A 57,671-nucleotide genomic window follows, 5' to 3' on the forward strand; every position below is an offset into this window, starting at 1 on the left:
CGACTGACCAAGGGTGCTGTCGCCCACGAGGGACCGAACGCCGCACGGCTGGGCTTGACCGGATGGCCTCGCGCCGCCGAGGAATCGATCGTGGTGCGCGATGCGCTGCTCGCGCGAGACGCCGGGGCGAGAGTGCACATCTGCCACGCCTCCACCGAGGGCACCGTCGAGTTGGTGCGGTGGGCCAAGGAACAGGGCATCTCCATCACCGCCGAGGTCACCCCGCATCACCTGCTGCTCACCGACGAACGGCTGGCGACCTACGACGCGGTCAACAAGGTGAACCCGCCGCTGCGGGAGGCCCGCGACACCGCCGCGCTGGTGCGGGCGCTGGCCGACGGCATCGTCGACTGCGTGGCCACCGATCACGCGCCACATGCCGCACAGGATAAGTGCTGCGAGTTCGCCCTGGCCAAACCGGGCATGCTCGGGCTCGAGACGGCGTTGCCGATCATCGTGACGACCATGGTCGAACCCGGATTGCTGGACTGGCGCGGGGTCGCCCGGGTGATGAGCGAACGGCCCGCGCAGATCGTCGGACTCACCGATCAGGGTCGTCCCATTGCCGTCGGCGAACCGGCCAACCTGACCCTGATCGACCCGGACTCGCCGTGGGTCGTGCGGGGAGACGAGCTGGCCAGTCTCTCGTCGAACACGCCGTACGAGGAGATGACGATGCCGGCGCGGGTGATCGCCACGCTGCTGCGGGGGGTCGTCACCGCCCGCGACGGGCAGGCGAGCGCATGACTGAGATCGTCCTCGACCTGATCATCGTGATCGTCGTGCTGGCCGCGTGGCTGGCGCTGGTGGCCCTGTTGCTGCGGGGCTGGCGTAATCGAGGCCGGCGTCAGGCCGACGCGATCGGCGAGATCCCGGTGTTCCCCGACGATCCGGGTACCGCGCTCCTCGGCCCGGATTCCGGACTGTACCTCGGTGCCACCCTCGCACCGAGCTGGCAAAATCGGGTCGCCGTCGGCGATTTCGGGGATCGTGCCGCCGCCGACCTCTCGGCGTTCACCGACGGCATCGGCATCGAGCGCGCCGGCGCGTCCACGATCTGGATACCGCGGTCGGCGATCACCGCGGTCCGCACCGAGAACGGCCACGCCGGGAAGGTGATGGGCCGCGGCGGCGTGCTGGTGATCCGCTGGACACTGCCGTCGGGAACCGAGATCGACTCCGGCTTTCGCGCCGACGACAAAGCCGTCTACCCGCCGTGGATCGCCGAATTCACCGCAGCACCGGCCCCCAGTGACACCCCGGCCCACTTGACGACACTGACCGAAACCGAACAGGGGAAAGATCAATGACCACAGCGGTTCTGGTGCTCGAGAACGGTCAGGTATTCACCGGGCAGCCCTACGGAGCCACCGGCGAGACGCTCGGTGAGGCCGTGTTCTGCACCGCGATGACCGGATACCAGGAGACCCTGACCGACCCCAGCTATCACCGTCAGATCGTGGTGGCCACCGCACCGCAGATCGGCAACACCGGATGGAACACCGAGGACGGCGAATCGACCGGCAGCGCCGGCAGTGACGGCATCGACGGTGACTCCGGCAAGATCTGGGTGGCAGGTTATGCGATCCGCAATCCCACACGGCGCGTGTCGAATTGGCGGGCCACGTCGAGCCTCGAGGAGGAACTCACCCGCCAGGGCGTGGTCGGTATCGCGGGCATCGACACCCGCACGGTGGTGCGCATCCTGCGTGACCACGGATCGATGCGTGCCGGGGTGTTCTCCGGGCCGGCGCTCGCCTCGACCGAGGAGATGCTCGGGCGGGTACGCAGCCAGCCGTCGATGACGGGCGCCGACCTCGCCGGCGAGGTGTCCACCGACCGCGGCTATCTCGTCGAGCCCGCGCGGCAAGCGCGACTGACCGTTGCCGCCATCGATCTGGGTATCAAGACCAACACCCCTCGGATGTTTGCCCAGCGCGGCGTGGCGGTGCATGTGCTGCCCTCCGACACGCCCTTCGCGGCCATCCGCGAACTGCGGCCCGACGGGGTGTTCCTGTCCAACGGACCCGGCGACCCGGCTACCGCCGATGCTGCCGTAGCGCTGACCCGTGAGGTCCTCGGAGCGGATCTGCCACTGTTCGGGATCTGCTTCGGCAATCAGATCCTCGGGCGGGCGCTGGGCCGCTCCACCTACAAGATGGCCTTCGGACACCGGGGGATCAACATCCCGGTCATCGACCACGCCACCGGCACGGTGTCGATCACGTCGCAGAATCACGGGTTCGCTCTCGAGGGTGAGGCCGGCGAGGAGTTCGACACCGACTTCGGCCGGGCCCGTGTCAGTCACACCTGCGCCAACGACGGGACTGTCGAGGGTGTCGAATTGCTCTCGGGCCGTGCGTTTTCGGTGCAGTACCACCCGGAGGCCGCGGCCGGACCCCACGATGCCGCCTACCTCTTCGATAAATTCGTCACCCTGCTCGAGGGTGACCGCGCCAACGGAACGAGGGCCTGATGCCGCGCCGTACCGACCTCTCACACGTCCTGGTGATCGGTTCCGGACCGATCGTGATCGGCCAGGCCTGCGAGTTCGACTACTCCGGCACCCAGGCGTGCCGTGTCCTCAAGTCCGAGGGCCTACGCGTGAGCCTGGTGAACTCCAACCCGGCCACGATCATGACCGATCCGGAGTTCGCCGACGCCACCTACATCGAGCCGATCACCGCCGAGTACGTCGAGAAGGTCATCGAGGCCGAACGCGACGCCGGACACCCGATCGACGCCGTGCTGGCCACTCTCGGTGGTCAGACGGCATTGAACACTGCTGTGGCACTGCATGATCGGGGCTCGCTGGACAAGTACGGCATCGAGCTGATCGGCGCCGACTTCGATGCCATTCAGCGAGGTGAGGACCGGCAGATGTTCAAGGACATCGTCGCCAAGGTCGGCGGAGAGAGCGCCCGCTCGGCCGTCTGCCACACCATGGAGCAAGTGCGCGAGACCGTCGCCGAACTCGGCTATCCGGTGGTGGTGCGACCCTCGTTCACCATGGGCGGCCTCGGGTCGGGCATGGCCTATGACGAGAACGACCTCGAGCGCATCGCCGGTGGTGGACTCGCCGCGTCACCGACGGCGAATGTGCTCATCGAGGAGTCGATCCTGGGGTGGAAGGAATACGAGCTCGAGCTGATGCGCGACAATCGCGACAACGTGGTCGTCATCTGCTCCATCGAGAACCTCGACCCGGTCGGGGTGCACACCGGGGACTCGGTGACCGTGGCGCCGGCGATGACCCTCACCGACCGCGAATACCAGAAGATGCGCGACCTCTCGATCGCCATCCTGCGCGAGGTCGGCGTCGATACCGGCGGCTGCAACATCCAGTTCGCGCAGGACCCCGCCGACGGCCGTCTCGTCGTGATAGAGATGAATCCGCGTGTCTCGCGGTCCTCGGCATTGGCCTCCAAGGCGACGGGATTCCCGATCGCCAAGATCGCCGCGAAGCTCGCGATCGGGTACAGCCTCGACGAGATCACCAACGACATCACCAAAGAGACTCCAGCCTGCTTCGAGCCGACTCTGGACTACGTCGTGGTCAAGGCGCCACGATTCGCGTTCGAGAAGTTCCCCGGCGCCGACGACACACTGACCACCACCATGAAGTCGGTGGGCGAGGCGATGAGTCTGGGCCGGTCGTTCGCCGAGGCGCTGGGCAAGGTGATGCGCTCGCTGGAGACCAAGGCGGCCGGATTCTGGACTGAGCCCAACCGGGCCGACCCGTCGACGGTGGACCTCGAGGCGCTCCTCGAGCAGTTGCGCACCCCCAAGGACGGCCGGCTCTACGGCATCATGCTGGCCTTCGATGCCGGCGCCACCGTCGAGCAGTTGTACGAGGCCACCGCGATCGACCCGTGGTTCCTCGCCGAGATCGGCGGGATCGCGGCGCTGGGCACCGAGATCCGCGACGCCGGGCAGCTGACGGCGGAGTTGCTGCGCGAGGCCAAGTCGACCGGCTTCTCCGATCGCCAGATCGCGGCGCTGCGTTCGGATTTCGCCGACGAGGACGCGGTCCGCGCATTCCGGCAGGCCTTGGGTGTCCGCCCGGTCTACAAGACCGTCGACACGTGTGCGGCCGAATTCGAGGCCAAGACGCCGTACCACTATTCGACCTATGAACTCGATCCGGCGGCGACCAGTGAGATCGCGCCGCAGCCCGATCGGCCCAAGGTCTTGATCCTGGGTTCGGGACCCAACCGCATCGGGCAGGGCATCGAGTTCGACTACTCGTGCGTGCACGCCGCGCTCACACTCAGCGAGGCCGGCTACGAGACCGTCATGGTCAACTGCAACCCGGAGACCGTCTCGACCGACTACGACACCGCCGATCGCCTGTACTTCGAGCCGCTGACCTTTGAGGATGTCCTCGAGGTGTTCCATGCCGAATCGGAGTCGGGTACCGTCGCCGGCGTCATCGTCCAGCTGGGCGGGCAGACCCCGCTCGGGTTGGCCGACCGGCTCGAATCCGCAGGTGTCCCCATCGTCGGGACCAGCCCGGCGGCGATCAATCTCGCCGAGGACCGTGGCGAATTCGGCAAGGTGCTGACCGCAGCAGGACTGCCCGCCCCGGCGTTTGGGACGGCCACCAGCTTCGATGAGGCGCGCGAGACCGCCGCTCGCATCGGCTACCCGGTGCTGGTGCGCCCCTCCTATGTGCTCGGCGGGCGCGGTATGGAGATCGTCTACGACGAGTCGTCTCTGGCCGACTACATCTCGCGTGCAACCGAATTGACACCGGATCATCCCGTGCTGGTGGATCGGTTCCTCGAGGACGCAGTGGAGATCGACGTCGACGCGCTGTGCGACGGCACCGAGGTCTACATCGGCGGGATCATGGAGCACATCGAGGAGGCCGGTATCCACTCCGGCGACTCGGCGTGTGCGCTGCCGCCGATCACCCTCGGTCGCGCCGATCTACAGATGGTGCGCCAGTCCACCGAGGCGCTGGCCAAGGGGATCGGGGTGCGCGGCCTGCTCAACGTCCAGTACGCCCTCAAGGACGACATCCTCTATGTGCTCGAGGCCAACCCCCGCGCCAGCCGGACGGTGCCCTTTGTTTCCAAGGCGACCGCGGTACCCCTGGCCAAGGCGTGTGCCCGTGTCATGCTGGGCACCTCCATAGCCGAGCTGCGCGATCAGGGCATTCTCGCCGCCGACGGTGACGGTGGCCACGCACCGGTGCATGCACCGATCGCGGTGAAGGAAGCGGTGTTGCCGTTCAACAGGTTCCGTCGCCACGACGGCACGGGGGTTGACTCGCTGCTCAGTCCGGAGATGAAGTCCACCGGTGAGGTGATGGGCATCGATGCCGATTTCGGTCGGGCCTTCGCCAAGTCGCAGACCGCCGCCTACGGGTCGTTGCCCACCGACGGCGCCGTCTTCGTGTCGGTGGCCAATAAGGACAAGCGGGCGCTACTGTTCCCGGTCAAGCACCTCGCGGACCTCGGATTCACCATCCTGGCCACCGAAGGAACCGCAGAGGTGCTGCGGCGCAACGGTATCGAGTCTCAGACGGTGCGCAAGCATTTCGAGTCGCGGCCGGGGGAGAAGACCATCCTCGACGCTATCCGCGCCGGTGAGGTGGCGATGGTCATCAACACGCCCTACGGCCAGTCCGGCCCGCGAGTCGACGGTTACGAGATCCGCAGTGCCGCCGTGGCCGCCGGAATCCCGTGTATCACCACGGTGCAGGGCGCCAGCGCGGCGGTGCAGGGCATCGAGGCCGCGCGGGGTAACCAGATGGGTGTCAAGGCGCTACAGCGGCGCCACGCGGCCCTGCTGAACGAGCCGGGCGGGACCGAGCAGTGACCGGCTTCGGTCCCCGTTTTCGCACTGCCGTCGCCGCACGGGGGCGGCTGTGTGCGGGGATCGACCCGCACGTCGAACTCCTTCAATCGTGGGGTCTCGAAGCCGATCCGGCAGGACTGGACCGCTTCGCCGACCTCTGTATCGAGGCGTTCGGATCGGTGGCAGCAGTCATCAAACCACAGGTGGCGTTCTTCGAGCCGTTCGGTGCCGCCGGTCTGGCGACCCTCGAACGGGTCATCGCCGGATGCCGGGACGCAGGCGCGCTCGTCCTCGCCGACGCCAAGCGTGGTGACATCGGATCGACGATGTCTGCCTATGCGCGTGCGTGGCTCGACGATTCGTCGCCCCTGGCCTCCGACGCGGTCACCGTCTCTCCGTACCTCGGATTCGGTTCCCTCGCACCGGCTCTCGATGTGGCGCGCCCGGCCGGGCGGGGAGTGTTCGTCCTCGCCCGCACCTCCAACCCGGAGGGTGCGTCGGTGCAACTGGCCGATGCCGATGGGCGATCGGTGGGGCAGCGGATCGTCGACGCGGCGGCGGCGGTCAACACCGACGGTGCGGGCACGGTGGGTGTGGTGGTCGGTGCGACCCGTGCGCACGGCCTCGATCTCACCGCACTCGCCGGTCCCGTCCTGGCCCCGGGCCTCGGCGCCCAGGGAGCACGCGCGGAGGATCTCGGTTCGGTCTTCGCCGAGTCCGACCTCGACTGGCTGCTGCCGGCGAGTTCACGCGGGGTGCTGGGCGCCGGACCCGACATCGGCGCGTTGCGCGCGTCGTTCGAGGCTGCACGTGATGAGGTGGAATCAGCGCTGTCGTGAAGCCGGCGCTCGGAGGAGGCCGTATGAACCGGACCATCAGCGTTGTGGTCGTCGACGATCACCCGTTCTTCCGGGACGGTCTGTCGCGAGGGTTGTCGGCCAGCGGTCGTATCCGGGTGGTCGGGGAGGCCGTGGATGCACCATCGGGGATCGCCTTGATCGGCGAGCTGCTGCCCGACGTCGCCGTCGTCGACTATCAGATGCCCGGTATGACGGGTATCGACCTCGTCCACGCGGTGGCCCGGGACGGAGTCTCCACCAAGGTGCTGCTGCTCTCTGCGGTCACCGACTCGGTGGTCGTCTTCGACGCGCTACGCGAGGGCGCGGCGGGCTACATGTCGAAGGATGCCGACCGCGACGCCGTCGTCGGAGCCGTCGAGCGGGTCGCGCGCGGCGAGACGGTCGTACCACCCGAACTCGCCGCCGGTCTCGTCACCCAGATCCGGGCACACGCCACTCCCGGCGCGCCTACGCTCAGCGAGCGAGAGAGCCAGGTGCTCAACGGTTTCGCGCGAGGCCTGTCCATCCCGCAGATCGCCGCCGAGCTCTACATCGGTGCGTCGACGGTCAAGACACATGCGGGCAACCTCTACCAGAAGCTCGGTGTCTCCGATCGCGCAGCCGCGGTCGCCGAGGGCATGCGCAGGCGCCTCATCGAATGAGTCGGGACACCCGGAGAGTCGGGACACCCGGAGAGTCGGGACATCGAATGACGTGGAGACCTCTCGGGCGGTGGCGGGCACGCGGGTTCACCGCGCCCGGACTCGGTGAACCGGCACTCGACCGCATCCTCTACGAACACGCCCTGCTCGGGTTGCGTGTGCAGGTGGTGGTGCGGCTGACGCTCGCAGTGTTCACGGCGCTCGTCGTCGCACTCGATCCACCCGCGCATCTGTTGGTGCCGACCTGGGCGGTCGTCGGCGCCTACGTGGTGTGGGCGGTGGCCTGCGTCGTGCCGGCACGCCACGCCGGCCGGCGGACGTTGTACTGGGCGTGGCTGGCGCTGCTGGTCGATCTGAGCGCCCTCACCACCGTCGCGTCGTTCGCCGCCGCTTCCGACGACACCAGTTGGACCTCGGACGTGTTGCTCACTGGCTTCGCGCTGCTCCCGATGGCGGCGGCGACGCAGTTGCGGCCGACGGTGTGTGCGGCTATCGCGGTACCGACCGCTCTGGTGTTCTTCGTCACCAGCGCTGCTGCGCGCACGGCCAACGGCGAACCCTGGTCGTCGGTGTCGTTGCACACGATGGTGATCGCCGGTCTCGGACTCGCCGCGGTGCTGCTCTCGCGGGTTTCGCGCTCGCGGGTGATCACCATCGCCTCGCTGGCCCGCGAGCGGGCGCAACTGCTCGAGGACGCGCTGCGCATCGAGGCGCGAGAGCGGCAGGCGCTGGCCGAGGCACTGCATGACGGCGCCCTGCAGTACGTGCTTGGTGCGCGCGCCGGGATGGACGCGGTCCGCCGGGGCGATCCCGTGGCGATCGATCGGGTCGAGGTCGCCCTCGCGGAATCCGGACGGTTGCTGCGGTCGACGTTGACGGCACTGAACCCGGCGGTCCTCGAACATCACGGGTTGGCCGTAGCGGTCACCGAACTCGCCCGCACCACCCAGGAATCCTCGGGAGTGACGGTGCTCGTCGACGCCGCGACGTGGCCGGATGTGGCGACCGCGGTCGACCGGCTGCTGTTCGCCACGGCCCGCGAGCTGCTCACGAACGTAGTCAAACATGCCCGTGCACATCGGGTGGAACTCACACTCGAATACACCGACGGGCATGCGCGGCTGATCGTCGTGGACGACGGGGTCGGCGTCGCCGAGGACGACGTGGCGGGCGAGCGTCTCGACGCCCAGATGGCCACCGGCCACCTCGGGCTCGCCTCGCGCCGGGTTCGGCTGGCCGCCGCAGGCGGATCACTGTCGGTTCGGGCTCGACCCGGCGGCGGGACCGTGGCGATCGCAACGGTCCCGTCAGAGCGCTGAGGTGAATCGCCGAGGCAGCCCCTGCGTGCCGCTCGGCTCCCACGACACGCGCAACGTGCGGGGAATGTTCCGGGCAATTCGACTTGACCACACCCGTCACATCAGTCCCAGAGCTGACGTCGGGGGCCTGGTCAGTCGTCGCCCGATGCGGTCGCCGGATGCTGGTGTTGCACTCGACACACCGCGCTCACCAGCGGTTATGGTCGCAATCATGCGGGTTGATGGGGTAGGGTCATGTCCGGTCGACCCGCCCTCCGGCGGGCGGTCAGCGGGCAACCTACAGCACCGCCCACGCGGCGCTTGGCAGGGGTGGCCCTCGCAAATCCCTGCTCACGTGGGTACGGTCGCTTTCGCCGCACCACATCGGTGAGTGCCGGTCGTGGCGATCCGTCGCAGCGACCCACCGCACGCGCTCACGAGCGGCCACACGCCACCGGGCACCATACGGGTGCCGGTGCAGTCCAGATCGATTACGAAAGACGGAGGAACCCGTGGCGCTTCCCCAGTTGACAGACGAGCAGCGCGCCGCTGCGTTGGAGAAGGCTGCTGCCGCCCGCCGAGCGCGCGCCGAGCTCAAAGAGCGTCTCAAGCGTGGTGGCACCGACCTCAAGCAGGTGCTCAAGGATGCCGAAGATGACGAGATCTTGGGCAAGATGAAGGTCTCGGCCCTGCTCGAGGCCCTGCCGAAGGTCGGCAAGGTCAAGGCGCAGGAAATCATGAACGAGCTGGAGATCGCCCCGACGCGCCGCCTGCGCGGTCTCGGCGATCGTCAGCGCAAGGCGTTGCTCGAAAAGTTCAGCTCCTGACCGAGCGCAACGAACACAGCAGCGTGATGGGCCAGCCCACGCGTACGAGGGGCCGACTGGTGGTACTGGTCGGCCCCTCTGCTGTGGGCAAGTCGACGGTCGTCGCCAGGGTTCGGGAGCTGGTTCCCGACCTGTGGTTCAGCGTCTCGGCGACCACCCGCGATCCCCGCCCCGGCGAGGTCGACGGACGCGATTACCACTTCGTTTCGCGCACCGACTTCGATCGCATGATCGCCGACGGCGAGCTGCTCGAATGGGCAGAGATCCACGGCGGGCTGCAGTGTTCGGGAACGCCGCTACGTCCCGTGGAGCAGGCGCTGGAGTCCGGCGTGCCGGTGTTGCTGGAGGTCGACCTGGTCGGTGCCCGCAATGTGCGACGCCGACTTCACGAGGCGCACCTGGTCTTCCTGGCGCCGCCGAGCTGGGACGAACTGGAATCGCGATTGCGTGGTCGGGGGACTGAAACGCCGGAGGCGATCGATGCCCGACTGGCCACCGCGCGGGCCGAAATGGCTGCTCAGGGCGAGTTCGATCACGTCATCGTCAACTCCCGGGTCGACCGCGCCGCCGACGAATTGGTATCCTTGCTGGTCGGACCCGGAGCAGCGGCGAGCTGACCGCCACAGGCGACGTCGACGCCGGTTCCCGCTCGGACATCAGCCCCACAGAGTTCCCACCGCCACAGACTTTCCACCTCAACATCTCCCAGGAGTTCGCGTGAGCACGCAGACCAGCTTCGACTTGACCGAGATCGCCGACGCGCCGGCGTACGACACCCCGTTGGGGATCACCAACCCGCCGATCGACGACCTTCTCGAGCGCGCCTCGTCGAAGTACGCGCTGGTCATCTACGCAGCCAAGCGCGCCCGGCAGATCAACGACTATTACAACCAGCTCGGCGATGGCATTCTCGAGTACGTCGGCCCGCTCGTCGAGCCGGGTCTGCAGGAGAAGCCTCTGTCGATTGCGATGCGCGAGATTCACTCCGACCTGCTCGAGCACACCGAGGGCGAGTAGAAGCCCGCGGGCTCGCAGATGGCAGCGACGACCGGCCCGACGGCACGGGACCGCAAGCGCATCCTGATCGGCGTCGGCGGTGGCATCGCCGCCTACAAGGTGTGCTCGCTGATCCGGCACTTCACCGAGAAGGGCCACGACGTCCGGGTCGTACCCACTCGCAACGCGCTGAAGTTCGTCGGCGCCGCGACCTTCGAGGCGCTCTCCGGTAACCCGGTCACCACCGAGGTCTTCGACGGCGTCGATGACGTCGTACACGTGCGGCTCGGGCAGGGTGCCGATCTGGTGATCATCGCCCCGGCGACCGCCGATCTGCTCTCCCGCGCCGCGACCGGTCGCGCCGATGACCTGCTCACCGCCTCGCTGCTGGTGGCGACGTGTCCGGTGCTGTTCGTGCCCGCGATGCACACCGAGATGTGGCGTCACCAGGCCACCCAGTCCAACGTCACTACGCTGCGGGAGCGCGGGAACATCGTCATGACGCCCGCCTCAGGCCGGCTCACCGGGACCGACAGCGGACCCGGGCGACTGCCCGAGCCGATGGAGATCGCCCTCATCGGTGAACTCCTACTCGACCGCGCCGACGCGCTGCCGCACGATCTCGCCGGGATACGCGTGCTGATCAGCGCGGGCGGCACCCGTGAGCCGCTCGACCCGGTCCGTTTCCTCGGTAATCACAGCTCCGGCAAACAGGGTTTCGCGCTCGCGCGCGCGGCTGCGCAGCGCGGTGCCGAGGTCACCGTGGTGGCCGGGTCGACAGCCGGGGCCGGTGAACCCGCCGCCGTCGAGGTCGTCCCGATCGACAGCGCGCGTGAACTCGCCGCCGAGATGACACAGCGTGCCGTCGACGCCGATGTGGTCATCATGGCGGCGGCGGTCGCCGACTTCCGGCCGGTGTCCACCGCGGAGTCCAAGATCAAGAAGGGCGACGCGGGGCCGGCGCCGGTCGAGTTGACCACCAATCCCGACATACTGCGCGGACTCGTCGAGGCCCGCGACGCGGGGGCCATCCCTGTCGAGACGGTGATCGTGGGTTTCGCCGCCGAGACCGGCGACGAGACCGGCGGGGTCCTCGACCACGGGCGGACGAAGCTCAAACGCAAGGGATGCGATCTGCTGGTGGTCAACGCCGTGGGAAACGGCAAGGCATTCGGCACCGAGGACAACACCGGGTGGCTGCTGTCGGCGCACGGCGGGGAGACCGCACTGCCGATGGGCACCAAAACACTCATGGCGAGCCGGATCCTTGACGCGATCCGTTCGCTGGTGCCTGATGGATCGGGCACCGCAACGCCCGTCACGCACATGTCATGACCCCTGTGTAGTTTTGTCTACGATGACCGGTGGCGTCCGCATGTCGCCGTCACGACCTCGAGAGGATCTGATGTCCAGCTCTGCGTCCCGCCTTTTCACCAGCGAGTCCGTCACCGAGGGGCACCCGGACAAGATCTGTGACGCGATCAGCGACTCGATCCTCGACGCCATCCTGGATCAGGACCCCAAGGCCCGCGTGGCGGTGGAGACCCTGGTCACCACCGGGCAGGTCCACGTCGCCGGTGAGGTGACGACCAGCGCCTACGTCGACATCCCGGGCATTGTCCGCGGCAAGATCCTCGACATCGGCTACGACTCGTCGACCAAGGGCTTCGACGGTGCGTCGTGCGGTGTGAACGTGGCCATCGGTGCGCAGTCGCCGGACATCGCGGGTGGCGTGTTCAACTCGCACGAGAACCGCAGCGGCATCTCCGAGGACGAGATCGACGCCCAGGGTGCGGGCGACCAGGGCTTGATGTTCGGTTACGCCACCAACGAGACGCCCGAGTACATGCCGGTGCCCATCGCGTTGGCCCATCGCCTGTCGCGCCGCCTGACCGAGGTCCGCAAATCCGGTGCCCTGCCGTATCTGCGCCCCGACGGCAAGACACAGGTCACCATCGAATATGACGGTGACAAGCCGGTCCGGCTCGACACGGTCGTGCTTTCTACCCAGCACGCTGCCGATATCGATCTGGACAACATGCTCACCCCCGACATTCAGAGCCAGGTCGTCGACCCGGTTCTGGCCGAACTCGATCTGCCGGGTCTGACCACCGACGGTTACCGACTGCTGGTGAACCCGACCGGCAAGTTCGTGCTCGGCGGTCCGATGGGCGATGCCGGGCTGACCGGCCGCAAGATCATCGTCGACACCTATGGTGGCATGGCGCGTCACGGTGGTGGCGCATTCTCCGGCAAGGACCCGTCGAAGGTCGACCGCAGCGCCGCCTACGCGATGCGCTGGGTGGCCAAGAACGCGATCACCGCGGGCCTCGCCGACCGCATCGAGGTGCAGGTCGCCTACGCCATTGGCCGCGCCGCCCCGGTGGGCTTGTTCGTCGAGACCTTTGGTACCGAGAAGACCGACCCGGTGGTCATCCGCCGCGCGATCTCCGAGACATTCGACCTGCGTCCGCTGGCGATCATCCGCGACCTGGATCTGCTGCGTCCGATCTATGGACCGACCGCCGCCTATGGCCACTTCGGCCGTACCGACGTCGACCTCCCGTGGGAGCGCACCGACCGCGCCGAGAAGCTCCGCGCGGCAGCCGGACTGTAGTCCCCGCGTTGGCGGCCGGTGGTGACCGTGCCGGGGCCCGAGAGCGCGCGCACTCCGCATCCATTGCCCGCGTCTTGCCGATGCTGGGGCTCGCTCACCTCGACCGGCCATTCGACTACCTGATTGACACCGACCAGGACGACGATGCCGTACCGGGCGTGCGGGTACGAGTCCGCTTCGCCGGCCGGCTCGTCGACGGCTTCCTTCTCGATCGGATCGATGGCTCCGACCACGAGGGACGACTGGGCTGGATCGAACGGATCGTGTCGCCGGAACCGGTGCTCTCGGCCGAGATCGCCCACGTGTGTCGCGCCGTCGCCGACCGGTATGCAGGCACGATGTCCGACGTCCTGCGGCTGGCCGTCCCACCCCGCCACGCGCGCACCGAGGCGCAACCGACCCCCATGCCGAGCACGGAGGTAGCGGCGCCCGACCGCAGTGCCTGGCAGGCATATCGCACCGGCGCGGCGTTTGTGGAGTCATTGGCATCGTCGAGTCCACGCGCGGTGTGGCAAGCCACCCCGGGAGAGAGCTGGCCGCACCGGCTCGCCGATCTGGCCGCGCTGACCGCCGCCGCCGGCCGCGGCGTGGTCATCGTCGTTCCCGACCAACGCGACCTTGATCGGCTTTCGGCGGCCTGCGAGCCGCTGCTTGGCGATCGCTGCGTCACCCTCGCCGCGGGTCTGGGGCCGACCGCCCGCTATCGGCGGTGGCTCGCGGTACGGCGTGGAGGAGCCGACGTCGTCCTCGGCACGCGCAGCGCGATTTTCGCGCCCGTGCACGATCTCGGGTTGATCGCGGTGTGGGACGACGGTGACGACAGCCTCAACGAACCGCGCGCGCCGTATCCGCACCCCCGGGAGGTCGCGGTGCTGCGGGCCCATTACGAGCACGCGGGGTTGGTGATCGGCGGCTACGCGCGCACCGCCGAGGCGCAGGCACTCGTCGCCTCGGGCTGGGCGCACGATCTCGTCGCCGAGCGGGCGGTCATCCGTGAACGTGGTGCCGCGATCGAGGCCATCACCGACGAGGACGTCCGTGTCGCGCGGGACCCGATGGCTCGCACTGCACGTATCCCTGCGGTCGCTTTCGATGCGGCGCGGCGCGCGCTGGCCGCCGACGCGCCAGTGCTGTTCAGTGTCCCGCGGCGCGGCTACATCCCGTCGCTGGCCTGTGCCCGCTGCCGCGAACATGCCCGCTGCCGGGCGTGCCACGGACCGTTGCAGATGGACGTCAACGGATCGTTGTCCTGCCGGTGGTGTGGTCGTCGCGACACCGCCTTCCGATGCCCTGAGTGCGGTGGCACCCGCGTGCGCGCCCTCACCGTCGGCGCCCGCCGGACGGCGGAGGAACTGGGCCGGGCCTTCGCCGGCACGCCGGTCGTCACCAGCGGCGGGACCGGCGTCGTCGACGAGGTGGAGCCGGGACCGCGCGTGGTGGTGGCCACGCCCGGCGCCGAACCGGTCGCGCCGGGCGGTTACGGGGCCGCGGTCATCCTCGATACCTGGGCTCAGCTCGACCGAGCCGATCTGCGGGCCGAAGAAGATGCCGTGCGCCGGTGGATGGCGGTCGGCGCGTTGGTCCGGGCCCGGCGGCAGGGCGGGACGATGGTCATCGTCGCCGACTCGACGCTACATCCGGTACAAGCGCTGATCCGTTGGGACCCGGTCGGTTTCGCCGAGGCCGAACTCGGGCGTCGCATCGACCTCGGCTTCCCGCCCGCGGTCACTATGGCTTCCATCGACGGCCCGGCCGAGCTGGTCACCGGATTCCTCGACCAGATCGAGTTGCCCGACGCTGCCGACACGCTGGGCCCGGTTCCGCTGCCCGTCGGTGTCCGCCCGCCCGCGGGCAGCACCGACTGGGACCGGTCCGACGGTCACGGCGCTCCCGACCAGATCGAACGGATACTGATCCGCACCGACCGCCGCCATGGTCGGCGGCTTGCCGAGGCCTTGCGTGCCGCGCACATCCGACGCAATGCGCAACGCGAGACCGGACCGATCCGGGTCCAGGTCGATCCGCCTACGATCGGATGAGCGCCGCGCACGTCGTGCGCGGATCGAGATGATCGTAGAAGTGGAGGAAACCGGCGTGAGAATCGTGTTCGCGGGAACACCGCAGGTCGCGGTGCCATCACTGCGAGGGCTCGTCGAGGGTTCCGAGCACGACGTCGTCGGCGTCATCTCCCGTCCGGATGCGGTCTCGGGACGCGGCCGCAAGGTGCACCGGTCGCCGGTCGCCGAACTCGCCGACGCCCATGGCATCCCGGTCATCACCCCGCGACGTCTCGGTGAACCCGAGGTCGCCGAGACGCTGCAGCTGTGGGCGCCCGACGCCGGGGCAGTCGTGGCCTACGGCGGACTGGTGCCGCCGTCGCTGCTCGAGCAGCCCACCCACGGCTGGATCAACCTGCATTTCTCGGTCCTGCCCGCATGGCGGGGCGCGGCGCCGGTCCAGGCGGCGATCGCCGCCGGTGATGCCACGACCGGAGCCAGCACCTTCCGGCTCGAGAAGGGCCTCGACACCGGACCGGTCTACGGGGTGCTGACCGAGACCATCCGTGACACCGATAGCAGCGGTGAACTCCTCGACCGTCTCGCCGACGCCGGGGCGGGTCTACTCGTTGACACCTTGTCGGGGATCGAGGCGGGTGCGCTGACGCCGGTGCCGCAGCCGGCCGACGGCGTCAGCCACGCCCCGAAGGTCGAGGTCGACGATGCCCGGGTGCGGTGGGACCTGCCCGCGCACATCATTGATCGCCGCATTCGCGCGCATACGCCGGCACCGGGCGCGTGGACCACCCACGGTGACGTCCGACTCAAACTCGGGCCCGTCACGATCGCGGATCCGACGGCACCCGAGGAGTTGGCGCCGGGTGAGGTCCACGTGACGAAGAAGGCCGTGTTCGTCGGGACGGGGACCACCCCGGTCCGTCTGGGCTCGGTGCAGGCACCAGGGAAGAAGCCGATGTCGGCGACCGACTGGGCTCGGGGCGCCCGCCTCGACGAGGGGAGTGTGCTCGGATGAGCAGACCACGCGGTGACCGCGACGGGACCAACCGCAGCGGGTCCAACCGCGACAGGTCCAACCGCAGCGGGACCGACCGAAGCAACCATCGTTCCGGTCCGGGACGCGGCTCCCGCAACGATCCGAAGGTGCGGGACAAGGCGGTCGATCCGGTCCGCGAGACCGCTCGCGACGTGTTGCGTGCGGTCCGTGAGCGCGACGCCTACGCCAACCTCGTACTGCCGAAGATGTTGCGGGAGCGCCACATCAGCGGTCGAGATGCCGCACTGGCCACCGAACTGACCTATGGTGCCGCACGCGCGCAGGGCATCCTCGACGCGGTTATCGCCGCCGCCGCGAACCGCCCGGTCGACGAGATCGACGGCAGGCTGATCGACGTGCTCCGCCTGGGCGCTTATCAGTTGTTGCGCACCAGGGTCGGTGCCCACGCGGCCGTCGACACCTCGGTGGACCTGGTCCGGTCCGAATCCGGTATCGGGCCCGCCGGATTCGTGAACGCGGTGCTGCGCAAGGTCTCTCAGCGCGACGAGGAGCTGTGGGTCGATCAGCTCGCCCCGTCCATGGCCGACGACCTGGTCGGTCACCTGGCCTTCCGGTATGCGCATCCGCGGTGGATTGCGGAGGTGTTCTACGACGCTCTCGGTGGGTCGTTCGGACAACTGCAGGCCGCGCTCGCCGCCGACGACGAGCGGCCACCGGTGCACCTCGTCGCGCGGCCCGGTTTCATCACGGCCGAGGAACTCGCGCTGACCAGTGGGGGAGAGGTTGGCAGATACTCGCCGTACTGTGTCTACCTGCCCGGCGGCGATCCCGGTGACGTGGAGGCGATCCGGCAGGGCTACGCCGGCGTGCAGGACGAGGGCAGCCAGTTGGTGGCGCGGGCGGTGACCGTGGCCGACATCGGCACCGACGGCGGTCGGTGGCTCGACATGTGTGCCGGGCCCGGCGGCAAGGCCGCCTTGATCGGTGCGCTCGCCGATATCGACAACGCGCACCTCGACGCCATCGAGGTCAGCGAGCATCGCGCCGACCTCATTCGCGGTGTGGTGCGCGATCTCCCGGTCGACGTCCATGTGGCCGATGCGCGCGATGTCACCGCCCACACCGGACTCGAGCCCGGCTTCGACCGAATTCTGCTCGACGCCCCGTGTACCGGCCTGGGATCGTTGCGCCGCCGGCCCGAGGCGCGGTGGCGCCGGCAGCCGACCGATGTTCCCGAACTCGTTGCGCTGCAGCGAGAGTTGCTGACCGAAGCACTGCGATTGGTTCGTCCCGGCGGGGTGGTGCTGTACTCCACGTGCTCCCCGCATCCGGCGGAGACCACCGACCTGGTGTCGAGCGTGCTCGAATCGGTCACGGCCGCACGCCAACTCGATGCGCGGCCGATCGTGGGCGCCACCGAACTCGGCGAGGGTCCGCACGTTCAGTTGTGGCCGCACATCCATGGCACCGACGCGATGTTCCTCGCCGCGCTGACGCGCTCCTGAGACGCGCGAACCGAGGAAGCGGACCGGACAGGGGCAGACGGCGACGCCCTCGGCTGTCGCTGATCGCCATACGCCGACGGCCTCGGTGACAGGGAGCCGGAGTGCGTTGTTGCTGGCAGATGGGGATGCGCTCTCTATCAATCAGTGAAGACTAGAGGCGAGCCGCTCGGTCGGGATCTGACTTTCCATTAATCTAACTCTCGCTTACCTACGTGGGCAGTCCTTCTTTGGACGTGTCGGCCTCGGCCGGGCAGCTCACCACCTGGCGGTGGTTGGTGGTCGTGCCGGGCGGGATGTGACTTGATAGGACCCTGAGTTCCGAGTGCCCCGTCGCTGACAAGTTCGCCCGGTCGGCGTCGGTCATCCAACACCGCACTGTGAGCAATGATGCGAGTGAAGGAGACCGCTCCACAATGACAGCAGTACCGGCCTGTGAGCAAGAGTCGATCATCGTCAGCATCGACACCTACAAGGACACGCGGCGATCCTGAGCATGCGCGGAGAATTCCTCGCCGACAAGCAATCCCCAGCCCAGCACGCGGCTGCGCATAGCTCTTGACCTGGACCGCGACCGTCGGCCGGTCTCCACGTTCGGCGTCGAGTGCACCGGCTTCTACGACGCCGACCTCGTCCGGCACTTGCTGGTCGAAGGCCACGGCGTTCGGGAGATCAACCTCCCCCACGCCAACACCGCCGCGCGTCGCGGCAAGACCCGACGCGGTCGATGCCAAGGCCGCGGCCCGCAAGGTCCTCGCCGGAGAGGCTCCGGTGGTGCCCAAGAACACCAGGGGCGCTGTCGAGTCGATCCGGATGCTCACCCTGGCCCGCAACTCCACCGTCAAGCCACGCTCGACGGCGCAGACCCAGTTGCAGAACGTGCTCGTCACCGCCCCGTACGCGTTGCGGGAGTAGATCAACGCCGAAGCCTCCGGCTCGATAGCCCGCGTCGCGCTCTGCCAGCGGCCGCGTCTGGACCTCGCCAAGCTCGCGGACCCGGCCCACGCCGCGAAGCTCACCCTCCGCCAGCTGGCGCAGCGCGTCGAGAGTCTGGACGCCGAGATCTCCGACCTCGACCGCGAACTCAAGACGCTCGCCGACGCCACCACACCGACGCTCGTCTTTAAGGCTGGCATAGGAACCGGGCGCGCCGCGCAGGTCCTGAGCAGTGATGGTGAGAACATTGCCCGCCTGCATTCCGACGCTGCGTTCGCCAGCTTGTGTGGCGCGGCTCCGATCCCCGTCGCCTCGGGCAGGACCCACCGCATGCGCCTACACCGCGGTGGTGACCGCCAAGCCAACCGGGCACTGCACATGATCGCCGTCGTCCGCCTGCGCTACGACCCGAATACCATCGCCTACGTGGAACGCAGACTCGCAGAAGGACTCTCTAAGAAGGACACGTCCGGCGCTGCCTGAAACGGTTCATCGCCCGCGAAGTGTTCCACGACCTCACCACCGGATTGGTCCTCCGGCCGCCGGTCTAAATGACGTTCAGTCCGTTGCTCCTTGGTTGTCCCTCGCGCGACGCGGTCGGTCAATGGTCATCTGTGGCGTGGCGCATTTGTTGCCGTGTGAGGTCGCCCATAGCGACCACACCCTGCGCAATCTGGGCAGCGAGTCGCGAGAGGTCGCTGTCGGCGTGTTCTGGAAAGTTGGAGGTTGCCGCGAGAGTGGCAAATCCGTGGCACAGTGACCATCCCGCCAGGGCGAGTCCTTGAACCTCGTCGTCGGTGACCTGCCCGGACAGACCTGCGGTGAGGTCGGTCCGGGCCGTGGCATACAGCACGTCAAACGCCGAACTCTTGGCGTGCATCAACTCGAGGTCATCGCCGCGGTACAGATTCGGGCGGAACATTACTTCGAAGTATCCGCGGTGGGTCAGGGCGAAGGCTATGTAGGCTTGGCCGCCACTGAGGAAGCCGTCAGTGGCAGCCGCTCGGATCATCTCTGCTTGGAGGCGAAATCCTTCAGTCGCCACGGCGGTAAATATTCCGGTCTTGTCGCCGAACTTGTAGGCCAGCGCAGCATGCGAGACACCAGCGCGCCGCGCGATACGGCGCATGCTCACCGCAGCCACGCCCACCGTCTCGACTTCCGCTACCGCACCGTCGATCGCCACGCGGTCGATCTGCCCATGATGGTACGGGCGCTGCACGTCGGCCATAGCCAGCTATCCTACCGGCCAGATTTGACCATTGATAAGTTTCGAACGGTGAGCCATACTCATTCCGTCACGAACTGTCCAGCGGCAAGATGCTCGCTGAGGAGGACCAATGGTCGAGAAGAGCAACTCGCGGTTCCCCATGCGGTCCTGGATGCCGGCTCGCGTGGCCCGGTGGGCTGGGATAGCTGGATTCGTCATCCCGGCCTTCACCCTGCTGACCTACCCAATCTGGTTGATGCAGCGCCCGCACCTAGACGGGGTTGAACTGGCGCAGTGGGCCATCCATCAGCATGGTCGCCTCGTCGCTACCATGCTGCTCGATGTCGTCGGCGTCACGATCTGGTACATTTTCGGAGCCGCGACCTGGACCTACCTGCGTGATCGGCTTCCGGCAACATCGCCGCTTCCAGCCTGTTTCGGTGTCAGCTTTGTTGGGTGCGTAACGCTGCTGCTGAGCGGGTTTACCGCGTTTGCACTCTTCCTGTACCGTCCGCACAGCCCCGAAGTGTCAACACTGCTGTACGACGTGACTTTCGGGCTGCTCGCGGTCTCCGGATTGCCGACCATCGTGGCCTCGGGATCTTGCTCGATCGCCGTATATGTGCACCGCGTACTACCTCGGTGGGCCGGGCACCTTGCGCTCGCGACCGCGGTAGTGCACCCGGTCCTATTGGCAACACTGACCATTCGCGGCGGGCCACTTTCACTTGAAGGGTTCGCGATCGCCGCCATGCCGGCATTTCTCTTTGTCTGGATCCTCGGTACTGCCCTTGCTATGCCCCGCTCTAGTGAGCAATCCGACTCTTGAAACTGGTCGGCTTGACATCTATAGGACCGTCGCGCGGTGTCGATCGACAGATGGGTCGCCGATGCGGCGGTGACCACCCAGGTCGGCTTCGTCGACGACGAGGTAAGCGCCCTGATCGGACGCGCCGGACGTGACATCGCCTCACGTCGGGGATGGTGCTCGCTCTCGAACAATGCTCGGCGGGAGTAGCGGCGATCTCGTCGTCAACCCCGACCGGTGGCCTGGTTCTGGCCGACGGACCCGTCGGCGCGCACGCAGCGGCGATCACCAACGACCGACCGCGTATCCGCACGGTGACATGACCGATCCGGGGGCATGACCTGCCCGGCAGTCACCGATCCGGCACCAGGGTGCCCTGGTGATACAGCGCCACCCAGTGCCCACCATCGTCGTCGCAATTGTCGTACCGCCAGAGTGTTGCCCGCCGCGACACCCTCTCACCCTGGTGCAGCGTATAGGTGACCAACTGGGTGGCAGGGGCGATACTGCGCACCGCGAAATCCTCGACGCGCCAGTTCTCTTCGAGGTCGGCCGGGGCTGTGGTGCTGGCATGCCGCCGGGCGAGCACCGACCACACGTGTTCGCGGTCGTAGCGACTGCCCGAGGCGCCGACCTCTGAGAAGTCCACATCGGTCATCCGGTCGAATTCGGCGCGGGAGAAGCCGCGCTCCCAGCGGTGAAAGATCGGTTCGCACCGCCGCAGGGCGCCCGCGACCCCACCGGAGTCCTCGCCCGCGACCCCACCGGTGTCGTTGCTCGAGCGCTCGTCGTCCATGGTGTCCAGTGTCGCACCGGCGGCGATCGGCGGGCGCCACACCCGACTTCGTCGGTGTCGCCCGGCCGCGTATGTTGTCTGCCATGAGTTCCCCGATTGCCCCGATGATCGCCCCGTCGATCCTCTCGGCCGACTTCGCCAACCTCGCCGCCGAGGCCGGCGCGGTCTCCGGACCGGGACCCTCGCGCGCCGACTGGTTGCACGTGGACGTGATGGACGCCCACTTCGTCCCCAACCTGACCCTCGGGCTGCCGGTCGTGGAGAGCCTGCTCAAGGCCACCGACATCCCACTCGATTGCCACCTGATGATCGACGATCCCGGTCGTTGGGCGCCGCCGTACGCCGAGGCGGGCGCCTACAACGTCACGTTCCATGCCGAGGCGACCGTTGACCCGGTCGCCGTGGCCAAGGACATCCGGGCCGCGGGCGGAAAAGCCGGTCTCGCCCTCAAACCGGGCACCGCGCTCGAGCCGTATCTGGAAATCCTGCGCGACTTCGACACTGTGCTCGTGATGAGCGTCGAACCGGGTTTCGGTGGCCAGAAGTTCATGCCCGAGGTACTCGACAAGGTGCGCGAGATCCGCACGATCGTCGATGCCGGCGAGTTGCGGCTGCTCGTGGAGATCGATGGGGGCATCCACGAGGGGACGATCGCCGAGGCCGCCGAGGCCGGTGTCGACTGCTTCGTCGCCGGGTCCGCGGTCTACGGTCCCGCCGATGCCGGTGCCGCCGTCGCGGCGTTGCGTGAGAAGGCAACGGCGGCAAGGGTACACGCTCACTGACACCGATGATCCCCGACGAGGCGGCGCTGGCCGCAGCGATGCGTGAGGCCGTCGCCGAATCGCGAGCGGCACTCGGTGGGGTGTCGCCGAATCCGGCGGTCGGCGCCGTGTTGTTGGCGCCGGACGGTACCGAGATCGCCCGCGGTCACACCCAGCCGCCGGGCGGTGCGCACGCTGAGATCGAGGCGCTGCGCCGCGCCGGGGATGCGGCGCGCGACGCGACCGCGGTGGTCACTCTCGAGCCGTGTAATCACACCGGACGCACCGGCCCGTGCGCCCAGGCGTTGATCGAGGCGGGGGTGGCCCGGGTGGTCTATGCCGTCAGCGACCCGAATCCGACCGCAGCGGGTGGTGCGGACCGGTTGCGTGCGGCGGGGATCGAGGTGATCGCGGGCGTGGGCGCCCTCGACGCGCGGTCGGGGCCGTTGCGCGGCTGGCTGTTTCGCCAACGGTTCGGACGCCCGCTGGTCACCGCGAAGGTCGCGTCCACCCTCGACGGCCGGATCGCCGCGCCCGACGGCACGAGTCAGTGGATTACCGGCCCGCTGGCACGCGCCCGGGCCCATCGGCAGCGCGCCGAACTCGATGCGATCATCGTCGGCACCGGGACCGTCATTGCCGACGACCCCGCACTGACCGCCCGGTTACCCGACGGCACGCTGCATGCCCACCAACCCATTCGGGTTGCCATGGGGGAGCGCGACATTCCCGACGGCGCCCGGATTCGTGACACCACGGTGGGCGGGTTCCGGCATGTCCGTACCCATGATCCGGTCGAGGTGCTCGCGGCGCTGGACAACACGACGTGGGTGCTGGTGGAGGGTGGTCCGCCGATCATCGGCGCGTTCCTCGACGCCGACCTCGTCGACGAGGTCGACAGCTATGTGGCGCCGACGATCCTGGGTGCCGGGCCGTCGGCGGTCGAACGGGCCGCGACGATCACGCTCGCCGACGCAACCGAACTACATCTGGCCGGCGTCGAACAACTCGGTTCCGACGTCCTGATCCGGAGTGTGTCCGACCGGCTACTGCCGTGAACGCTTGCGCGCGCCGTTGCGCCCAAGGATCCAGCCCGCGAGCAGGCCACCAAGCGCGACGATGGTGAGGATCAGCCACTGCCATGAGCTGATGGAGAACATCAGGAACCGCACCTGCACGTGCTGGGTGTTCTGGGCGATGAAGATGATCGCGACGATAGTGAGGATCAGCGGGAGCCAAAAGCGTTTCAGGAGTCCCAGGACGATCTCGGCGGCTGTTCGACCAGCGGATCCGGTGGATGTCGGTGTCGACTTGTCGGCCATGCTGGCGTCGCCTTTCGCCGTGTACCGGGTCCGAGAACCCAGACCTGGGTGGTCGTGAATCATAGCGCAGTGGCGCTCGTTCCTGTGCGACGGGTGCACCCGCTGCACCGCATAGGTGGAACACCGTACTGGTTGGGTCCGCGACCCTCGTGCTAGCGTCGATATGTAAGTTCTCGGGGCGGGGTGAAACTCCCCACCGGCGGTGATGGTGTCGCATAGGCGATACCGAGCCCGCGAGCGCCCGTCCAGCTGTGGACGGGGACAGCAGATTCCGGTGCGACTCCGGAGCCGACGGTCACAGTCCGGATGCGAGAGAACAAGACGGTCCTGCGCCGTCCTGTCTGCTCCGAGCGAGTTCGACAGGAGGTAGAAGGTGTTTACAGGCATCGTCGAGGAACTGGGCACCATCGTCGGCCGAGATGATCTCGCCGATGCGGCTCGACTCACCATTCGTGGCCCGCGGGTCACCTGCGACGCCGGATTCGGTGATTCGATCGCGGTCAACGGTGTATGTCTAACGGTCGTAGAATTCAACGACCAGCAGTTCACGGTGGATGTGATGGCTGAAACCCTCCGTCGCAGTTCGCTCGATCGTCTCGGACCGGGCAGCTCGGTGAATCTCGAACGCGCCATGCGCGCCGACGGCCGGTTCGGCGGTCACATCGTGCAGGGACACGTCGACGGCACCGGAATCGTTGTGGCGATCAGTCCCTCCCAAAATTGGACGGTCGTACGGATCGGCGTCGATCCGCATCTGAGCCGCTACCTCGTGGAGAAGGGCTCGATCACCGTTGACGGTGTCTCTCTGACCGTCTCGGCGCTCGGCGCCGGGAGCGGAGCGAGCGGGCCGGGTGACTGGTTTGAGATCTCGCTGATCCCCACCACTTTGCAGGAGACCACCCTGGGGTCGGCGTCGGTCGGCGCGGTGGTCAATCTCGAGGTCGACGTTCTCGCCAAATACGTCGAACGACTCCAGGCAACCCGCGCCGAGTCGATCCGAACCCAGAGCGCAGCCGGCACGGCAGAGGTGAAGTGATGAGCGAGGCCGTCAGCGAGAAGACCGCGAGTGAATCGACAAGTGCAGCAGTGTATCTCGATACCGTCGATCGTGCGATCGCCGACATCGCGGCGGGCCGGGCCGTCGTGGTGGTCGACGATGAGGATCGCGAGAATGAGGGTGATCTGATCTTCGCCGCGGAGAAGGCCACCCCCGAGCTCGTGGCGTTTATGGTGCGTTATACCTCGGGGTATTTGTGTGTGCCGATGGCCGGTGACGACTGTGATCGGTTGGGACTACCGCCGATGTATTCGATGAACCAGGACAAGCACGGAACCGCCTACACAGTCACCGTCGACGCCCGGGAGGGCGTCGGCACGGGGATCAGCGCCTCTGATCGGGCGACGACGATGCGGTTGCTGGCCGATCCGGCGAGCACCGCGGGTGATTTCACCCGTCCGGGCCATGTGGTCCCGTTGCGCGCCAAGGACGGTGGGGTGTTGCGCCGGCCGGGGCACACCGAGGCGGCCGTGGATCTCGCGCGGCTGGCCGGTCTCGCACCGGCGGGGGTGATCTGTGAGGTGGTGTCGCAGAAGGACGTCGGGTCGATGGCCCAGACCGACGAGCTGCGAATCTTCGCCGACGAGCACGATCTCGCGTTGATCTCGATCGCCGACCTGATCGCGTGGCGACGCCGTCACGAGAAGCACGTGGTGCGGGTGGCCGATGCCCGCATCCCCACCCGGCACGGGGATTTCCGCGCCGTCGGTTACACCAGCATCCACGATGACGTCGAGCATGTGGCATTGGTGATGGGTGATCTCGCCGGAGCAGACGGCAGCGGCAGTGATGTGCTGGTGCGGGTGCATTCCGAATGCCTTACCGGCGACGTCTTCGGTTCGCTGCGCTGTGATTGCGGTCCGCAGCTCGATGCCGCGATGGAGATGGTCGCCGCCGAGGGGCGTGGTGTGGTGCTCTACATGCGCGGTCATGAGGGGCGCGGCATCGGTCTGCTGCACAAGCTGCAGGCCTACCAGTTGCAGGACGCGGGCTCGGACACCGTCGATGCGAATCTGCAGCTCGGTCTGCCCGCCGATTCCCGCGACTACGGTCTGGGCGCACAGATCCTCGTCGACCTCGGGGTCACCTCGATGCGCCTGCTCACCAACAATCCGGCCAAGCGGGTGGGACTCGACGGGTACGGGTTGCATATCGTGGAGCGCGTGCCGATGCCGGTGCGGGCGAACAAGGAAAATTTGCGGTATCTGCGGACCAAGCGTGACCGGATGGGGCACGATCTCGACGGTCTGGAGAACTGGGACGGTCCCGACCACCTGGATCCGCAGGGCACGCTGGATTCGCCGTCTGGAGACGGCGGACCGGCATGAGCAGCAGAGTTTGATGAGCTGCGGATCTGTGAGAGCGGAGGACCTCTATGAGCGGACACGGTGAACCCACCCTCGAGTTGGGGGATGCAGGCAAGCTACGCCTGGCGATCGTCTCGTCGCAGTGGCACGCGACGATCTGTCAGGCACTGCTCGACGGTGCGGTGCGCGCCGCTGCCGAGCACGGGGTCGACGATCCGACCATCGTTCAGGTGGCCGGCGCCATCGAGCTGCCGGTGATCGTGCAGGCCCTGGCGCGTACCCACGACGCGGTGGTTGCGCTCGGCGTGGTCATCAAGGGGGAGACCCCGCATTTCGACTACGTCTGTGACGCGGTCACCGCGGGCCTGACCCGGGTGTCGCTGGACGAGTCGACCCCGGTGGGCAACGGAGTGCTGACCACGTTGACCGAGCAGCAGGCTCTGGATCGGGCCGGATTGCCGGATTCCAAGGAGGACAAGGGTGCTCAGGCCACGACGGCGGCGCTGGCCTCGGCTCTGACCCTGCGCGCGCTAAGTCGCGGCGAGGCCTATCCCGGCTCGGTGACGACGGCCGCTGCGTCGTGAGCGAGGTGCGACCGGGGCCCGTGGTGCCTGGTGGGTCGACGTACGAGTGGGACATGGAGTACCGTTCGCGGCGCCTGCGGCTGATCGGCATCGTGGCCGCCGCGGTGGTGGTGGTCATTCACGTCACCTTCGGTGTGCTGCTGACCATCTCCAACACCGGTCCGGTCAACATCGGCTGGTCCGATCAGGCCGCGCTCATCTGTATCGGTCTGGTCGAGGCGTGCGCCGTCATGTTGCTCGCCCGGCCCCGATTGCGGGTTGGCTCGCGTGGGGTCTCGGTGCGCAATCTGGCCACCGAGCGGCTCTTCGAGTGGAGCCAGGTACGCGGACTCACCTACCCGGAGAAGGGGTTCGGCGGCCAGCTCGAACTCCCCGCCGACGAGCACGTGCCGGTACTGGCGATCCAGGCCGGTGACGGCGCGCGCGCGATCGAGGCGATGGAGCGCTACCGTGAGATCGAGCAGCTCTACCGTCGCGGCCGGGTCGGGGACACGTGATGATCGAACTCGACGCCGTGGGGCAGACCGCACTCGGGGTGGCCTCTGTGCGCGCTTATGAGTCGCTGCGTCGTGACGCGCTGTTCACCGATCCGCTGGCCGTTGCCCTATTCGAATCCGCGTTGGTCGCATCCGGGGTCACCGACCCCGACGGCACCCTGCCACCGATGCCGCCGGCCACCGACGCTGCCGGCCGCGAACGCCTTGGCATGTACCACTGGATCGTCGCCCGCACCCTGTTCCTCGACGACATGTTCCGATCGGCTGCGCGCGACGGGATCGAGCAGTTCGTCATCCTGGGCTCCGGACTCGACGCCCGGGCTTTCCGGCTGGACCTGGGATCGGCGGCGGTGGTCTATGAGCTGGACCGCCCGCCGGTGGTCGAGGTCAAGGAAGCTCTCGTCGCTGAGCATGAGCTGGTCGCCGGCACCGGCCGACGGGTCGTGCAGGCCGATCTGATCTCCGACTGGTTATCGCCCCTGATCGAGGCCGGCCTGCACACCGATGAGCCGACGTGCTGGCTTGCCGAAGGGCTCCTGGTCTATTTCGAACCCGACGTCGCGCGGCGGGTGATCGATACCATCGGGCGGGCCAGCGCATCGGGATCACGCATCGGCGTCACCGTTCGCTCCACGCGCGGCACACGCACCGATGGCCCTTTCGCGCAGGTGGCCGCGCTCTGGCACCAGGATCCTGGCATTGTTCGGCGTTTCACCGACACCGGGTGGACGTGTGAGGTCACCGACACCGCCTCGGTGCTCGCCGCGGCGGGCCGAGCCATCGATGCTGAGCTCGGGGCCGCGGGAACCGCCGACGATGGTTCAGTGGGGCCATCGGCGAGTCTGCTCGCCGGCCGGTTCGAATCCCGATCCGTCGGCCGCGCCGACTAGCCTGGAACACGTGGCCGACCCGAGTACCTACCGTCCTGCGCCCGGGACGATCCCGACAGATCCGGGAGTGTACAAATTCCGTGATTCCCACGGCCGCGTCATCTATGTGGGTAAGGCCAAGAACCTTCGCTCTCGTCTGACGTCGTACTTCGCCGACATCGCCTCGCTGCATCCGCGTACTCGTCAGATGGTGACCACCGCGGCGTCGGTGGAGTGGACGGTCGTCGGCACCGAGGTCGAGGCGCTGCAGCTGGAATACAACTGGATCAAGGAGTTCGATCCCCGGTTCAACGTCCGTTATCGCGACGACAAGAGTTACCCGATGTTGGCGGTCACGCTCAACGAAGAGTATCCGCGGCTGTTCGTCTACCGCGGGCCGCGGCGCCGTGGCGTGCGCTACTTCGGTCCGTACTCGCACGCGTGGGCCATCCGCGAGACTGTCGACCTGCTGACCCGGGTGTTCCCGGCCCGCACCTGCTCGGCCGGGGTGTTCAAGCGGCACGGGCAGATCGACCGGCCGTGTCTGCTCGGCTACATCGACAAGTGTTCGGCGCCGTGTATCGGTCGGGTCAGCGCCATCGAGCACCGTGAGATCGTCAACGATTTCTGCGACTTCCTGGCGGGCCGCACCGACCAGATGATCAAGCGCCTTGAGCGTGAGATGGCCTCGGCCGCAGAGGCACTCGACTTCGAACGGGCGGCGCGTCTGCGCGACGACGTGGGGGCGATGCGGCGCGCGTTGGAGAAGCAGGCTGTGGTACTCGGTGACGGCACCGACGCCGACGTCATCGCAATGGTCGGCGACGAACTCGAGGTGTCGGTGCAGATCTTCCACGTCCGGGACGGTCGGGTGCGCGGTGAGCGCGGGTGGGTCGTGGAGAAATCCGATGACGACGACATCGGCGAGCAGGTCGGGCAGTTCCTCACGCAGTTCTATGGCGCCCAGGCCGATCTCGATGCGACTGTCGAGGTCGGCGAGGATCGCGAGCGTGGTGAGTCAGTGCCGCGTGAGGTCCTCGTTCCCGCGCTTCCCGCCGAGCACGAGGAGCTGACCGAGTTCCTCTCCGATCTGCGTGGCAGCCGTGTCAGTCTGCGGGTTCCGCAACGCGGCGACAAGAAGGCGTTGTTCGAGACGGTCGCACGCAACGCGGGAGAAGCGTTGACGCAGCACAAGTTACGCCGTGCAGGTGACCTGACGACGCGGTCGGCGGCGCTGACCGAGTTGCAGGAGGGCCTCGGACTCGACCAGGCCCCGCTGCGGATCGAGTGCGTCGACATCTCGCACGTGCAAGGTACCGATGTGGTGGCCTCGCTGGTGGTCTTCGAGGACGGATTGCCCCGCAAATCCGACTATCGCCACTATTCGATCCGCGAGGCGGCCGGAGACGGCCGCTCCGACGACGTCGGTTCGATCGCCGAGGTGACTCGTCGACGTTTCCTGCGCCATCGCGCCGATCAGGCCGACGGCGTCGCCGCGCAGGTGGCGGCGCAGGTGGCCGCCGACTCCGACTCGAAGAAGACGCGGCGCTTCGCCTATCCGCCGAATCTGTTCGTCGTCGACGGTGGTGCGCCGCAGGTGCATGCCGCGGCGACGGTTCTCGATGAACTCGGCGTCACCGACGTGGCGGTGATCGGACTGGCCAAGCGACTCGAGGAGATCTGGGTGCCCGGTGACGACGAACCGGTGATCCTACCCCGCTCCAGCGAGGCGCTGTTCCTGCTGCAGCGGGTGCGCGACGAGGCGCACCGTTTCGCGATCACCTTCCACCGCAGCAAACGCAGCAAACGTATGACCGAGTCGGTACTCGACGGCGTTCCCGGCCTCGGACGCTCCCGGCGCACCGCGCTGGTCACCCACTTCGGCTCCGTCGCCAAGTTGCGGGAGGCCACCGTCGACGACATCGCCGCGGTGCCGGGCATTGGCCCAGGGACCGCACGGGTGGTGCACGACGCGCTGGCCGGCGACACGCCAACGGCCACCGGAAATTCGGCGGCCGGACCGGTCGAGACCACTCGCGATGTGACGGCGGGATGGACGTGAGCACGAGCGGAGGTACGGATATGACCGACAGCGATCCCGTGCAGGGGGCATCGGTAGCAGGCGCCTCCGGCGCGGACGCCACCGACGGACTCGTCGTCCTGTTTGTCGCGGGCATGTCCGGCGCCGGTCGCTCCACGGTCGCCAACGTGCTCGAGGACGACGGCTGGTATGTCGCCGACAACGTGCCGCCCGCGCTGATCTCGACGATGGTCGACCTCGTCGCCAACAGCGACCCGCCGATCCTGCGGCTGGCCATGGTGTTGCGCGCTTCCGACGAGAACCTCGGCGCGCAGTTACGCACGCTGCGGGCACAACTCGCGGCCACCGGCACCCAGACGCGACTGCTGTTTCTCGACGCCAGCGATCAGGTGCTGGTCCGCCGCTTCGAGCAGGTCCGTCGTCGCCATCCGCTGCAGGGTAGCGAGACCTTGGTGGAGGGGATCGCGCGGGAGCGGGTGATCCTCGCACCCCTCAAGGATTCCGCCGACCTCGTGGTGGAGACCTCGACGCTGACCGTCGCCAAACTGCGTGAGGTGGTGGAGGATTCGTATCCGCACGACGCGAGTTCCCGGCTCAGCGTTGCCGTGCAGTCCTTTGGGTTCAAATACGGATTGCCGATCGACTCCGACCTCGTCGCCGACGTCCGCTTCCTGCCCAATCCGTATTGGGTGGCCGATTTGAGGGAACTCAACGGTCGCGACGCGGCGGTGCGGGAGTATGTCCTCGGACAGGACGACGCCGGGCGCTTCGTCGATCTCTACATCGAACTGATCGGTGTCGTGGGCAAGGGTTATCTCCGAGAAGGCAAGCGCTACATGACCGTCGGCATCGGATGCACCGGCGGCAAGCACCGCAGTGTCGCGATCTCCGAGGAGTTGGCGCGTCGCCTGCGGGTCGCCGCGGACGACGCGGGTGCCGCGCGCTACGACGTGCGGGTCATGCACCGTGATCTGGGGCGCGAATGAGTGCCATGCGGATCGCCGCGCTCGGCGGCGGACACGGCCTGTATGCGACCCTGACGGCGATGCGCTATCTGAGCCCGCACGTGACGGCCATCGTGACCGTCGCCGACGACGGTGGGTCGTCGGGCCGGTTGCGTTCGGAACTCGGGGTGATCCCACCCGGCGATCTGCGAATGGCGATGGCGGCGTTGATGTGTGCGCCGGCGGCCCTTGACGGTCTGGCCGGGCGGCGGGACCCGGCCGCCGACCGGCGGCACCACGAGTTGTGGGCGGAGACCTTGCAGCATCGCTTCGGTGGTTACGGTGCGCTCGCCGGTCATCCGGTGGGCAACCTGCTGCTGGCCGGGCTGACCGAGGTCCTCGGCGATCCGGTGGCCGCCCTCGACGAGATGATGCGTGTGTTCGACGTCGATGGTCGGGTGCTGCCGATGTCGTCGGTACCGCTGGAGATCGAGGCCGACGTCTCCGGACTGGAATCCGATCCGCGTATCTCCCGAGTCATCCGTGGCCAGGTGGCCGTGGCGACCACCCCGGGCAAGGTGCGTCGGGTGCGACTCCTGCCCGCGGAGCCGCCGGTGTGCGAGCCGGTGATCACCGCCGTCGACGAGGCTGACCTCGTCGTGCTCGGTCCGGGCTCCTGGTTCTCCAGTGTGATCCCGCACGTCCTGGTGCCGGACCTGCTGAAGGCGTTGCAGCGCAGCACTTCTCGTAAGGTGTTGATCGTGAACCTGGCGCCGGAGCCGGGGGAGACTCCAGGATTCTCGGTCGAGCGACACCTGCATGTGCTGCACGCCCACGCCGACACGCTCACGATCGATCACGTGGTCGTCGACGAGTCGTCGGTGCCCGCCGGGCGCGAGCGCGAGCACCTCGAGAGGGCAGCCGGGATGTTCGGTGCGAGCCTGGAGGTCGGTGATCTCGCCGTTCCCGGCCGCCACGTCCACGACCCGGCGAAAGTGGCCGGCCTGATCAAGCAACTGTGTTCGCGTGAAACGACCCGTTAGGCTGGCCCAGCGTGGTTGAGCGAGGGCAGGGTCTACCGGGGCGCGCCCTGGTAGTACAGGCATGGGGTCCACGGATGGCAGGAGGACCCGGCGATGACAGGAGGACAGGGACCGGTGGCGATGACCGCGGCGGTGAAGGACGAATTGAGTCGGCTCGCCGTGACGCAGGTGAGTCCGCGCAAGGCCGAGGTGTCGGCGCTTCTGCGGTTCGCGGGAGGCCTGCACATCGTGGCCGGACGAGTAATCGTCGAGGCCGAGGTCGACATGGGCAATGTAGCGCGACGGCTGCGCCGGGAGATCCACGACCTGTACGGATACACCTCTGAGGTCCACGTCCTGCGCGGTGGCGGACTACGCAAGTCGGCGCGTTACATCGTGCGGGTCACTGCCGACGGTGAGGGCCTCGCTCGACAGACCGGGCTGCTGGATCTGCGCGGTCGACCGGTCCGGGGACTGCCCGCGCAGGTGGTCGGCGGCAGTGTTGCCGACGCCGAGGCCGCCTGGCGCGGGGCGTTTCTGGCGCACGGGTCGCTGACCGAGCCCGGCCGGTCCTCGGCGCTGGAGGTCAGCTGCCCCGGTCCGGAGTCGGCGCTCGCGCTCGTCGGGGCGGCCCGGCGACTCGGGGTGTCGGCGAAGGCCCGTGAGGTGCGCGGCGCCGACCGTGTGGTCATCCGCGACGGTGAAGCGATCGGCGCGCTGTTGACGAGGATGGGCGCACACGACACGCGCCTGGTCTGGGAGGAACGCCGGATGCGTCGGGAGGTGCGGGCAACGGCCAACCGGCTCGCCAACTTCGATGACGCCAACCTGCGCCGCTCGGCGCGCGCCGCGGTCGCGGCCGCCGCCCGGGTCGAGCGCGCGCTGGAGATCCTCGGCGACGACGTCCCCGACCACCTCGCCGCGGCCGGACATCTGCGCATCACCCACCGGCAGGCCTCGCTGGAGGAACTCGGCCAGCTCGCCGATCCACCGATGACCAAGGACGCCGTCGCCGGCCGGATCCGCCGGCTGCTGTCGACCGCGGACAAGAAGGCGCATGCCGAGGGCATACCCGACACCGAGTCGGCGGTCACCGCGGATTTGCTCGACGAGGAGTGACCGAGAGTCGTCGACCCGATCGTTCGGTCGGCGGTACGGGTGTACCCAGTGCACCCGTCGCGCTGCCCGCGATCAGGCGTCCTACTAGGCTGGACCCGACACCGGTTGGCCATGAGCTGATCGGCCACCAGGAGCGGTGCGGGCAGATGACCCCGCGCCGAGACAACCGCTAAGGAGCACACCAGTGACTGTTCGGGTAGGCGTCAACGGATTCGGCCGGATCGGCCGCAACTTCTTCCGCGCCGTCGAAGCACAAAAAGCATTGGGCACCACCGACATCGAGATCGTCGCTGTCAACGATCTGACCGACAACGCGACCCTGGCACACCTGTTGAAGTTCGATTCGATCCTGGGCCGCCTGCCGCAAGAGGTCTCCCTCGACGGCGACTTCATCGTCGTCGGCGATCAGCGCATCAAGGCTCTCGAGGTCAGGGAAGGCCCGGCGGCGCTGCCGTGGGGTGACCTCGGCGTCGACGTCGTCGTCGAATCCACCGGCATCTTCACCGCCGCGGAGAAGGCCAAGGGCCACCTCGACGCCGGCGCCAAGAAGGTCATCATCTCCGCGCCGGCCTCCGGTGAGGACATCACCATCGTCATGGGTGTCAACGACGACAAGTACGACGGCAGCCAGAACATCATCTCCAACGCGTCGTGCACCACCAACTGCCTCGGCCCATTCGCGAAGGTACTCAACGACGAATTCGGCATCATTTCGGGTCTGATGACCACCGTGCACGCCTACACCCAGGATCAGAACCTGCAGGACGGTCCGCACAAGGATCTGCGTCGCGCCCGCGCCGCGGCCATCAACGTGGTGCCCACCTCGACCGGCGCGGCCAAGGCCATCGGACTGGTCCTGCCCGAGCTCAAGGGCAAGCTCGACGGTTACGCGCTGCGCGTGCCGATCCCGACCGGTTCGGTCACCGACCTCACCGCGACCCTGGAGAAGTCCGCGACCGCTGACGAGATCAACGCCGCGATGAAGGCCGCCGCCGAGGGGCCGCTCAAGGGCATCCTCAAGTACTACGACGCGCCGATCGTCTCCAGCGACATCGTCACCGACCCGCATAGCTCGCTGTTCGACGCCGGGCTGACCAAGGTCATCGGCAACCAGGTCAAGGCCGTCTCCTGGTACGACAACGAGTGGGGCTACTCCAACCGCCTCGTCGACCTGTCCGGCCTGGTCGGCAAGTCTCTCTGACCGACCGGTCGCTGCCGAACCCAACCGTTACGGAGCAATGCTGCAATGGGTGTACCCACTCTGAAAGATCTTCTCGACGAGGGCGTTTCGGGTCGCGGTGTGTTGGTTCGATCGGATTTCAACGTCCCGCTCGACGGGTCGACGATCACCGATCCGGGCCGAATCCTCGCCTCCCTGCCGACGCTGAACGCGCTCATCGATGCCGGCGCCAAGGTGATCATCACCGCGCATCTGGGCCGCCCGAAGGGCGAGCCGGATTCGAAGTATTCCTTGGCGCCGGTCGCCGAACGTCTCGGCCAGGAGCTGGGCCGCAACGTCCAGCTCGCCGGTGATGTGGTCGGCTCGGACGCGCTCGCGCGCGCCGAGGGACTCACCGACGGTGATGTCCTGCTGTTGGAGAACGTGCGGTTCGATCCGCGCGAGACATCCAAGGACGAATCCGAGCGAGAGGCGCTGGCCAAGGCCTTCGTCGAACTCGTCGGTCCCGATGGCGCCTTCGTCTCCGACGGGTTCGGGGTGGTGCACCGCAAGCAGGCCTCGGTGTACGACGTCGCCAAGCTCCTCCCGCACTACGCGGGTGAGCTCGTGGCGGCTGAGGTCAAGGTGCTTTCGGCACTCACCGAGGACCCGGGGCGGCCCTACGCCGTGGTACTGGGTGGGTCCAAGGTGTCCGACAAGCTCGGAGTGATCGAGGCGCTGGCACCGAAGGTCGACACGCTGGTCATCGGCGGCGGTATGGCGTTCACGTTCCTGGCCGCTCAGGGCCATGTCGTGGGCACCTCGCTGCTGCAGGAAGATCAGATCGAGGTCTGCAAGGATCTGCTGGAGCGATTCGGTGATGTCATACGGTTGCCCGCCGATGTGGTGGTGGCCGACAAGTTCGCCGCCGACGCGCAATCTCGGACGGTCTCTGCCGACGCCATCCCCGACGGATGGATGGGTCTGGACATCGGGCCGGAGTCGGTGCAGCGTTTCGCCGCGCTGCTCTCCGGCGCCAAGACGATCTTGTGGAACGGACCGTCGGGCGTGTTCGAATTCGAGAAGTTCTCCGCGGGCACCAAGGGGGTTGCCGAGGCGATCGCCGGCGCCACCAAAGCCGGTGCGTTCACCGTTGTTGGCGGGGGCGACTCCGCAGCCGCGGTGCGCACGCTGGGGTTGCCCGACGACGACTTCTCGCATATCTCGACCGGTGGCGGTGCGTCGCTGGAATACCTGGAGGGCAAGGAATTGCCGGGACTGAAGGTGCTGGAATCATGAGCGGATCCCGTAAGCCGCTCATCGCGGGCAACTGGAAGATGAATCTCAACCACCTCGAGGCCATCGCACTGGTGCAGAAGATCGCGTTTGCGCTTCCCGCCAAGTACTTCGAAAAGGTCGACGTGACGGTCATCCCGCCGTTCACCGACATCCGTTCCGTGCAGACTGTCATCGACGGTGACAAATTGCTGCTGACCTACGGTGCCCAGGATCTGTCGGCGCACGACTCGGGTGCCTATACCGGCGAGATCAGCGGGGCGTTCCTGGCCAAGCTCGGATGCACCTTCGTCGTCGTCGGGCATTCGGAGCGGCGCACCCTGCACGCCGAGACCGACGAGGTGGTGCTCGCCAAGACCAAGGCGGCGCTCAAACACGGCCTGACGCCGATCGTCTGTATCGGCGAGGGACTCGACATCCGAGAGTCCGGCGAGCACGTCGCCTACAACGTCGCGCAGCTGAAGGGTTCGTTGGCTGGTCTCTCTGCCGAGGACGTCGCGAAGGTCGTCGTCGCCTACGAGCCCGTCTGGGCCATCGGTACCGGTCGGGTGGCCAGTGCCGCCGACGCGCAGGAGGTCTGCGCGGCGGTGCGTACCACGCTCGCCGAGATCGCCGATGCGTCGACGGCCGCCTCGGTGCGGGTGCTCTACGGCGGATCGGTGAACGCCAAGAACGTCGGCGACATCGTCGGCCAGACCGATGTCGACGGGGCACTCGTCGGCGGAGCCTCCCTGAAGGCCGACGAGTTCTCCACATTGTCGGCGATCGCCGCAGGCGGCCCCCTGCCCTGAGCGCTCGCCCCAACGCGTAGACTGGTCGCGCCGGTCGCATTCCTCGTGAGGTGGCCGGCTCGACCATGTCGTCGGGCCCCGGCCGGACGCGACTCGATTCCAACCGACAAGGATCTGCCTGACGTGCTCGAAACAGTTCTGGACATCGGCCTGATCATCACCAGCGTGCTGCTGGTGATTCTGGTTCTGCTGCACAGGGGTAAGGGCGGTGGCCTGTCGTCGCTCTTCGGTGGCGGTGTGCAATCGAGTCTGTCCGGCTCGAGCGTCGTCGAGCGCAACCTCGATCGGTTGACGATCTTTGTCGGATTGGTGTGGTTCATCTTCATCATCGGTATCGGCGTCGACATCAAGCTGTCCGCCTGACCCGACGCACTTCCCTCGACCCGATGCGGCTGCCGCTGCATCGGGTCGAGCGCTTTCTGCGTACTTGACCTGTGCCCACCCGAGATACCCACCCGAGATGCCCACCCGAGATGCCCACCCGAGATGCCACTGGCACGCGCAGCCGCAATACTGGGGCAATGACCTCTCCTTCGCGCGGTGCCCCGGACTGGCGTCCCTCCATCTCGATCGTTGACCACATCGTCGTCGACGACGAGGGCCGCACCCTCACCGAGCCGCTGCGTGAGGACATCCGGTTACTCGGCGGCATTCTCGGCGACATGGTGCGCGAACACTCGGGGGCGGAGGTCTTCGAACTCGTCGAGTCGGCGCGGGTGGCGGCGTTCAAGATCCGGCGCGCCGAGATCGATCGTGACGAGTTGGCAGATCTGTTCGTCGATCTCGACATCTCGGTGGCGATGCCGATCATCCGCGCGTTCAGCAACTTTGCCCTGTTGGCCAACTTGGCCGAGGACATCCACCGGGAACGCCGACGGATGATCCACGTGCGGGCCGGTGATCCGCCCCAGGACAGCAGCCTCGACGCCACATACGCCAAACTGGCCAAGGCCGGACTCGGCGATGACGAGGTGGGCGATGCGCTCGCCGACGCGACGGTGGTGCCGGTGATCACCGCCCATCCGACAGAAACTCGCCGGCGGTCGGTGTTCGAGGCGCAGAACCGGATCACCGAGCTGATGCGATACCGGTCGCGGACCGAACTGACCCCGGCCGAGGAGGCTGCGGTCACCGAGGGAATCCGGAGGCAGATCCTCACGCTCTGGCAGACTGCGTTGATCCGCCTCGAGCGGCTCACCATCCAAGACGAGATCCGTTCGGGCCTGCGCTATTACGACGCGTCGTTCTTCGAGGTCGTGCCGAAGATCAACACCTCGGTACGTGCCGCGTTGCGGTCGGCGTATCCGAACGCCGGTCTGGCCGACGAGCCGATGCTGCGGATGGGCTCGTGGATCGGCGGTGACCGCGACGGCAATCCTTTCGTCACCAGCGATATCGTCGAGATGGCAACGACTCTCGCGGCCCGCACCGCGATCGGCAACCACCTGTCGGAGCTCGAGGCTCTCGCGCAGGAGCTGAGCATGTCGACCCGACTCATGACGACCTCCGACGCTGTCTACGAACTCGCCGGTGCGCCCCGCGAGGATGCGGCCGCCGATGAGCCGTTCCGTCTTGCTTTGCGCCACATCCGTTCTCGGTTGGTCGCGACCGCGACCGGGCTCTTCGGTGAGGAGGTGATGAAGACCTCGGACCTGTTCCTGCTCGACGGCGCCGACGCCTACTCGACCGCCGACGAACTGCTCGCCGACCTCGACGTCATCGATGCCGGACTCCGCGCTGCGGGCGACGACATCATTGCCGACGACAGGCTATTGCGACTGCGTGAGTCGGTGCGCACCTTCGGTTTCCACCTGTCCGGGCTGGACATGCGGCAGAACTCCGATATGCACGAGGACGTCATCGCCGAACTGCTGGCGTGGGCCGGCGTGCACCCGGACTACCGATCACTGGACGAGACCGAGCGGGTCGAGATCCTGACCAAGGAACTCGCCGCCCGGCGGCCGCTCACCCGACCCGATGCCGAATTATCCGATTTGGCAACCAAGGAACTCGGCATCGTCCGTGCGGCCGCGACCGCGGTGGCACGATTCGGACCGCAGTCGGTGCCCAACTACATCATCAGCATGTGCACCTCTGTCAGTGACATGCTCGAGCCGATGATTCTGCTGAAAGAAGCCGGGCTGATCGACATCGACAGTGACACCGGGAGACTCACCTCGACGGTTCGAATCGTCCCACTGTTCGAGACCATCGAGGATCTGCAGCAGGGTGCCGAAACCCTGTTGGGTGCCTTGGACATCCCGCTGTACCGCGACCTCGTCGACGGACAGTCGGGCATGCAAGAGGTCATGCTCGGCTATTCCGATTCCAACAAGGACGGCGGCTACATGGCCGCGAATTGGGCGCTCTATCGCGGCGAGCTCGATCTTGTCGAGGCCGCGGCCAAGGCCGGAATCCGGTTGCGGCTCTTTCACGGTCGTGGTGGCACTGTTGGACGCGGTGGTGGACCGAGCTATGACGCCATCCTGGCCCAGCCGCCGGGCGCGGTCCAGGGGTCGTTGCGTATCACCGAGCAAGGTGAGATCATCGCCGCGAAATACGCCGAACCCGTCAGCGCCGAACGCAATCTGGAGACGTTACTCGCCGCGACCATCGAGTCGTCGCTGCTCGACGTCGAGGGACTCGGAGACGAATCCGAGGACGCCTACACCACTCTCGACGAGATCGCGGCGCTGGCCCGCTCGGCCTACAGCGCGCTGGTGCACGAGACACCGGGATTCGTGGAGTACTTCACGACCTCAACGCCGCTGTCGGAGATCGGCGCACTCAACATCGGCAGCCGTCCGGCGTCGCGTAAACAGACCGAGAAGATCTCCGATCTGCGGGCTATCCCATGGGTGCTGTCATGGACACAATCCCGCGTGATGCTGCCGGGCTGGTACGGCACCGGCGCCGCCTTCGAGCAGTGGGTCGGCGACGACGCGGACCGTCTGGCCACCCTTCAGCGGTACTATGAGAAGTGGCCGTTCTTCCGCACCGTCATGTCCAACATGGCGCAGGTGCTCGCCAAGTCGGACATGGGACTCGCGCACCGATACGCCCAGCTCGTTCCTGACGAGCAGTTGCGCGATACCGTGTTCGGGATGATCGTCGACGAGCACGAACGCACCATCGCGATGTATTCGAAGATTACCGGTACCAACGATCTTCTTGCCGACAACGCGGCACTCAAACGGTCTGTGTACAACCGCTTTCCGTACCTCGAGCCGCTGAATCTACTGCAGGTTGAGCTTCTGCGTCGGTTCCGCGCCGGTGACGATTCAGCGCGAGTCCGCCGAGGGATCCAGCTGACGATGAACGGATTGGCGACCGCACTGCGCAACAGCGGCTAGGGCCTCTTTCAGGGCGTTCCCCCGATGGTCGAGGTGTCCGGCACCCCAGTCGCCGGCCCTCGAGACCTGTTGCACGACAGCTGGTTCCACCCCACAGATGAGGAGATCGCCACCGCGGACAGGTGACAATCACCTGCCCCGTCTGTCGGTTCCGCCATTGCGCCCTGCGATCGAGAAAGAGCGTCGGCACCCATTCGGCGAGGTATGTGCGTTGGTGATCGGCCCGGCATAGTGAGGTCAGGTTGCCGAGTACCGTCCTGCCTCCGGCTTCGGGGTTGGTGTGGTTCAAACGGTTGCCAGTGGTCGAGGTCGCACAGGTGTAACGGCTTGCTGCAGTTGGGATATCGGCACCAGGCGTCGTTGGAGAGCGCCGGTGTGCTGGGTGTATAGGTCAATGCCCCAGGTGGTGACGCGGTGTGGTCGCCATATCCTGTCGGATCCGCCGAGGTGCTTGGGGCCGGGCGGTGATCTGCGGGAAGAGTGGTCCGGCTGTGTGGGCGAATTCGGGGGTAGTGGATGGTTGTCGCGATCTCGGCCAAGGTCGCGGCGTAGTCGCGGTCGATCGGTCCGGATGGCGGAAACGTCGCTAAAGCCCTGACGGGGCTTAGGCGTCGGGGAGAGCGGAGGCCGCGGCGTGGTCGAGGAACCACACGGTCTCCTCGGTGCCGTGGGCTCCGGCGCAGGGCCAGTCGGCAGGGTCGGCGCCGGCGTGAGCTGCGGCCACCGCTTGGGCCTTGTCCTCACCGGCGACGAGAAACCACACAGCCTTGCTGCGGTTGACCACCGGCAGCGTGAGGGTGATCCGCCGCGGCGGTGGTTTGGGCGAGTCCTCCACGGCGACAACGGTCTTCTGTGCCTCGGCGGTGGCGGCAGTGTGCGGGAACAGGGAGTTGATGTGCCCCTCGCCGCCCATGCCGAGCAGGTGGAGATCGAAATGCGGGGACACATCGGCTCCCGCGTTCGCCAACAGGGTGGCGGCGTAACCGGCTGCCGCGGCGTCGATGTCGTCGCCGAACTCGCCGTCCGACGGTGCCATGGGATGTACCCGAGCCGGATCGACCGGCACATGGTCGAGCAGCGCGTTGCGGGCCTGTCCGTAGTTACGTTCCGGATCGTCGGTCGGGACGAATCGATCATCGCCCCAATAGATGTCAACCGTGGACCAGTCGATGTCACCGCTGTCGGCGGCGAGGGACGCCAGAATCGCGATGCCGTTACTACCGCCGGTCAGCACCACCGACGCAACCCCGCGTGCGCGCTGTGCGGCACCGATCAGGTCGGCGAACCGACGTGCCGCGGTGTCGACCAGAGTCTGCTTGTCGTCGAAAACCAATGTCTCGGTGGTCATGCCGGTTGTCCTTGCTGCCTGAGTTCCACGGCGCCACGAAGTGCCTGCTCGAACACTTCGTCGGTGTCGAGGCGCCGTAGTTCCTCGGCGAGATATACGGGCAGATCACGGTTGGTCATGGCGACCCGACCATCGGGCTTGCCGGGCACCGAGATCACTGCGTTGCCGTTCTGATCCATCGACAGGACCGTCGCGCCGTGCTCGCGCAGCAGGCGAACCTCGAAGCTTCCGATCGACCGAGTCGTGGGCACACCGAGCGCCGAATACAGCCAGCCCGCCAGCAACTCGATGCCCGGTGACTGGGCCGGTCCGGTCACCACCACCGACTGGATCGGTGTGTGTGGCGGGCGATCGATCGCCGACGCGAGCAGCGCGCGCCAATGGGTGATCTGGGTCCACGCGAGATCGGAGTCGCCGGGGGAGTAAGTGGCCAGCCTGCGTTCGAGAACACTCTCGGGATGAGCGGCCTTGCTGGCGTCGAGGATGCGTCGGCGACCGATCCGGCCCATCGGGTCGGCGGACGGATCGTCCGGCGCCGAGCCCGGCCACCAGACGACGATCGGGCAGTCCGGCAGCAGGAATGGCGTCACGACGCTATGCGGTTGATCGGCGAGTGGCCCGGACATCGACAGGATGACCACCTCCGATGCGCCCGCGTCACCGCCCACCCTGATCTGCGCGTGGAGCAGCGACTCGCCCTTCCTGGAGCCGCATGCCAGCACGATGACCCGGCTGGGATGTTCACTGCTGGCGCCGATCGCCGCTTCCACGGCGGCCTCGGTGGGTTCGCCGTGTTCGGCCACCACGACCAGGGTCAATACTCGGCCGAGGCTGATTGCTCCACCGGACTCGCGGATCTCAACCATCTTTTTGGCGACGTCGTTGGTCGAGGTCTCGGGCATCTCGATGATCATCGGGGTCCTCTCACATCGGTCGTCACGGTCGTCGCCATGCGCGGCCGGTCCGAGCCATCATGTCGTCAGCCGACTTCGGGCCCCACGTCCCGGCTTCGTAGGTGTCGGGCTTACCCGACTCCGCCCAGTTTTCGAGGACGGGATCGAGGATCTCCCAAGCCAATTCGACCTCGTCGTTCACCGGGAACAACGAGGGCTCACCGAGCAACACGTCGAGGATGAGGCGTTCGTAGGCCTCCGGAGACGCTTCGGTGAAGGCCGTGCCGTAGCTGAAGTCCATGTTGACGTCGCGGACTTCCATGCTCGACGCCGGCACCTTGGAGCCGAAGCGCAGTGTGATGCCCTCGTCGGGCTGCACCCGGATCACCAGCGCATTCTGCGACAGTTCTTCGGTCATGGTCGTGTCGAACGGTAGATGCGGCGCCCGTTTGAAGACCAGGGCGATCTCGGTCACCCGGCGACCCAACCGCTTTCCGGTCCGCAGATAGAATGGCACACCGGCCCAACGGCGCGAGTCTACCTCGAGGGCGATGGCCGCATATGTCTCGGTGATCGAGTCGGCCGCAAACCCCTCCTCGTCCTTGAGTCCCGGGACCTTCTCGCTACCCTGCCATCCCGGACCGTACTGACCGCGCGCGGTGTTCTCCTCGATCGGCAGGATGTTGCGGGTCGCCGAGAGCACTTTGATCTTCTCCGCCTGCAATTGCTTGGGCTCGAAGGAGATCGGTTCTTCCATTGCCACCAGTGCCATCAGCTGCAACAGGTGGTTCTGAATGACGTCGCGGGCTGCGCCGATCCCGTCGTAGTACCCCGCGCGGCCACCGAGGCCGATGTCCTCGGCCATGGTGATCTGGACGTGGTCGACGTAGTGAGAACTCCACAGTGGATCGAACAATTGATTGGCGAACCGCAGTGCGAGAATGTTCTGGACCGTTTCCTTGCCCAAATAGTGGTCGATGCGGAACACTGACGACTCCGGGAAGACGGCGTTGACAATGCCGTTGAGGTCTTTCGCCGACCGCAGATCGTGACCGAATGGCTTCTCGATGACCACCCGACGCCAGTGATCATCACGTTCCTCGGCCAGACCACTGCGCTGCAACTGCTCACACACTGTTGGGAAGGCCTTCGGCGGAATCGACAGGTAGAAAGCATGATTGCCGTCGGTCCCGCGCGTGTTATCGAGATCGGCCAGTGTCGACTTGAGACGCGCGAAAGCCTCGTCGTCGTCAAAAGAGCCCTGTACAAAACGGAATCCCTCGGCGAGTCGCTCCCAGACCTCCTCGCGGAATCCGGTGCGGGCGTGCTGACGGACCGCGTCGTGCACGATCGTGGCGAAATCCTCGTCGTCCCAATCACGCCGGGCGAAGCCGACGAGAGCGAACGACGGTGGCAGCAAACCGCGATTCGCCAGGTCGTAGACCGCAGGCATCAGCTTTTTGCGCGCGAGATCACCGGTCACGCCGAAAATGACCAGACTGCACGGGCCGGCAATGCGCGGAAGCCGCTTATCACGCGGATCCCGAAGTGGGTTACGCCATTGCGTGGGACCGCCGGTAGGCATGTGTTCAGGCCTTCGTCGCGGCGTCGAGTTGCTCGGCGGTGGCCGCGAGCAACTCGTTCCAGGCTTCCTCGAACTTGCGGACGCCCTCGTCCTCGAGGAGGACGAAGGCGTCGTCGAGGTCGACTCCGAGGCCGGCGATCTTGTCGAAGACCTCCCGAGAGGCTGCCGAGGTACCGATGATGGAGTCGGTGTTGACCCAGCCGTGGTCGGCGAATGCCTCCATGGTTTTGCCCGGCATGGTGTTGACGGTGTTCGGCGCGACGAGCTCGCTGACGTAGAGGGTGTCGGGATAGTCGGCGTTTTTGGTGCCGGTCGAGGCCCACAGCGGCCGTTGGGGATTGGCGCCCTTGTTCAGCAAACCCTGGAAGCGTGAGTTGACCTCGAAAACCTCCTGGTAGGCGGCGTAGGCCAGGCGAGCGTTGGCCAGCGCTGCGGTGCCCTTCAGTGCGGTCGCCTCGGGTGTGCCGATGGCGTCGAGGCGTTTGTCGATCTCGGTGTCCACGCGCGAGACGAAGAACGAGGCGACCGAGTGGATGGCCGAGACATCGTGGCCGGCGTGCGCGGCGGCCTCGATGCCCGACAGGTAGGCGTCCATCACGTCCTGATAGCGCTCCACGGAGAAGATCAGGGTGACGTTGACGCTGATGCCCTCGGCGAGTACCCGGGTGATGGCCGGCAGTCCGGCCTTGGTGGCGGGAATCTTGATCAACAGGTTCGGGCGGTCGACGATCTTGAAAAGTTCGATGGCTTGCGCGACTGTCTTGTCGGTGTCGTGGGCGAGTCGGGGATCGACCTCGATCGATACCCGACCGTCGACGCCGTGGGACTCGGTGAACACCGGGGCGAGGACGTCACACGCATTGCGGACATCGTCGGTGGTGACGGTGCGGATGGTGGCATCGACGTCGGAGCCACGGGCAGCGAGCTCCTTGACTTGCTCGTCGTAGGCGTTGCCGGTGGACAGCGATGCCTGGAAGATCGACGGATTAGTGGTCACGCCGACCACCGAGCGGGTGTCGATGAATTCCTGCAGACCTCCCGAGGAGATCAGGTCACGGGACAGGTCATCCAGCCACACCGATACACCGGCGGCGGACAATTCGGCGAGCTGGGCGTTCTGGGTCACGGTTCTCTCCTTGCGTGCATCGCGTCATGCCCTTGTGGGGCAAGCGATATCGGTGTGTTCGGTTGTGGTGGACGGCGTTCGGGCGGGGGTCAGGAGCCGACGACGCGCTGCGCGGCGGTGACCACGGCGTCGGCAGTGATGCCGAATTTCTCGTAGAGCACCGTGTAGTCCGCCGAGGCACCGAAGTGCTCGAGGGAGATGATCTCCCCGGTGTCGCCGACGACCTGGTACCACGGCATGGCAATGCCGGCCTCAACGGAGACGCGCGGCACCGACGGCGGAAGTACCGAATTGCGGTATTCCGCGTCCTGCTCGAAGAACCACTCGAAGCACGGCATGGACACCACACGTGCGCGGATTCCCTTGTCGGCCAAGGATTTCTGTGCCTCCACGGCGAGCTGGACCTCGGAGCCGGTTCCGATCAGAACGACCTGCGGCTCGCCGTCGGCCTCTGACAGCACATACGCACCGGCGGCGACGCCCTCGTACGAGGTGCCCTCAAGGACCGGTACGCCCTGGCGGGTCAGGCACACGCCGACCGGATGGTCACGCCGCGTCAGCAGGTGACGCCAGGCGTGGGCAGTCTCGTTGGCGTCGGCGGGACGGACCACGTCGAGGTTCGGGATGGTGCGCAGCGCCGCGAGGTGCTCGACCGGCTGGTGGGTCGGACCGTCCTCGCCGAGGCCTATCGAGTCGTGGGTCCAGACGTAGATCGGGTCGATCGCCATCAGCGACGCCAGCCGAACCGCGGGTCGCATGTAGTCGGCGAACTGCAGGAAGGTGCCACCGTAGGCGCGGGTGGGGCCGTGCAGCGCGATCCCGGACAGGATCGAGCCCATGGCGTGTTCGCGGATACCGAAATGCAGGGTGCGGCCGTAGGGGTTGGCCGTCCACGTCGTGGTGCTGATCGACGACGGCCCGAATGAGTCGACGTTGTCCATCGTGGTGTTGTTCGAGCCCGCGAGATCGGCTGAGCCACCCCACAATTCGGGCAGGACCGGTCCGAGTGCGGAGAGCACCTTGCCTGAGGCGGCGCGGGTGGCCAGCGCTTTGCTGCCCGGCTCCCAGCTCGGCAGCACGTCGGTCCAGCCGTCGGGGAGTTCATGCGACCACAGGCGATCGAAAAGCGCCTTGCGGTCCGGGTTGGCCGCGGCCCAGGCGTCGAAGCCCTTCTGCCACTCGGCATGGGCGGCGGCGCCACGCTCGGTGAGCGCGCGGGTATGGGAGATAACTTCGTCGGACACCTCGAAGTTCTTGTCGGGATCGAAGCCGAGGACCCTCTTGGTCGCGGCGACCTCGTCGGCACCCAGCGCCGACCCGTGGATCGCGCCGGTATTCATCTTGTCCGGGGCGGGGAAACCGATGATGGTGCGCAGCACGATCAGTGACGGTTTGTCGGTGACCTGCGCGGCCTCCTTGATTGCTGCTTCGATGGCGGCGACGTTCTCGCCGCCGGACACATGCTGCACGTGCCACCCGTAGGCCTCATATCGGGCGGCGGTGTCCTCGGTCAGCGCGATCTGGGTGTCGTCCTCGATGGAGATGTGATTCTTGTCGTAGAAGACGATGAGGTTGCCGAGCTCCTGCGTACCGGCCAGCGACGACGCCTCGGAGGTGACGCCCTCCTCGATGTCACCGTCGGAGGCGATCACGTAGATGTGGTGGTCGAAGGGGCTGGCGCCGGCCTCGGCGTCAGGATCGAACAGGCCGCGCTCGTAGCGTGCGGCGTAGGCCATACCGACCGCCGAGGCAAGTCCCTGGCCGAGCGGGCCGGTGGTGATCTCCACGCCAGGAGTGTGATGCACCTCCGGGTGGCCGGGAGTCTTCGATTCCCACGTGCGCAGGTCCTCGATGTCGGATAACTCCAGACCGAAGCCACCCAGATAGAGCTGGATGTACTGGGTGAGGCTGGAATGCCCGCACGACAACACGAATCGATCGCGACCGACCCAATGGGTGTCGTTGGGATCGTGGCGCATCACCCGCTGATACAGCAGGTAGGCCAACGGGGCCAGGCTCATCGCGGTGCCCGGATGGCCACTGCCACACTTCTGGACCGCATCCGCGGCGAGGACCCGAACGGTGTCCACGGCGCGCGAATCGACCTCGGTCCACCATTCGGGGTGGGCCGCAGTGGTGAGTTCGCGGATCTCGTCTGTGTCTGGCACTGTTCTGCAGTCTCCTGTACCTATCGGGGTGCGTGCGCTCGCCGCAGCGAAAATTCGATCAGCGGCGATTCGAGGGTCGACGACACACCGGACGGAACGCGAGCTGTCACATGTGGTGGACGTCGGAGGTGCCTCACTTCTCCCAGAGTAATCGGCTTCCGCCCGCTCCTGCCCGGCAACCTTTGTCTGCGGCGCGTATCGCGGCGCGTCGTCGGGAGCGCGGCCTGGTGGGCGCACGCAATTCTTCGATCGGGTGGGGCAGCGTCTACCATGCTGTGTAGTAGCCGTGGCGCGCTGTTCGAAAGCCGGTCAACTGCCCTGAGCGCGTCCTTCGGGCAGGTAGGAGTGGACGTGAGGATTGGGGAACGTGTGAGCGGAGACGGCGCCGCTCCCGGCGTATCCACCTCCGCTCGGCACACCCAGTCCCGTGAGTCCGGTGTAGCTGCGCAGACCGATACCGGCGTGGAGCACATCGGCGCGACGTGGCCGCGGCGCATCCGGGCCACCGTCCAGGCTTACATCGCGCTCACCAAACCGCGCGTCATCGAACTGCTCCTCGTCGCCACGATCCCGGTCATGCTGCAGGCCAACCGCGGCCACGTCGACATCGCGGTCATTCTGCTCACCCTGCTCGGCGGCTGGCTCGGAGCCGGCAGCGCAAACACGCTGAACATGGTCGCCGACGCCGACATCGACAAGAAGATGCGGCGCACCGCGCGTCGGCCGCTGGCCCGTAAAGCGGTCGCCACCCGCAGTGCGCTGATCTTCGGCATCGTGTTGTGGGTGGCGTCGTTCCTGGTGCTGTTCTTCGCCGCGAATCTGCTGAGCGCCCTGTTGGTGACGGCGACCGTCGGCTTTTACGTCGGCGTGTACACGATGATCCTCAAGCGGCGAACCTGGCAGAACGTGGTGTGGGGCGGGGCCGCTGGCTGCATGCCGACCCTGGTCGGCTGGGCGGCGGTGACCGGCAGCCTGAGTTGGCAGCCGGTGGTGCTGTTCCTGGTCATCTTCTTCTGGACGCCGCCGCATACCTGGGCGCTGGCCATGCGGTATCGCGAGGATTACAAGGCGGCCGGGGTGCCGATGCTCCCGGTGATCGCCTCCGACGAGCACGTGACCCGGCAGATGCTCTTCTATACGTGGGCCACGGTGCTGGCGTCGCTGGCGTTGATCCCGGCGGCGAGCTGGATCTACGCGGCGGTCGCTGTGCTGGCCGGCGCCTGGTTCCTCAGCCGGGTCCACAAGCTCTATCGCGACACCCGGCAGGGTGCCGAGGTCACGCCACTCAAGATTTTCCTGCAGTCCAACGAGTACCTGGCGATCCTGTTCTGCGGATTGGCGATCGACGCCGTCGTGAACCTGCCGGTGCTCGCGCACGTGTTCTAGGGCGCGCCTAGGGTACTTCGTCAGTTCGGCACGAGAACCGACGTCCCTGTCGTGCGCCGGCCCTCGAGGTCGGCATGTGCCTGTTCGGCGTCGGCCAGACGGTACCGCTGTCCGACCCGCACCTCGACGCCGTCGGCGAGGGCTCCGAGATACTCCGATGCGCGCCATGCCAATTCGTCGGGTCCGGCGATGAAGTGCGCCAGGGTCGGTCGGGTCACCGACAACGAGCCCGCGCTGTTGAGACGCTGCAGATCGAATGGTGGCACCGGGCCGCTGGCCGCGCCGAAGAGGACCACGAATCCGCGAATGCCGGTCGCTGCCACCGACTGGTCGAAGGTGTCGGCGCCCACCCCGTCATAGGTGACCCGCACCCCGTCGCCGTCGGTGAGACCTCGCACCTGCTCGACGAGGTCCTCGCCGTAGCGGAGCACGTGGTCGGCGCCGGCCGCGGCCGACAGGTCGGCCTTCTCGTCCGAGGACACCGTCGTGATCACCCGCAGACCCCTGCGCTTGGCCAGCTGTGTGAGGATCAGCCCGACGCCACCGGCACCGGCGTGCAGCAGGATCGCGTCGCCCTCGGCGGGATGCGTGCTGCCGTCGAGCAGATAGTGCGCAGTCAGCCCACGCAATAACGAACTCCCGGCGACCTCATCGGAGACGCCGTCGGGGATCGGCACCGCGCGAGTGGCACGGACCGCCACGAGCTCGCCATAGCTGGCCGGGGTGTCGCACCAGCAGACGCGGTCGCCGACACCACGATCGGAGACCTGTGAGCCGACCGCCACGATCTCACCGGCGCCCTCGGTACCGGGCACATACGGCGGTTGCGAGGGGTACAGACCACGGCGAAGGTAGGTGTCGATGAAGTTGACACCGACGGCGGTGACGCGAACGAGAACCTCGTCGGGAGCGGGGATCGGATCGTCGACCGTCGCATAGCTCAACACATCTGGACCGCCGTGCCGAGTGACCTGGATTGCGCGCATGAGTCGTTTCTACACCCGGCCGAGACGGCGGAATACTCATGGCTTCTCCGCGGCTCGGTTGACGGTGGGTTTCACCGGGCGGTGGACGCCGGTGACGTGGTCGTGGCGACAGGGCGATGCCGGAGTCGGTCTAGGGCCTTACCGTATCCACCGAACTTGAGGTGACACAGCCTGATTCGGTCTTCGTGCGGTTGAGGTCACGCTGTCGCGATGGGGCCCGATCGATATGCTGTCAACAACGCCGGACACGGCCTGCCGGGGCGGTAGAAGAAATCTCGGATGACGACCACATTCGTCTTTTGTCGCGCCCGATTCGCCGATCAGGGCCAACGCCGGCCCAATGATCCGCGCAGGGCAGCCCAGATCGTCCGGCGCGCGCTCGACGACCCTCAAGCGCCTCGTCGACGTCGACTCGGGCTGAAAGCCATCGACCGCGTCTCGGTCAATGATGCCCCGGCATCGGTCGTGGCGCGTGTCCACCCGACGGCCCCACCTCGGTATGCTCGATGACCATGAGCGAGCAGCCCGCAGCCCAGAGCGCCGAAACCCCCGCCGACGCCCCGACCGTGTCGGTACCGCGTGACGTGGTGTCCTCGATCGAGAAGTTCGTCAACCGGGAAGGCGGGTCGGCCAAGGCCGTCGTACAGCCGATCGGCGCAGCCGGCGTTCGGATCACGCTCGTCGGCGAACAGGGTGGCATCCTCGGCGATCGCGTGGTCGCCGATCTCGCGACCGCCACCGCGGTCGTGGATGCGGTGGCCGGCGTCGAGACCGCCGAGTGGGACCGCGATCTGACGTCCTCGACGACCGTCGAGCCGTCGCACTATCGCAAGATGGCCGGCTGGGTCGCCGGACAGAAGCACTTCCCGAAGCCGCGTAATCACGGCGTTCTCTGAGTCGGTATCCCTGGGAGCGAAAGCCGAGCTGGCCGGGGACCCGGCCGGCGTCCTCGGGCTCGACCGGGTCCGATCCGGCGCCGACGCGGTCCTCCAGAACCCGGTCAGCAGGTGATGGCGACACTCCACGACATGGACCAGAGACCACTCCGCGTCCGCCGATGGGCGGCGCTGCGCCCCCGGATCTCGTCGATCGATGAGCCGGCGGCGCTGGGCTGTGTCGCGATAGCGCGGTGAGGCCGCGTTGGCTCCACAGCCCTCAGGTGAGGGGTACTGGGTCTCCAGATGGGCTGTCCGACAACCGAAACCACAGCACCAGCCGAGTGGCTCCGATGAGCAGCAACGCGCTGCCCAGCATGTGCAGCAGCACGAGCAGGATGGGCAGGTCGGTGAAGTACTGGACCATGCCGATGATCCCCTGCAGGGCCAGCAGCCCCGCGTAGATGAGGGCGGCCCGGGACTGTGGCAAACGCATGACCCGCGTGATGACCACAACCGCGATTGCCATACCGATGAGGACGAACACCGAGTCGGCGTGTAGCTGCGTCGTCTGCGAGGGCGTCAGGCCGTTGCGGCGGGCATGGAGGTCGCCGGCGTGCGGGCCGGAGCCGGTGACGACGGTGCCGAGATAGATTGCGATCCACGTCACCGCGTACACGAGCCACGCCATGATCAGTCCGACCCGTGCGGCGATGCCCGTCACTGCCGATTCTCGTGCATACGGACTCGTGCGGAATACGAGCACCGTGGCTCCCGAGACCAACAGCATCGACAGCAAGAAGTGCAGTGAGACCACCCACGGGTTCAGGTCGGTCAGCACGGTGATGCCGCCGACAACCCCCTGAAAGGGAATGCCCAGCGCGAGCAGGACCACCAGGGCACGGTTGCGGCGATGCGACGACGCCTGACGCCACACTGCGACGACCGCGGCGATCGCGATGATGGCGAGCACCCACGTGAGCATGCGGTTACCGAATTCGACGGCCGCGTGATAGCCCATCGCCTCGTGCGGGACGAACGAACCGTCGGTGCACTGCGGCCAGGTGGGACATCCTAATCCGGAGCTGGTCAGCCGGACGGCTCCGCCGGTGACGACGATGCCCACGTTGGCGATCAGCAGAGCAATCGCCCAGCGATGGACGAATCGGGTCGTCGGCCGACCGAAGCCGGGGACACGGGCCAGGCCGGAGGGCGTAGTAGCGACGTGCGTGGGCCGGTCGGCGGCTGCGGGGGTCTTCTCTGAAGTCGTCATCGGGGTCCCGTAATCGTGAGAGCTCTCGGGGGAGTGGGCAGGTGGGGCGATCTCACTCGAATCGGAACCACCTGACCGCGAGGGCGCCGGTGACCGCCGCCCATGCCAGCAGAACCACCATGCCGACGACGTCGGCACTGCCGTGCGTGGCCTGCTCAAGGGCTTCGGTGAGCGCACCGGAAGGTACACATCGGGCCACCCACCACACGGCGTCGGGGATCGGTGACCGCATGACGACGACGCTGCCGATGCCGACCATCGCGAACCACAGCAGATTTGCGAGTGCGAGCACGATCTCGGCCTTCAGTGTTCCGCCCAGCAGGAGGCCCAGCGCCGAGAAGACGGCGGTGCCCAGGGCGATCACGAGCGCACCGATCGCGAGGCCGCCGAGACCGGGACGCCAGCCGAAACCGGCGCCGATGGCACCGATGATCACCGATTGCAACACGACCACGGCCACCACCGCCAGTGACTTGCCGGCGATGATGCCCCACCGTGGAATCGGCGTTGCCCCAAGACGTTTGAGTGCTCCATAGCGACGGTCGAAGCCGACGGCGATGGCTTGCCCGGTAAATGCCGTCGACATCACCGCGACCGTCATGATCGCCGGGACGAAGGTCGCCGCGCGTTCGGCCGTACTCGATCCGAGGTCGGTGTCGAGGGGTAGCAGGCACAACCCGATCAACAGGGTGATCGGGATGAACATGGTGAGCAGGAGTTGTTCACCGTTGCGCAGCAGCAACCGCAGTTCGAGTCGGGTCTGCGCCGCGAGCATCGCCACGAGCGGCGCCGCCCCGCCACGTGGGGTGAAGGTGCCCGGCGGGAAACGCACCGGGCCCGCGGTCGATCCCACGGTTGTCGGATCGGTCATCGCAACGCCCTGCCGGTCAGATCCAGGAATACGTCTTCGAGGCTGCGTGTCTCCACGCGCAGATCGGTCGCGAGCACATTGATCTTGGCGCACCACGCGGTGACCGTCGCCAATACCTGTGGGGTCATCGACCCGACGACCAGATAGCTGCCGGGCGCGGTCTCCGAGCACACATACCCCTCGGGCAGCGCCAGCATCAGCAACGCCAGGTCCAGTCCGCGCGGAGCGCTGAACCGCAGTTCGTTCTCGGCACCACGGCTGGTGAGATCGGCGGGCGTACCGGCCGCGACCACCCGACCGCTGTCGATGATGACGACGTGATCGGCGAGGTGCTCGGCTTCGTCCATCAGGTGGGTTGTCAGCAGCACCGACACCCCGTCGCCGCGCAGGCGGTCGATGATCTCCCACACGACGAGCCTGGCGTGCGCGTCGAGACCTGCGGTCGGCTCGTCGAGGAACACCAGTTCGGGGCGCCCGACGATGGCGCACGCCAACGACAACCGCTGCTGTTGGCCACCGGAGAGGCGGCGAAACGGTGTGCGGGCGGCATCGCGCAGACCCAGCGCGTCGAGCAGCCAGTCCGGGTCGATCGGGTCGGCGCAATACGACGCGCACAGCCGTAGCATCTCCTCGGCGCGCGCGCCGGGGTAGGCGCCGCCACCCTGCAGCATCACCCCGACGCGCCGGCGTAGTTGATCGTTGTCGTGCCGGGGATCGAGGCCGAGCACGGTGACCGTTCCCGCGTCGGGGCTCAAGAAGCCCTCACAGATCTCGACCGTGGTGGTCTTGCCCGCGCCGTTGGGGCCGAGGAGCGCGAGGATCGACCCTGCGGGGAGTTCCAGATCGAGACCGTCGACCGCGGTCCGGTCGCCGAAGCGTTTGACCAGTCCGCAGACCTGAAGGGCGGGGGCGTCGACGCCGATGACGGTCCGCGCTTCGGGGGACGGGCCGTCGAGGTGACGGTCCGTCATCGGATCGTCGCTCGACGGCGAGGAGGTCGCGCTGCGCACACTGGTCAGACTATGCCTTCGTGCGCACAGGTAAAAAACCGTCGACCCCGTGCACTCGCATTGGCGTGAACGCCGTCGATCACGCCGCGGTGTCGGTGTGTTCGGGGGTCGGGTGCTTCGACCAGCGCCGTCGCGGACGCCACCGCGGCCAGTTCTCGAAGAACAGTGCCGTCATCACCGCGACCATGATCACACCGGCAAGCAACCCCTGGGCGAGGACCACGCCGCTGGTGTTGGAGCTGGTGGGCATGACGACGATCGCGATGATGGCCGAGACGGTGATGGTCGCGATCCGGAACCACGGCCGGGTTGCCCAGGCCGCGAGTGGGATGACCGCCCAGAGTAGATACCAGGCCTGGACGAAGGGGAAGAAGACGACAACCGTCGCCATCGACACACCCAACGCTCCCAGCGGGTGCAGGCGTCCGGCCAACGTCGCGAGCATCCAGCGGACGACGAAAACCGCGGCGATGAACTGGCCCAGCGGCCGGACCACGTCGAGGATCGCCTGGGTTTGGTCACCGAGACCGAGGAAGACCCCGACCCGCCCGGCAGACACCGACAGCAATGTCGGCATCGACATCCACGACCGGACGACAGCGCCGGTGGACAACGTCGAGGTCCAACCGAAGCCGAGGCCGGTGCCCGCGCAGATGACCACCATCACCACCGCGAGCACGGCGCCGAGCAGGCTCGCGGAAGCAGCCAACGCCCACACCGTGGTGCGTGACCTCGCCCACCACTGACGAATCGGTGCCCCACGCAGCGCGGGCAGGCATGCACCCCACCGTTGGGCCAACGCGATCCCCACGAACCCGAGCGCGAGGACCGAGGTGAACTTCACCAGCGAACTGGTCGCGATCACCGCCGCGCCTGCGAGTAACAACCACCCGGCGCCGGTCGGACGCCACGATCCCGGGGTCCGCAGTCGCTGCGCACCGTAGATCGCGCGGAAGCACAACTCGATGCCGACCAGCATGAGCCCGAGCATGAGCGCCTCGTTGTGGATGCCACCCACCAGATGCAGGATGACCAGCGGGTTCATCGCACCCAACCACAATGCGGCCACTGGCGAGACCCCGCACCGCCGGGCCAGCCGTGGCAGCGCCCACACGATCAACGCCAGTCCGACCAACGCCACCAAGCGGTGCAGGAAGATGGCGGCGGTGATGTTGTCGCCGGTCACCGCGGTGATGCCCTTGCCGATCCAGATGAAGAACGGACCGTAAGGTGCCGGTGTGTCACGCCACAGGTTGGGTACCGATCTGGTCAGGACGTTGCCCACCCCGAGTCCATGCAGCGGGCTGACCGTATAGGGGTCCATCCCGCGATAGGCGATCGCCGATTGCGCGAGATACGAGTAGATGTCCTTGCTGAGCAGGGGAGGCGCGACGATGATCGGCGCGATCCACAGCAGCAGGGTGCGATCGGCTTGCTGTCGGGTCATCCGACGCGCCGGACTGCGGCCGCGGAGGACCTCGACGCTCAAGCGCCCGACCGCGAACCGCCCGATCAGCAGCCATGCGACGACCAGCATGATGGTGCCGCCGATCGACAGCGTCAGCGCAGTGCTCCACATCCGCGACGGCAGCGACAGCACACGCATGCCGGCAACCGGGTTCTGGAGCACCGGGATCTGCCCGGTGCCCAATGACCCGACGAGCATCAGGATGGTTCCGGTGGCGCCGAACAATTTGATGCGCAACACACGGCGGTTCTCGGCGGCGTCGAGGGGACCGACCTCGTGTTCCGGGCCGTGCAATTTGGCCACTGTAATGCCGTAGTCGCCACGACGATCGGGATCGCGCCGGATCCGCCGCGCGGGTGTGCTGACCCCGATGTAGTCCAGGGTTCGGCGCAGTACCGAGGCCGCTGACGCGGGTGATTGCGACACACGATGACTGTAGTGGGTGACCGCACCCCCGCCGACGAGGTGGCGGCCGCGATCTCGTCGGGCGCGGCAAGTGAGGTCGGGGCTAAGGGCACCCTTGCTGGCACGAGGGAATCAATTACGTCACACTCGTGTTGTGAAAACCATGCGCGGTGATGTTGTGCGGGGCGATACCATGCCCGACGCCGCCCCTCATGGTGTCCACGCCGATGGGCAGACGCGGGCTGCGGTCATCTCCCTGCTCGTGGAGGACGGCCCGCTGACGGCAGGGGAGATCGCCGACCGGCTCGGGATCAGCGCCGCCGGAATCCGCCGTCATCTCGATGCGCTGACCGCGGCGGGTGATGTCGAAGAAGCATCCCCGGCGTTCGGCCAACGAGGGGGTCGGGGACGGCCGGCGAAGTGGTTCCAGCTGACGGCGGTCGGCCGCGGCAAGCTGCGTCACGCCTACGACGATCTTGCCGGTGCGGCGATGCGCAAGCTGCGTGATCTCGGCGGCTCCGATGCGGTTGCGGACTTTGCCCGGGAGCGGGTGGAGCGCATCGTCGACGGCATCGACCCCGTCGCTGACCCGTCCACGGTCGCCGGAACCGTCACCGAGATCGCCGAGGCGCTGACCAGTGCCGGCTATTCGGCGAACACCCGGCAGGTCGGTGCGGGAATGCAAATTTGCCAGCACCACTGCCCGGTGGCGCATGTGGCCACCGAGTTCCCCGAGTTGTGTGAGGCGGAGACTGCGGTATTCACCGAGCTGCTCGGCACGCACGTCCAGCGACTGGCGACCATCGCCAACGGTGATTGCGCGTGCACCACCCATGTTCCGCTCCTGCATCCAGATCCACCCCCGAATGCCAGCGAACAGCCGGATTCCGAAGAACGCCAGCACAGTACGACCCCGACGAGTGATGCACAGCCCGCATCCGCTCGACACCCCCAGAGTCGAAAGGCTTCGCGATGACAGTCACCGATCCCGCGGTCACCACCGCCAGCGAGTCCGCCCCGGTCGGCAAGGCGGCGCTCACGCAGGAAGAGACCATCGCGTCGTTGGGTACGTATGGCTACGGCTGGGCCGACTCCGACGTCGCGGGCGCCAGCGCCCAGCGCGGTCTGTCGCCTGCGGTCGTCGCCGACATCTCGGGAAAGAAGTCCGAGCCGCAGTGGATGCTCGATCAGCGTCTCAAGGCGCTGAAGATCTTCGATCGCAAGCCGATGCCGCACTGGGGTGCCGAACTCGACGGCATCGACTTCGACAACATCAAATACTTCGTGCGTTCGACCGAGAAGCAGGCCACCTCGTGGGAGGAACTGCCAGAGGACATCAAGAACACCTACGACAAGCTCGGTATCCCCGAGGCGGAGAAGCAGCGGCTCGTCGCCGGTGTGGCCGCGCAGTACGAGTCCGAGGTGGTCTATCACCAGATCCGCGAGGATCTCGAGGCGCAGGGCGTCATCTTCCTCGACACCGACACCGGCCTCAGGGAGCATCCGGAGATCTTCCAAGAGTACTTCGGGTCGGTCATCCCGGCGGGCGACAACAAGTTCTCCGCGCTGAACACCGCGGTGTGGTCGGGCGGCTCGTTCATCTATGTACCGCCGGGTGTGCACGTCGACATTCCGCTGCAGGCATACTTCCGGATCAACACCGAGAACATGGGGCAGTTCGAGCGGACGTTGATCATCGTCGACGAGGGTGCGTACGTGCACTACGTCGAGGGGTGCACCGCGCCGATCTACAAGACCGACTCGCTGCACTCTGCAGTCGTCGAGATCATCGTCAAGAAGGGTGGTCGCTGCCGCTACACGACCATCCAGAACTGGTCGAACAACGTCTACAACCTGGTCACCAAGCGCGCCAAGGCCGAGGCCGGCGCCACCATGGAGTGGATCGACGGCAACATCGGGTCCAAGGTGACAATGAAGTACCCGGCCGTGTGGCTCACCGGTGAGCACGCCAAGGGTGAGGTGCTCTCGGTGGCGTTTGCCGGCGAGGGACAGCATCAGGACACCGGCTCCAAAATGGTGCATCTCGCACCCCACACCTCGAGCAACATCGTTTCCAAGTCGGTCGCGCGGGGCGGTGGCCGCGCCTCCTACCGCGGTCTGATCAAGATCAACAACGGCGCACACGGCAGCCGGTCTACGGTGAAATGCGATGCGTTGCTTGTCGATACCATTTCGCGCAGCGACACCTACCCGTATGTCGACATCCGCGAGGACGACGTCACCATGGGCCACGAGGCCACCGTGTCGAAGGTCAGCGACGATCAGCTGTTCTACCTGATGAGTCGCGGACTGACCGAGGACGAGGCGATGGCGATGGTGGTCCGCGGCTTCGTCGAGCCGATCGCCAAGGAACTCCCGATGGAGTACGCGCTCGAACTCAACCGTCTCATCGAACTTCAGATGGAAGGAGCCGTCGGCTGATGGCCGATCCGACATTGCCGGTAATGTCCGCCGGACCGGTCAACAAAGGCGAGCAGTTCACGTCGTTCGACGTCAATGCTTTCGAGGTACCCAGCCCGCGCGAGGAGGCATGGCGGTTCACCCCGTTCCGTCGGCTCCGCGGCCTGCATGACGGCACCGCCGAACGCACCTCGGAGGCGACTGTAACGGTCCGCGGAGCGGGTGACGGGGTCACCGTCGACACCGTCGGGCGCGCCGACGAACGCCTTGGCGCGGGTGGCGTTCCCTTCGATCGCATTGCTGCGCAAGCATATTCGTCGTTCACCCAGGCAACCGTGGTGACCGTCGGGCGAGAGGTCGAGCTCGGTGAGCCGGTCACCATCGAGGTCACCGGACCAGGCGAGAGCCAGACGGCGTTCGGGCATC

At 67.0% G+C, this 57,671-nt stretch carries 53 protein-coding genes, 1 pseudogene and 1 riboswitch (2 of these 55 cut by a window edge); of the genes and pseudogenes, 40 read left to right on the forward strand and 14 right to left on the reverse strand.

Annotated elements, in window-relative coordinates; all coding sequences use genetic code 11:
* From EF294_RS00830 to EF294_RS21720, 17 genes are all read left to right on the forward strand, one after another.
* Positions 1-747 carry the 3' portion of a dihydroorotase gene (locus EF294_RS00830; protein ID WP_123925126.1) on the forward strand. It extends 564 nt beyond the left edge of the window, so only the last 747 of its 1,311 coding nucleotides appear in the window; its start codon lies off the left edge, out of view; the stop codon is at positions 745-747.
* Positions 744-1,310 carry a PH-like domain-containing protein gene (locus EF294_RS00835; protein WP_123925127.1) on the forward strand — a complete coding sequence of 189 codons (567 nt, stop codon included), beginning with the start codon at positions 744-746 and terminating at the stop codon, positions 1,308-1,310. The genes EF294_RS00830 and EF294_RS00835 overlap by 4 nt, the downstream gene beginning before the upstream one ends.
* The gene (carA, locus tag EF294_RS00840; protein ID WP_123925128.1) at positions 1,307-2,476 is read left to right on the forward strand and encodes a glutamine-hydrolyzing carbamoyl-phosphate synthase small subunit; all 1,170 of its coding nucleotides are present in this window, start codon (positions 1,307-1,309) and stop codon (positions 2,474-2,476) included. Before EF294_RS00835 ends, carA begins: the two co-directional genes overlap by 4 nt.
* A complete protein-coding gene (carB, locus tag EF294_RS00845) occupies positions 2,476-5,826 on the forward strand; it encodes a carbamoyl-phosphate synthase large subunit (protein ID WP_123925129.1) in 3,351 nt (1,116 codons plus the stop codon). The genes carA and carB overlap by 1 nt, the downstream gene beginning before the upstream one ends.
* Positions 5,823-6,644 (forward strand): orotidine-5'-phosphate decarboxylase, encoded by an 822-nt coding sequence (gene pyrF, locus EF294_RS00850; protein WP_123925130.1) that lies wholly within the window; start codon positions 5,823-5,825, stop codon positions 6,642-6,644. The genes carB and pyrF overlap by 4 nt, the downstream gene beginning before the upstream one ends.
* Before the next feature lie 23 nt (positions 6,645-6,667).
* Entirely contained in the window at positions 6,668-7,306 is a 639-nt protein-coding gene (locus EF294_RS00855; RefSeq protein ID WP_123925131.1) for a response regulator, read from the forward strand.
* A gap of 47 nt (positions 7,307-7,353) precedes the next feature.
* Positions 7,354-8,625: a sensor histidine kinase gene (locus EF294_RS00860; RefSeq protein ID WP_123925132.1), complete on the forward strand. Its 1,272-nt coding sequence runs from the start codon at positions 7,354-7,356 to the stop codon at positions 8,623-8,625.
* A 491-nt stretch (positions 8,626-9,116) separates the two neighbouring features.
* Complete coding sequence (gene mihF, locus EF294_RS00865) at positions 9,117-9,431, forward strand: integration host factor, actinobacterial type (RefSeq protein ID WP_006370261.1); 315 nt, start codon at positions 9,117-9,119, stop codon at positions 9,429-9,431.
* 26 nt (positions 9,432-9,457) lie between these two features.
* On the forward strand, positions 9,458-10,048 hold the full coding sequence (gmk, locus tag EF294_RS00870) for a guanylate kinase (RefSeq protein WP_123925133.1): 591 nt from the start codon (positions 9,458-9,460) through the stop codon (positions 10,046-10,048).
* A gap of 100 nt (positions 10,049-10,148) precedes the next feature.
* Positions 10,149-10,448 (forward strand): DNA-directed RNA polymerase subunit omega, encoded by a 300-nt coding sequence (rpoZ, locus tag EF294_RS00875; RefSeq protein ID WP_123925134.1) that lies wholly within the window; start codon positions 10,149-10,151, stop codon positions 10,446-10,448.
* Positions 10,449-10,466: 18 nt separating this feature from the next.
* On the forward strand, positions 10,467-11,762 hold the full coding sequence (gene coaBC / locus EF294_RS00880; RefSeq protein WP_123925135.1) for a bifunctional phosphopantothenoylcysteine decarboxylase/phosphopantothenate--cysteine ligase CoaBC: 1,296 nt from the start codon (positions 10,467-10,469) through the stop codon (positions 11,760-11,762).
* A gap of 70 nt (positions 11,763-11,832) precedes the next feature.
* A complete protein-coding gene (gene metK, locus EF294_RS00885; protein ID WP_123925136.1) occupies positions 11,833-13,044 on the forward strand; it encodes a methionine adenosyltransferase in 1,212 nt (403 codons plus the stop codon).
* A gap of 8 nt (positions 13,045-13,052) precedes the next feature.
* Positions 13,053-15,083 (forward strand): primosomal protein N', encoded by a 2,031-nt coding sequence (locus tag EF294_RS00890; protein ID WP_123925137.1) that lies wholly within the window; start codon positions 13,053-13,055, stop codon positions 15,081-15,083.
* A gap of 55 nt (positions 15,084-15,138) precedes the next feature.
* Positions 15,139-16,074 (forward strand): methionyl-tRNA formyltransferase, encoded by a 936-nt coding sequence (gene fmt / locus EF294_RS00895; protein ID WP_185090890.1) that lies wholly within the window; start codon positions 15,139-15,141, stop codon positions 16,072-16,074.
* Positions 16,071-17,561, forward strand: a complete 1,491-nt coding sequence (locus tag EF294_RS00900) for an RsmB/NOP family class I SAM-dependent RNA methyltransferase (protein ID WP_123925139.1) — start codon at positions 16,071-16,073, stop codon at positions 17,559-17,561. The genes fmt and EF294_RS00900 overlap by 4 nt, the downstream gene beginning before the upstream one ends.
* Positions 17,562-18,332: 771 nt before the next feature.
* On the forward strand, positions 18,333-18,473 hold the full coding sequence (locus tag EF294_RS21265) for a hypothetical protein (protein ID WP_185090891.1): 141 nt from the start codon (positions 18,333-18,335) through the stop codon (positions 18,471-18,473).
* Between the two features lie 219 nt (positions 18,474-18,692).
* Positions 18,693-18,977 carry a transposase gene (locus EF294_RS21720; RefSeq protein ID WP_281275955.1) on the forward strand — a complete coding sequence of 95 codons (285 nt, stop codon included), beginning with the start codon at positions 18,693-18,695 and terminating at the stop codon, positions 18,975-18,977.
* Between the two features lie 118 nt (positions 18,978-19,095).
* On the opposite strand, the gene EF294_RS00910 is transcribed toward EF294_RS21720, so the two are convergent.
* The gene (locus EF294_RS00910) at positions 19,096-19,725 is read right to left on the reverse strand and encodes a TetR/AcrR family transcriptional regulator (RefSeq protein WP_123925141.1); all 630 of its coding nucleotides are present in this window, start codon (positions 19,723-19,725) and stop codon (positions 19,096-19,098) included.
* A 109-nt stretch (positions 19,726-19,834) separates the two neighbouring features.
* On the opposite strand from EF294_RS00910, the gene EF294_RS00915 reads away from it, so the two are divergent.
* Entirely contained in the window at positions 19,835-20,533 is a 699-nt protein-coding gene (locus EF294_RS00915) for a hypothetical protein (RefSeq protein ID WP_246007594.1), read from the forward strand.
* Positions 20,534-20,569: 36 nt separating this feature from the next.
* On the forward strand, positions 20,570-20,722 hold the full coding sequence (locus tag EF294_RS21725) for a hypothetical protein (protein WP_246007595.1): 153 nt from the start codon (positions 20,570-20,572) through the stop codon (positions 20,720-20,722).
* Positions 20,723-20,864: 142 nt separating this feature from the next.
* Here EF294_RS21725 and EF294_RS00925 read toward each other — a convergent pair whose 3' ends face one another.
* A complete protein-coding gene (locus tag EF294_RS00925; protein WP_123925142.1) occupies positions 20,865-21,308 on the reverse strand; it encodes a nuclear transport factor 2 family protein in 444 nt (147 codons plus the stop codon).
* A gap of 104 nt (positions 21,309-21,412) precedes the next feature.
* On the opposite strand from EF294_RS00925, the gene rpe reads away from it, so the two are divergent.
* Both rpe and ribD read left to right on the forward strand, forming a co-directional pair.
* Entirely contained in the window at positions 21,413-22,090 is a 678-nt protein-coding gene (gene rpe, locus EF294_RS00930) for a ribulose-phosphate 3-epimerase (protein WP_185090908.1), read from the forward strand.
* A gap of 5 nt (positions 22,091-22,095) precedes the next feature.
* Complete coding sequence (gene ribD / locus EF294_RS00935) at positions 22,096-23,127, forward strand: bifunctional diaminohydroxyphosphoribosylaminopyrimidine deaminase/5-amino-6-(5-phosphoribosylamino)uracil reductase RibD (RefSeq protein ID WP_123925143.1); 1,032 nt, start codon at positions 22,096-22,098, stop codon at positions 23,125-23,127.
* Here the strand turns inward: ribD and EF294_RS00940 are convergent.
* Complete coding sequence (locus tag EF294_RS00940; protein WP_123925144.1) at positions 23,116-23,391, reverse strand: lipopolysaccharide assembly protein LapA domain-containing protein; 276 nt, start codon at positions 23,389-23,391, stop codon at positions 23,116-23,118. The genes ribD and EF294_RS00940 overlap by 12 nt on opposite strands.
* Positions 23,392-23,556: 165 nt before the next feature.
* A riboswitch (FMN riboswitch) is annotated at positions 23,557-23,713 on the forward strand.
* A gap of 51 nt (positions 23,714-23,764) precedes the next feature.
* Here EF294_RS00940 and EF294_RS00945 point away from each other — a divergent pair.
* From EF294_RS00945 to ppc, 14 genes are all read left to right on the forward strand, one after another.
* Entirely contained in the window at positions 23,765-24,427 is a 663-nt protein-coding gene (locus tag EF294_RS00945) for a riboflavin synthase (protein ID WP_123925145.1), read from the forward strand.
* Positions 24,427-25,776 carry a bifunctional 3,4-dihydroxy-2-butanone-4-phosphate synthase/GTP cyclohydrolase II gene (locus tag EF294_RS00950; protein WP_123925146.1) on the forward strand — a complete coding sequence of 450 codons (1,350 nt, stop codon included), beginning with the start codon at positions 24,427-24,429 and terminating at the stop codon, positions 25,774-25,776. Before EF294_RS00945 ends, EF294_RS00950 begins: the two co-directional genes overlap by 1 nt.
* A 47-nt stretch (positions 25,777-25,823) precedes the next feature.
* Positions 25,824-26,339: a 6,7-dimethyl-8-ribityllumazine synthase gene (gene ribH, locus EF294_RS00955; protein ID WP_123925147.1), complete on the forward strand. Its 516-nt coding sequence runs from the start codon at positions 25,824-25,826 to the stop codon at positions 26,337-26,339.
* A 53-nt stretch (positions 26,340-26,392) separates the two neighbouring features.
* Positions 26,393-26,836 carry a PH domain-containing protein gene (locus EF294_RS00960; RefSeq protein WP_123925148.1) on the forward strand — a complete coding sequence of 148 codons (444 nt, stop codon included), beginning with the start codon at positions 26,393-26,395 and terminating at the stop codon, positions 26,834-26,836.
* Positions 26,836-27,726, forward strand: coding sequence for an SAM-dependent methyltransferase (locus EF294_RS00965; protein WP_123925149.1), 891 nt, complete (start codon positions 26,836-26,838; stop codon positions 27,724-27,726). Before EF294_RS00960 ends, EF294_RS00965 begins: the two co-directional genes overlap by 1 nt.
* A gap of 10 nt (positions 27,727-27,736) precedes the next feature.
* Complete coding sequence (gene uvrC / locus EF294_RS00970; RefSeq protein WP_123925150.1) at positions 27,737-29,767, forward strand: excinuclease ABC subunit UvrC; 2,031 nt, start codon at positions 27,737-27,739, stop codon at positions 29,765-29,767.
* 20 nt (positions 29,768-29,787) lie between these two features.
* Positions 29,788-30,732, forward strand: coding sequence for an RNase adapter RapZ (gene rapZ, locus EF294_RS00975; protein WP_123925151.1), 945 nt, complete (start codon positions 29,788-29,790; stop codon positions 30,730-30,732).
* Positions 30,729-31,733 carry a gluconeogenesis factor YvcK family protein gene (locus EF294_RS00980; RefSeq protein WP_123925152.1) on the forward strand — a complete coding sequence of 335 codons (1,005 nt, stop codon included), beginning with the start codon at positions 30,729-30,731 and terminating at the stop codon, positions 31,731-31,733. The genes rapZ and EF294_RS00980 overlap by 4 nt, the downstream gene beginning before the upstream one ends.
* Positions 31,734-31,853: 120 nt before the next feature.
* A complete protein-coding gene (whiA, locus tag EF294_RS00985) occupies positions 31,854-32,831 on the forward strand; it encodes a DNA-binding protein WhiA (RefSeq protein WP_185090909.1) in 978 nt (325 codons plus the stop codon).
* 184 nt (positions 32,832-33,015) lie between these two features.
* Positions 33,016-34,032: a type I glyceraldehyde-3-phosphate dehydrogenase gene (gene gap / locus EF294_RS00990; protein ID WP_123925153.1), complete on the forward strand. Its 1,017-nt coding sequence runs from the start codon at positions 33,016-33,018 to the stop codon at positions 34,030-34,032.
* A 45-nt stretch (positions 34,033-34,077) separates the two neighbouring features.
* Positions 34,078-35,289 carry a phosphoglycerate kinase gene (locus tag EF294_RS00995; protein ID WP_123925154.1) on the forward strand — a complete coding sequence of 404 codons (1,212 nt, stop codon included), beginning with the start codon at positions 34,078-34,080 and terminating at the stop codon, positions 35,287-35,289.
* Positions 35,286-36,077 (forward strand): triose-phosphate isomerase, encoded by a 792-nt coding sequence (gene tpiA / locus EF294_RS01000; RefSeq protein WP_123925155.1) that lies wholly within the window; start codon positions 35,286-35,288, stop codon positions 36,075-36,077. The genes EF294_RS00995 and tpiA overlap by 4 nt, the downstream gene beginning before the upstream one ends.
* Before the next feature lie 123 nt (positions 36,078-36,200).
* Complete coding sequence (gene secG / locus EF294_RS01005; RefSeq protein ID WP_006370296.1) at positions 36,201-36,440, forward strand: preprotein translocase subunit SecG; 240 nt, start codon at positions 36,201-36,203, stop codon at positions 36,438-36,440.
* Positions 36,441-36,598: 158 nt separating this feature from the next.
* On the forward strand, positions 36,599-39,430 hold the full coding sequence (gene ppc, locus EF294_RS01010; protein WP_123925156.1) for a phosphoenolpyruvate carboxylase: 2,832 nt from the start codon (positions 36,599-36,601) through the stop codon (positions 39,428-39,430).
* A 112-nt stretch (positions 39,431-39,542) separates the two neighbouring features.
* Here ppc and EF294_RS21730 read toward each other — a convergent pair.
* The 6 genes and pseudogenes from EF294_RS21730 to tkt form a co-directional block, all read right to left on the reverse strand.
* Positions 39,543-39,999 (reverse strand): annotated as a pseudogene (locus tag EF294_RS21730) (HNH endonuclease signature motif containing protein); the annotation flags it as partial.
* A 35-nt stretch (positions 40,000-40,034) separates the two neighbouring features.
* On the reverse strand, positions 40,035-40,778 hold the full coding sequence (pgl, locus tag EF294_RS01020; protein WP_123925157.1) for a 6-phosphogluconolactonase: 744 nt from the start codon (positions 40,776-40,778) through the stop codon (positions 40,035-40,037).
* The gene (locus EF294_RS01025; protein ID WP_123925158.1) at positions 40,775-41,692 is read right to left on the reverse strand and encodes a glucose-6-phosphate dehydrogenase assembly protein OpcA; all 918 of its coding nucleotides are present in this window, start codon (positions 41,690-41,692) and stop codon (positions 40,775-40,777) included. The genes pgl and EF294_RS01025 overlap by 4 nt, the downstream gene beginning before the upstream one ends.
* Before the next feature lie 22 nt (positions 41,693-41,714).
* Positions 41,715-43,256 carry a glucose-6-phosphate dehydrogenase gene (gene zwf / locus EF294_RS01030; protein WP_123925159.1) on the reverse strand — a complete coding sequence of 514 codons (1,542 nt, stop codon included), beginning with the start codon at positions 43,254-43,256 and terminating at the stop codon, positions 41,715-41,717.
* 4 nt (positions 43,257-43,260) lie between these two features.
* Complete coding sequence (tal, locus tag EF294_RS01035; protein WP_123925160.1) at positions 43,261-44,382, reverse strand: transaldolase; 1,122 nt, start codon at positions 44,380-44,382, stop codon at positions 43,261-43,263.
* 89 nt (positions 44,383-44,471) lie between these two features.
* Complete coding sequence (gene tkt / locus EF294_RS01040) at positions 44,472-46,550, reverse strand: transketolase (RefSeq protein ID WP_123925161.1); 2,079 nt, start codon at positions 46,548-46,550, stop codon at positions 44,472-44,474.
* Positions 46,551-46,919: 369 nt separating this feature from the next.
* On the opposite strand from tkt, the gene EF294_RS01045 reads away from it, so the two are divergent.
* Positions 46,920-47,936: a heme o synthase gene (locus EF294_RS01045; protein WP_425459381.1), complete on the forward strand. Its 1,017-nt coding sequence runs from the start codon at positions 46,920-46,922 to the stop codon at positions 47,934-47,936.
* Between the two features lie 20 nt (positions 47,937-47,956).
* Here the strand turns inward: EF294_RS01045 and EF294_RS01050 are convergent, their stop codons facing one another.
* A complete protein-coding gene (locus EF294_RS01050; RefSeq protein WP_123925163.1) occupies positions 47,957-48,922 on the reverse strand; it encodes a quinone oxidoreductase family protein in 966 nt (321 codons plus the stop codon).
* Positions 48,923-49,428: 506 nt separating this feature from the next.
* Here EF294_RS01050 and EF294_RS01060 point away from each other — a divergent pair.
* Complete coding sequence (locus EF294_RS01060) at positions 49,429-49,818, forward strand: hypothetical protein (protein ID WP_123925164.1); 390 nt, start codon at positions 49,429-49,431, stop codon at positions 49,816-49,818.
* A 259-nt stretch (positions 49,819-50,077) separates the two neighbouring features.
* Here the strand turns inward: EF294_RS01060 and EF294_RS01065 are convergent, their stop codons facing one another.
* The 4 genes from EF294_RS01065 to mptB form a co-directional block, all read right to left on the reverse strand.
* Positions 50,078-51,070, reverse strand: a complete 993-nt coding sequence (locus EF294_RS01065) for a COX15/CtaA family protein (protein WP_123925165.1) — start codon at positions 51,068-51,070, stop codon at positions 50,078-50,080.
* 52 nt (positions 51,071-51,122) lie between these two features.
* Positions 51,123-51,941: an ABC transporter permease gene (locus EF294_RS01070; RefSeq protein WP_123925166.1), complete on the reverse strand. Its 819-nt coding sequence runs from the start codon at positions 51,939-51,941 to the stop codon at positions 51,123-51,125.
* On the reverse strand, positions 51,938-52,912 hold the full coding sequence (locus EF294_RS01075; RefSeq protein ID WP_185090910.1) for an ABC transporter ATP-binding protein: 975 nt from the start codon (positions 52,910-52,912) through the stop codon (positions 51,938-51,940). The genes EF294_RS01070 and EF294_RS01075 overlap by 4 nt, the downstream gene beginning before the upstream one ends.
* Before the next feature lie 118 nt (positions 52,913-53,030).
* Positions 53,031-54,845, reverse strand: coding sequence for a polyprenol phosphomannose-dependent alpha 1,6 mannosyltransferase MptB (gene mptB, locus EF294_RS01080; RefSeq protein ID WP_123925168.1), 1,815 nt, complete (start codon positions 54,843-54,845; stop codon positions 53,031-53,033).
* A 142-nt stretch (positions 54,846-54,987) separates the two neighbouring features.
* Between mptB and EF294_RS01085 the strand changes: the two genes are divergently transcribed.
* The 3 genes in view from EF294_RS01085 to sufD are tightly spaced (each overlapping or abutting the next) and all read left to right on the forward strand, a layout consistent with a single transcriptional unit that may run on beyond the window.
* Positions 54,988-55,800: a helix-turn-helix transcriptional regulator gene (locus EF294_RS01085; protein WP_246007620.1), complete on the forward strand. Its 813-nt coding sequence runs from the start codon at positions 54,988-54,990 to the stop codon at positions 55,798-55,800.
* Entirely contained in the window at positions 55,797-57,266 is a 1,470-nt protein-coding gene (sufB, locus tag EF294_RS01090; RefSeq protein WP_123925170.1) for a Fe-S cluster assembly protein SufB, read from the forward strand. Before EF294_RS01085 ends, sufB begins: the two co-directional genes overlap by 4 nt.
* Positions 57,266-57,671: the 5' portion of a Fe-S cluster assembly protein SufD gene (gene sufD / locus EF294_RS01095; protein WP_123925171.1), read on the forward strand. The gene runs 767 nt beyond the window's last position; the window shows 406 of its 1,173 coding nt (coding positions 1-406); the start codon lies at positions 57,266-57,268; the stop codon falls past the right edge of the window. The genes sufB and sufD overlap by 1 nt, the downstream gene beginning before the upstream one ends.

The organism is Gordonia oryzae (assembly GCF_003797185.1).
Lineage (GTDB): Bacteria > Actinomycetota > Actinomycetes > Mycobacteriales > Mycobacteriaceae > Gordonia > Gordonia oryzae.

Coding starts and splice junctions, on each gene's coding strand:
- EF294_RS00835 (WP_123925127.1), top strand. CDS start 744: ATGACTGAGATCGTCCTCGACCTGATCATCGTGATCGTCGTGCTGGCC.
- carA (WP_123925128.1), top strand. CDS start 1,307: ATGACCACAGCGGTTCTGGTGCTCGAGAACGGTCAGGTATTCACCGGG.
- carB (WP_123925129.1), top strand. CDS start 2,476: ATGCCGCGCCGTACCGACCTCTCACACGTCCTGGTGATCGGTTCCGGA.
- EF294_RS00855 (WP_123925131.1), top strand. CDS start 6,668: ATGAACCGGACCATCAGCGTTGTGGTCGTCGACGATCACCCGTTCTTC.
- EF294_RS00860 (WP_123925132.1), top strand. CDS start 7,354: ATGACGTGGAGACCTCTCGGGCGGTGGCGGGCACGCGGGTTCACCGCG.
- gmk (WP_123925133.1), top strand. CDS start 9,458: ATGGGCCAGCCCACGCGTACGAGGGGCCGACTGGTGGTACTGGTCGGC.
- coaBC (WP_123925135.1), top strand. CDS start 10,467: ATGGCAGCGACGACCGGCCCGACGGCACGGGACCGCAAGCGCATCCTG.
- metK (WP_123925136.1), top strand. CDS start 11,833: ATGTCCAGCTCTGCGTCCCGCCTTTTCACCAGCGAGTCCGTCACCGAG.
- EF294_RS00900 (WP_123925139.1), top strand. CDS start 16,071: ATGAGCAGACCACGCGGTGACCGCGACGGGACCAACCGCAGCGGGTCC.
- EF294_RS00910 (WP_123925141.1), bottom strand. CDS start 19,725: ATGGCCGACGTGCAGCGCCCGTACCATCATGGGCAGATCGACCGCGTG.
- EF294_RS00915 (WP_246007594.1), top strand. CDS start 19,835: ATGGTCGAGAAGAGCAACTCGCGGTTCCCCATGCGGTCCTGGATGCCG.
- EF294_RS00925 (WP_123925142.1), bottom strand. CDS start 21,308: ATGGACGACGAGCGCTCGAGCAACGACACCGGTGGGGTCGCGGGCGAG.
- rpe (WP_185090908.1), top strand. CDS start 21,413: ATGATCGCCCCGTCGATCCTCTCGGCCGACTTCGCCAACCTCGCCGCC.
- ribD (WP_123925143.1), top strand. CDS start 22,096: ATGATCCCCGACGAGGCGGCGCTGGCCGCAGCGATGCGTGAGGCCGTC.
- EF294_RS00940 (WP_123925144.1), bottom strand. CDS start 23,391: ATGGCCGACAAGTCGACACCGACATCCACCGGATCCGCTGGTCGAACA.
- EF294_RS00950 (WP_123925146.1), top strand. CDS start 24,427: ATGAGCGAGGCCGTCAGCGAGAAGACCGCGAGTGAATCGACAAGTGCA.
- ribH (WP_123925147.1), top strand. CDS start 25,824: ATGAGCGGACACGGTGAACCCACCCTCGAGTTGGGGGATGCAGGCAAG.
- EF294_RS00960 (WP_123925148.1), top strand. CDS start 26,393: ATGGAGTACCGTTCGCGGCGCCTGCGGCTGATCGGCATCGTGGCCGCC.
- EF294_RS00965 (WP_123925149.1), top strand. CDS start 26,836: ATGATCGAACTCGACGCCGTGGGGCAGACCGCACTCGGGGTGGCCTCT.
- rapZ (WP_123925151.1), top strand. CDS start 29,788: ATGACCGACAGCGATCCCGTGCAGGGGGCATCGGTAGCAGGCGCCTCC.
- EF294_RS00980 (WP_123925152.1), top strand. CDS start 30,729: ATGAGTGCCATGCGGATCGCCGCGCTCGGCGGCGGACACGGCCTGTAT.
- whiA (WP_185090909.1), top strand. CDS start 31,854: ATGACCGCGGCGGTGAAGGACGAATTGAGTCGGCTCGCCGTGACGCAG.
- EF294_RS00995 (WP_123925154.1), top strand. CDS start 34,078: ATGGGTGTACCCACTCTGAAAGATCTTCTCGACGAGGGCGTTTCGGGT.
- tpiA (WP_123925155.1), top strand. CDS start 35,286: ATGAGCGGATCCCGTAAGCCGCTCATCGCGGGCAACTGGAAGATGAAT.
- ppc (WP_123925156.1), top strand. CDS start 36,599: ATGACCTCTCCTTCGCGCGGTGCCCCGGACTGGCGTCCCTCCATCTCG.
- pgl (WP_123925157.1), bottom strand. CDS start 40,778: ATGACCACCGAGACATTGGTTTTCGACGACAAGCAGACTCTGGTCGAC.
- EF294_RS01025 (WP_123925158.1), bottom strand. CDS start 41,692: ATGATCATCGAGATGCCCGAGACCTCGACCAACGACGTCGCCAAAAAG.
- zwf (WP_123925159.1), bottom strand. CDS start 43,256: ATGCCTACCGGCGGTCCCACGCAATGGCGTAACCCACTTCGGGATCCG.
- EF294_RS01050 (WP_123925163.1), bottom strand. CDS start 48,922: ATGCGCGCAATCCAGGTCACTCGGCACGGCGGTCCAGATGTGTTGAGC.
- EF294_RS01060 (WP_123925164.1), top strand. CDS start 49,429: ATGACCATGAGCGAGCAGCCCGCAGCCCAGAGCGCCGAAACCCCCGCC.
- EF294_RS01065 (WP_123925165.1), bottom strand. CDS start 51,070: ATGACGACTTCAGAGAAGACCCCCGCAGCCGCCGACCGGCCCACGCAC.
- EF294_RS01070 (WP_123925166.1), bottom strand. CDS start 51,941: ATGACCGATCCGACAACCGTGGGATCGACCGCGGGCCCGGTGCGTTTC.
- EF294_RS01075 (WP_185090910.1), bottom strand. CDS start 52,912: ATGACGGACCGTCACCTCGACGGCCCGTCCCCCGAAGCGCGGACCGTC.
- EF294_RS01085 (WP_246007620.1), top strand. CDS start 54,988: ATGCGCGGTGATGTTGTGCGGGGCGATACCATGCCCGACGCCGCCCCT.
- sufB (WP_123925170.1), top strand. CDS start 55,797: ATGACAGTCACCGATCCCGCGGTCACCACCGCCAGCGAGTCCGCCCCG.